Annotated in this window: 67 protein-coding genes, 1 tRNA gene and 1 riboswitch (1 of these 69 running past the window's edge); of the genes, 50 read left to right on the forward strand and 18 right to left on the reverse strand. The window is 41.4% G+C overall.

All coding sequences use genetic code 11. From position 1 onward, the window contains the following. Nucleotides 1–11: 11 nt before the first annotated feature. The 5 genes from dnaG to MKY10_RS09145 all read left to right on the forward strand — a co-directional run bounded on the left by dnaG (nt 12) and on the right by MKY10_RS09145 (nt 5,850). Nucleotides 12–1,823, forward strand: coding sequence for a DNA primase (dnaG, locus tag MKY10_RS09125; RefSeq protein ID WP_015251690.1), 1,812 nt, complete (start codon nt 12–14; stop codon nt 1,821–1,823). 198 nt (nt 1,824–2,021) lie between these two features. Beyond that, complete coding sequence (gene rpoD, locus MKY10_RS09130) at nt 2,022–3,137, forward strand: RNA polymerase sigma factor RpoD (protein ID WP_003226225.1); 1,116 nt, start codon at nt 2,022–2,024, stop codon at nt 3,135–3,137. A gap of 329 nt (nt 3,138–3,466) precedes the next feature. Beyond that, nucleotides 3,467–3,829, forward strand: a complete 363-nt coding sequence (gene cccA / locus MKY10_RS09135; RefSeq protein WP_003230068.1) for a cytochrome c550 — start codon at nt 3,467–3,469, stop codon at nt 3,827–3,829. A gap of 256 nt (nt 3,830–4,085) precedes the next feature. Beyond that, a complete protein-coding gene (trmK, locus tag MKY10_RS09140; protein ID WP_015251692.1) occupies nt 4,086–4,736 on the forward strand; it encodes a tRNA (adenine(22)-N(1))-methyltransferase TrmK in 651 nt (216 codons plus the stop codon). After that, the gene (locus tag MKY10_RS09145; protein WP_015251693.1) at nt 4,729–5,850 is read left to right on the forward strand and encodes a Nif3-like dinuclear metal center hexameric protein; all 1,122 of its coding nucleotides are present in this window, start codon (nt 4,729–4,731) and stop codon (nt 5,848–5,850) included. The genes trmK and MKY10_RS09145 overlap by 8 nt, the downstream gene beginning before the upstream one ends. Before the next feature lie 22 nt (nt 5,851–5,872). Here MKY10_RS09145 and MKY10_RS09150 read toward each other — a convergent pair whose 3' ends face one another. Both MKY10_RS09150 and MKY10_RS09155 read right to left on the reverse strand, forming a co-directional pair. Further along, nucleotides 5,873–6,817, reverse strand: a complete 945-nt coding sequence (locus MKY10_RS09150; RefSeq protein ID WP_014477361.1) for a 4-hydroxy-3-methylbut-2-enyl diphosphate reductase — start codon at nt 6,815–6,817, stop codon at nt 5,873–5,875. Between the two features lie 122 nt (nt 6,818–6,939). Then, nucleotides 6,940–7,683, reverse strand: a complete 744-nt coding sequence (locus tag MKY10_RS09155) for a YqfQ family protein (protein WP_003246095.1) — start codon at nt 7,681–7,683, stop codon at nt 6,940–6,942. 168 nt (nt 7,684–7,851) lie between these two features. Here MKY10_RS09155 and cshB point away from each other — a divergent pair, with 168 nt between their 5' ends. After that, nucleotides 7,852–9,168 carry a DEAD-box ATP-dependent RNA helicase CshB gene (gene cshB / locus MKY10_RS09160; protein WP_044052499.1) on the forward strand — a complete coding sequence of 439 codons (1,317 nt, stop codon included), beginning with the start codon at nt 7,852–7,854 and terminating at the stop codon, nt 9,166–9,168. A gap of 9 nt (nt 9,169–9,177) precedes the next feature. Continuing rightward, a complete protein-coding gene (locus MKY10_RS09165) occupies nt 9,178–10,071 on the forward strand; it encodes a deoxyribonuclease IV (protein WP_009967756.1) in 894 nt (297 codons plus the stop codon). Nucleotides 10,072–10,097: 26 nt separating this feature from the next. Here MKY10_RS09165 and MKY10_RS09170 read toward each other — a convergent pair whose 3' ends face one another. Then, nucleotides 10,098–10,352, reverse strand: coding sequence for a DUF2624 domain-containing protein (locus MKY10_RS09170; protein WP_003230076.1), 255 nt, complete (start codon nt 10,350–10,352; stop codon nt 10,098–10,100). A gap of 115 nt (nt 10,353–10,467) precedes the next feature. On the opposite strand from MKY10_RS09170, the gene MKY10_RS09175 reads away from it, so the two are divergent. Together MKY10_RS09175 and zur are read left to right on the forward strand one after the other, a co-directional pair. Further along, complete coding sequence (locus MKY10_RS09175) at nt 10,468–11,349, forward strand: YitT family protein (RefSeq protein ID WP_003230077.1); 882 nt, start codon at nt 10,468–10,470, stop codon at nt 11,347–11,349. A gap of 137 nt (nt 11,350–11,486) precedes the next feature. Next, the gene (gene zur, locus MKY10_RS09180; RefSeq protein ID WP_003230079.1) at nt 11,487–11,924 is read left to right on the forward strand and encodes a zinc uptake transcriptional repressor Zur; all 438 of its coding nucleotides are present in this window, start codon (nt 11,487–11,489) and stop codon (nt 11,922–11,924) included. A 42-nt stretch (nt 11,925–11,966) separates the two neighbouring features. Here the strand turns inward: zur and MKY10_RS09185 are convergent, their stop codons facing one another. Beyond that, nucleotides 11,967–12,548, reverse strand: a complete 582-nt coding sequence (locus tag MKY10_RS09185) for a nucleotidase (RefSeq protein ID WP_003246215.1) — start codon at nt 12,546–12,548, stop codon at nt 11,967–11,969. Nucleotides 12,549–12,680: 132 nt separating this feature from the next. On the opposite strand from MKY10_RS09185, the gene MKY10_RS09190 reads away from it, so the two are divergent. Continuing rightward, complete coding sequence (locus tag MKY10_RS09190; RefSeq protein WP_010886568.1) at nt 12,681–13,070, forward strand: DUF308 domain-containing protein; 390 nt, start codon at nt 12,681–12,683, stop codon at nt 13,068–13,070. Nucleotides 13,071–13,095: 25 nt separating this feature from the next. Here MKY10_RS09190 and ispG read toward each other — a convergent pair whose 3' ends face one another. Continuing rightward, on the reverse strand, nt 13,096–14,229 hold the full coding sequence (gene ispG / locus MKY10_RS09195) for a flavodoxin-dependent (E)-4-hydroxy-3-methylbut-2-enyl-diphosphate synthase (protein WP_010886567.1): 1,134 nt from the start codon (nt 14,227–14,229) through the stop codon (nt 13,096–13,098). Nucleotides 14,230–14,351: 122 nt separating this feature from the next. Next, entirely contained in the window at nt 14,352–14,651 is a 300-nt protein-coding gene (locus MKY10_RS09200) for a LysM domain-containing protein (RefSeq protein ID WP_003230087.1), read from the reverse strand. A 276-nt stretch (nt 14,652–14,927) separates the two neighbouring features. Between MKY10_RS09200 and yqgA the strand changes: the two genes are divergently transcribed. Next, the gene (gene yqgA / locus MKY10_RS09205) at nt 14,928–15,356 is read left to right on the forward strand and encodes a cell wall-binding protein YqgA (protein ID WP_009967754.1); all 429 of its coding nucleotides are present in this window, start codon (nt 14,928–14,930) and stop codon (nt 15,354–15,356) included. Between the two features lie 415 nt (nt 15,357–15,771). Here yqgA and MKY10_RS09210 read toward each other — a convergent pair whose 3' ends face one another. Further along, a complete protein-coding gene (locus MKY10_RS09210) occupies nt 15,772–16,539 on the reverse strand; it encodes a DUF1189 domain-containing protein (RefSeq protein ID WP_048655100.1) in 768 nt (255 codons plus the stop codon). Nucleotides 16,540–16,648: 109 nt separating this feature from the next. Between MKY10_RS09210 and MKY10_RS09215 the strand changes: the two genes are divergently transcribed. The 9 genes from MKY10_RS09215 to pstB (MKY10_RS09255) all read left to right on the forward strand — a co-directional run bounded on the left by MKY10_RS09215 (nt 16,649) and on the right by pstB (MKY10_RS09255) (nt 26,141). Next, the gene (locus MKY10_RS09215; RefSeq protein WP_004398518.1) at nt 16,649–17,131 is read left to right on the forward strand and encodes a DUF456 domain-containing protein; all 483 of its coding nucleotides are present in this window, start codon (nt 16,649–16,651) and stop codon (nt 17,129–17,131) included. 177 nt (nt 17,132–17,308) lie between these two features. Beyond that, complete coding sequence (gene sodA / locus MKY10_RS09220) at nt 17,309–17,917, forward strand: superoxide dismutase SodA (protein WP_004398583.1); 609 nt, start codon at nt 17,309–17,311, stop codon at nt 17,915–17,917. A gap of 105 nt (nt 17,918–18,022) precedes the next feature. Beyond that, nucleotides 18,023–19,315 carry an MFS transporter gene (locus MKY10_RS09225; protein ID WP_048655101.1) on the forward strand — a complete coding sequence of 431 codons (1,293 nt, stop codon included), beginning with the start codon at nt 18,023–18,025 and terminating at the stop codon, nt 19,313–19,315. A gap of 113 nt (nt 19,316–19,428) precedes the next feature. Further along, on the forward strand, nt 19,429–21,579 hold the full coding sequence (gene pbpA, locus MKY10_RS09230) for a penicillin-binding protein 2A (RefSeq protein ID WP_015251698.1): 2,151 nt from the start codon (nt 19,429–19,431) through the stop codon (nt 21,577–21,579). A 154-nt stretch (nt 21,580–21,733) separates the two neighbouring features. Beyond that, nucleotides 21,734–22,636 (forward strand): phosphate ABC transporter substrate-binding protein, encoded by a 903-nt coding sequence (locus tag MKY10_RS09235; RefSeq protein WP_015251699.1) that lies wholly within the window; start codon nt 21,734–21,736, stop codon nt 22,634–22,636. A gap of 68 nt (nt 22,637–22,704) precedes the next feature. Beyond that, entirely contained in the window at nt 22,705–23,634 is a 930-nt protein-coding gene (pstC, locus tag MKY10_RS09240; RefSeq protein ID WP_015714268.1) for a phosphate ABC transporter permease subunit PstC, read from the forward strand. Then, the gene (pstA, locus tag MKY10_RS09245; protein WP_003230103.1) at nt 23,634–24,518 is read left to right on the forward strand and encodes a phosphate ABC transporter permease PstA; all 885 of its coding nucleotides are present in this window, start codon (nt 23,634–23,636) and stop codon (nt 24,516–24,518) included. Before pstC ends, pstA begins: the two co-directional genes overlap by 1 nt. A 20-nt stretch (nt 24,519–24,538) precedes the next feature. Continuing rightward, the gene (pstB, locus tag MKY10_RS09250) at nt 24,539–25,348 is read left to right on the forward strand and encodes a phosphate ABC transporter ATP-binding protein PstB (protein WP_009967747.1); all 810 of its coding nucleotides are present in this window, start codon (nt 24,539–24,541) and stop codon (nt 25,346–25,348) included. 10 nt (nt 25,349–25,358) lie between these two features. Then, nucleotides 25,359–26,141 (forward strand): phosphate ABC transporter ATP-binding protein PstB, encoded by a 783-nt coding sequence (pstB, locus tag MKY10_RS09255; RefSeq protein WP_014480273.1) that lies wholly within the window; start codon nt 25,359–25,361, stop codon nt 26,139–26,141. 28 nt (nt 26,142–26,169) lie between these two features. On the opposite strand, the gene MKY10_RS09260 is transcribed toward pstB (MKY10_RS09255), so the two are convergent. Both MKY10_RS09260 and MKY10_RS09265 read right to left on the reverse strand, forming a co-directional pair. Next, nucleotides 26,170–26,634: an endolytic transglycosylase MltG gene (locus MKY10_RS09260; RefSeq protein WP_014480272.1), complete on the reverse strand. Its 465-nt coding sequence runs from the start codon at nt 26,632–26,634 to the stop codon at nt 26,170–26,172. Then, nucleotides 26,631–26,984, reverse strand: a complete 354-nt coding sequence (locus MKY10_RS09265; protein ID WP_014477348.1) for a hypothetical protein — start codon at nt 26,982–26,984, stop codon at nt 26,631–26,633. The genes MKY10_RS09260 and MKY10_RS09265 overlap by 4 nt, the downstream gene beginning before the upstream one ends. A gap of 179 nt (nt 26,985–27,163) precedes the next feature. Here MKY10_RS09265 and MKY10_RS09270 point away from each other — a divergent pair, with 179 nt between their 5' ends. The 12 genes from MKY10_RS09270 to MKY10_RS09325 all read left to right on the forward strand — a co-directional run bounded on the left by MKY10_RS09270 (nt 27,164) and on the right by MKY10_RS09325 (nt 37,432). After that, entirely contained in the window at nt 27,164–27,634 is a 471-nt protein-coding gene (locus MKY10_RS09270) for a hypothetical protein (protein ID WP_009967744.1), read from the forward strand. Continuing rightward, complete coding sequence (locus MKY10_RS09275; protein ID WP_029726711.1) at nt 27,631–28,710, forward strand: glycosyltransferase family 4 protein; 1,080 nt, start codon at nt 27,631–27,633, stop codon at nt 28,708–28,710. Before MKY10_RS09270 ends, MKY10_RS09275 begins: the two co-directional genes overlap by 4 nt. A gap of 83 nt (nt 28,711–28,793) precedes the next feature. After that, the gene (gene rpmG, locus MKY10_RS09280; protein WP_003153056.1) at nt 28,794–28,943 is read left to right on the forward strand and encodes a 50S ribosomal protein L33; all 150 of its coding nucleotides are present in this window, start codon (nt 28,794–28,796) and stop codon (nt 28,941–28,943) included. Nucleotides 28,944–29,027: 84 nt separating this feature from the next. Further along, on the forward strand, nt 29,028–29,591 hold the full coding sequence (locus MKY10_RS09285) for a 5-formyltetrahydrofolate cyclo-ligase (RefSeq protein WP_029726712.1): 564 nt from the start codon (nt 29,028–29,030) through the stop codon (nt 29,589–29,591). A gap of 66 nt (nt 29,592–29,657) precedes the next feature. After that, complete coding sequence (locus MKY10_RS09290) at nt 29,658–29,831, forward strand: hypothetical protein (protein ID WP_003230126.1); 174 nt, start codon at nt 29,658–29,660, stop codon at nt 29,829–29,831. 90 nt (nt 29,832–29,921) lie between these two features. After that, a complete protein-coding gene (gene yqgP, locus MKY10_RS09295) occupies nt 29,922–31,445 on the forward strand; it encodes a rhomboid protease YqgP (protein ID WP_003230128.1) in 1,524 nt (507 codons plus the stop codon). Nucleotides 31,446–31,554: 109 nt separating this feature from the next. Next, nucleotides 31,555–31,770 (forward strand): YqgQ family protein, encoded by a 216-nt coding sequence (locus MKY10_RS09300; protein ID WP_004399107.1) that lies wholly within the window; start codon nt 31,555–31,557, stop codon nt 31,768–31,770. 10 nt (nt 31,771–31,780) lie between these two features. Then, nucleotides 31,781–32,746 (forward strand): glucose kinase GlcK, encoded by a 966-nt coding sequence (gene glcK, locus MKY10_RS09305; RefSeq protein WP_003230132.1) that lies wholly within the window; start codon nt 31,781–31,783, stop codon nt 32,744–32,746. 116 nt (nt 32,747–32,862) lie between these two features. Then, a complete protein-coding gene (locus tag MKY10_RS09310) occupies nt 32,863–34,779 on the forward strand; it encodes an LTA synthase family protein (RefSeq protein ID WP_048655103.1) in 1,917 nt (638 codons plus the stop codon). 82 nt (nt 34,780–34,861) lie between these two features. Continuing rightward, entirely contained in the window at nt 34,862–35,992 is a 1,131-nt protein-coding gene (locus tag MKY10_RS09315) for a M14 family metallocarboxypeptidase (protein WP_015251708.1), read from the forward strand. A gap of 61 nt (nt 35,993–36,053) precedes the next feature. Further along, nucleotides 36,054–37,115, forward strand: a complete 1,062-nt coding sequence (locus MKY10_RS09320; protein ID WP_080348109.1) for a hypothetical protein — start codon at nt 36,054–36,056, stop codon at nt 37,113–37,115. 2 nt (nt 37,116–37,117) lie between these two features. After that, nucleotides 37,118–37,432 carry an MTH1187 family thiamine-binding protein gene (locus tag MKY10_RS09325; protein ID WP_048655105.1) on the forward strand — a complete coding sequence of 105 codons (315 nt, stop codon included), beginning with the start codon at nt 37,118–37,120 and terminating at the stop codon, nt 37,430–37,432. Nucleotides 37,433–37,463: 31 nt separating this feature from the next. Here MKY10_RS09325 and MKY10_RS09330 read toward each other — a convergent pair whose 3' ends face one another. Beyond that, nucleotides 37,464–37,637 carry a DUF2759 family protein gene (locus MKY10_RS09330; protein WP_003230141.1) on the reverse strand — a complete coding sequence of 58 codons (174 nt, stop codon included), beginning with the start codon at nt 37,635–37,637 and terminating at the stop codon, nt 37,464–37,466. Nucleotides 37,638–37,793: 156 nt separating this feature from the next. On the opposite strand from MKY10_RS09330, the gene MKY10_RS09335 reads away from it, so the two are divergent. Then, entirely contained in the window at nt 37,794–38,429 is a 636-nt protein-coding gene (locus MKY10_RS09335; protein WP_048655106.1) for an MBL fold metallo-hydrolase, read from the forward strand. 39 nt (nt 38,430–38,468) lie between these two features. On the opposite strand, the gene MKY10_RS09340 is transcribed toward MKY10_RS09335, so the two are convergent. Then, on the reverse strand, nt 38,469–38,714 hold the full coding sequence (locus MKY10_RS09340) for a DUF2626 domain-containing protein (RefSeq protein WP_003226300.1): 246 nt from the start codon (nt 38,712–38,714) through the stop codon (nt 38,469–38,471). A gap of 231 nt (nt 38,715–38,945) precedes the next feature. Between MKY10_RS09340 and mgsR the strand changes: the two genes are divergently transcribed. Continuing rightward, nucleotides 38,946–39,326: a transcriptional regulator MgsR gene (gene mgsR / locus MKY10_RS09345; RefSeq protein ID WP_339226414.1), complete on the forward strand. Its 381-nt coding sequence runs from the start codon at nt 38,946–38,948 to the stop codon at nt 39,324–39,326. Between the two features lie 66 nt (nt 39,327–39,392). Here mgsR and MKY10_RS09350 read toward each other — a convergent pair. After that, nucleotides 39,393–39,463: transfer RNA gene (locus tag MKY10_RS09350), tRNA-Gln, on the reverse strand. A gap of 86 nt (nt 39,464–39,549) precedes the next feature. Between MKY10_RS09350 and rsbRD the strand changes: the two genes are divergently transcribed. After that, nucleotides 39,550–40,386: an RsbT co-antagonist protein RsbRD gene (gene rsbRD / locus MKY10_RS09355; RefSeq protein ID WP_015714260.1), complete on the forward strand. Its 837-nt coding sequence runs from the start codon at nt 39,550–39,552 to the stop codon at nt 40,384–40,386. A 52-nt stretch (nt 40,387–40,438) separates the two neighbouring features. Here the strand turns inward: rsbRD and MKY10_RS09360 are convergent, their stop codons facing one another. Next, nucleotides 40,439–41,767, reverse strand: a complete 1,329-nt coding sequence (locus tag MKY10_RS09360; protein WP_003230150.1) for a hemolysin family protein — start codon at nt 41,765–41,767, stop codon at nt 40,439–40,441. A gap of 142 nt (nt 41,768–41,909) precedes the next feature. Between MKY10_RS09360 and corA the strand changes: the two genes are divergently transcribed. The 10 genes from corA to MKY10_RS09410 all read left to right on the forward strand — a co-directional run bounded on the left by corA (nt 41,910) and on the right by MKY10_RS09410 (nt 47,465). Further along, nucleotides 41,910–42,863, forward strand: coding sequence for a magnesium transporter CorA (gene corA, locus MKY10_RS09365; protein ID WP_015483432.1), 954 nt, complete (start codon nt 41,910–41,912; stop codon nt 42,861–42,863). 1 nt (nt 42,864) lies between these two features. Continuing rightward, nucleotides 42,865–43,062: a CBS domain-containing protein gene (locus MKY10_RS09370; protein WP_014480259.1), complete on the forward strand. Its 198-nt coding sequence runs from the start codon at nt 42,865–42,867 to the stop codon at nt 43,060–43,062. Nucleotides 43,063–43,274: 212 nt separating this feature from the next. After that, a complete protein-coding gene (gene comGA, locus MKY10_RS09375; RefSeq protein WP_004399124.1) occupies nt 43,275–44,345 on the forward strand; it encodes a competence protein ComGA in 1,071 nt (356 codons plus the stop codon). Next, nucleotides 44,332–45,369 (forward strand): comG operon protein ComGB, encoded by a 1,038-nt coding sequence (comGB, locus tag MKY10_RS09380; RefSeq protein WP_044052501.1) that lies wholly within the window; start codon nt 44,332–44,334, stop codon nt 45,367–45,369. The genes comGA and comGB overlap by 14 nt, the downstream gene beginning before the upstream one ends. A 13-nt stretch (nt 45,370–45,382) precedes the next feature. After that, a complete protein-coding gene (gene comGC, locus MKY10_RS09385; RefSeq protein ID WP_003230162.1) occupies nt 45,383–45,679 on the forward strand; it encodes a comG operon protein ComGC in 297 nt (98 codons plus the stop codon). Beyond that, nucleotides 45,669–46,100, forward strand: coding sequence for a comG operon protein ComGD (gene comGD, locus MKY10_RS09390; RefSeq protein ID WP_004398628.1), 432 nt, complete (start codon nt 45,669–45,671; stop codon nt 46,098–46,100). The genes comGC and comGD overlap by 11 nt, the downstream gene beginning before the upstream one ends. Beyond that, the gene (comGE, locus tag MKY10_RS09395) at nt 46,084–46,431 is read left to right on the forward strand and encodes a ComG operon protein 5 (RefSeq protein WP_021480020.1); all 348 of its coding nucleotides are present in this window, start codon (nt 46,084–46,086) and stop codon (nt 46,429–46,431) included. The genes comGD and comGE overlap by 17 nt, the downstream gene beginning before the upstream one ends. A gap of 25 nt (nt 46,432–46,456) precedes the next feature. Further along, entirely contained in the window at nt 46,457–46,840 is a 384-nt protein-coding gene (comGF, locus tag MKY10_RS09400; protein ID WP_015251713.1) for a ComG operon protein ComGF, read from the forward strand. Continuing rightward, nucleotides 46,841–47,215 (forward strand): ComG operon protein ComGG, encoded by a 375-nt coding sequence (gene comGG, locus MKY10_RS09405; RefSeq protein ID WP_015251714.1) that lies wholly within the window; start codon nt 46,841–46,843, stop codon nt 47,213–47,215. It begins immediately after the preceding gene. Between the two features lie 70 nt (nt 47,216–47,285). Next, nucleotides 47,286–47,465: a YqzE family protein gene (locus MKY10_RS09410; protein ID WP_029726723.1), complete on the forward strand. Its 180-nt coding sequence runs from the start codon at nt 47,286–47,288 to the stop codon at nt 47,463–47,465. Between the two features lie 41 nt (nt 47,466–47,506). On the opposite strand, the gene MKY10_RS09415 is transcribed toward MKY10_RS09410, so the two are convergent. Further along, nucleotides 47,507–47,833 carry a YqzG/YhdC family protein gene (locus MKY10_RS09415; RefSeq protein WP_003246051.1) on the reverse strand — a complete coding sequence of 109 codons (327 nt, stop codon included), beginning with the start codon at nt 47,831–47,833 and terminating at the stop codon, nt 47,507–47,509. Nucleotides 47,834–48,104: 271 nt separating this feature from the next. Here MKY10_RS09415 and tapA point away from each other — a divergent pair, with 271 nt between their 5' ends. The 3 genes from tapA to tasA all read left to right on the forward strand — a co-directional run bounded on the left by tapA (nt 48,105) and on the right by tasA (nt 50,271). Next, nucleotides 48,105–48,866: an amyloid fiber anchoring/assembly protein TapA gene (gene tapA / locus MKY10_RS09420; protein ID WP_015251716.1), complete on the forward strand. Its 762-nt coding sequence runs from the start codon at nt 48,105–48,107 to the stop codon at nt 48,864–48,866. Next, on the forward strand, nt 48,850–49,422 hold the full coding sequence (locus tag MKY10_RS09425) for a signal peptidase I (RefSeq protein ID WP_003246088.1): 573 nt from the start codon (nt 48,850–48,852) through the stop codon (nt 49,420–49,422). The genes tapA and MKY10_RS09425 overlap by 17 nt, the downstream gene beginning before the upstream one ends. 63 nt (nt 49,423–49,485) lie before the next feature. Next, the gene (tasA, locus tag MKY10_RS09430) at nt 49,486–50,271 is read left to right on the forward strand and encodes a biofilm matrix protein TasA (RefSeq protein WP_015251717.1); all 786 of its coding nucleotides are present in this window, start codon (nt 49,486–49,488) and stop codon (nt 50,269–50,271) included. A gap of 92 nt (nt 50,272–50,363) precedes the next feature. Here tasA and sinR read toward each other — a convergent pair whose 3' ends face one another. The 4 genes from sinR to MKY10_RS09450 all read right to left on the reverse strand — a co-directional run bounded on the left by sinR (nt 50,364) and on the right by MKY10_RS09450 (nt 53,577). Next, nucleotides 50,364–50,699: a transcriptional regulator SinR gene (gene sinR / locus MKY10_RS09435; RefSeq protein WP_003226345.1), complete on the reverse strand. Its 336-nt coding sequence runs from the start codon at nt 50,697–50,699 to the stop codon at nt 50,364–50,366. A gap of 33 nt (nt 50,700–50,732) precedes the next feature. Next, nucleotides 50,733–50,906 carry an anti-repressor SinI family protein gene (locus tag MKY10_RS09440; RefSeq protein WP_003230187.1) on the reverse strand — a complete coding sequence of 58 codons (174 nt, stop codon included), beginning with the start codon at nt 50,904–50,906 and terminating at the stop codon, nt 50,733–50,735. 182 nt (nt 50,907–51,088) lie between these two features. Further along, the gene (locus MKY10_RS09445) at nt 51,089–51,883 is read right to left on the reverse strand and encodes a YqhG family protein (RefSeq protein ID WP_003230200.1); all 795 of its coding nucleotides are present in this window, start codon (nt 51,881–51,883) and stop codon (nt 51,089–51,091) included. Between the two features lie 20 nt (nt 51,884–51,903). Continuing rightward, the gene (locus MKY10_RS09450; RefSeq protein WP_004398544.1) at nt 51,904–53,577 is read right to left on the reverse strand and encodes an SNF2-related protein; all 1,674 of its coding nucleotides are present in this window, start codon (nt 53,575–53,577) and stop codon (nt 51,904–51,906) included. 168 nt (nt 53,578–53,745) lie between these two features. Beyond that, a riboswitch (glycine riboswitch) is annotated at nt 53,746–53,847 on the forward strand. 171 nt (nt 53,848–54,018) lie between these two features. Between MKY10_RS09450 and gcvT the strand changes: the two genes are divergently transcribed. Then, nucleotides 54,019–55,107, forward strand: a complete 1,089-nt coding sequence (gcvT, locus tag MKY10_RS09455) for a glycine cleavage system aminomethyltransferase GcvT (RefSeq protein ID WP_042976496.1) — start codon at nt 54,019–54,021, stop codon at nt 55,105–55,107. 29 nt (nt 55,108–55,136) lie between these two features. After that, nucleotides 55,137–55,623, forward strand: the start of a protein-coding gene (gene gcvPA, locus MKY10_RS09460) for an aminomethyl-transferring glycine dehydrogenase subunit GcvPA (RefSeq protein ID WP_032722115.1). The gene runs 860 nt beyond the window's last position; the window shows 487 of its 1,347 coding nt (coding positions 1–487); its start codon is at nt 55,137–55,139; the stop codon falls past the right edge of the window.

Raw genomic sequence — 55,623 nt, forward strand, 5'->3', positions numbered from 1 at the left:
AGTGTTATAAGATGGGAAATCGGATACCAGATGAAATTGTGGATCAGGTGCAAAAGTCGGCAGATATCGTTGAAGTCATAGGTGATTATGTTCAATTAAAGAAGCAAGGCCGAAACTACTTTGGACTCTGTCCTTTTCATGGAGAAAGCACACCTTCGTTTTCCGTATCGCCCGACAAACAGATTTTTCATTGCTTTGGCTGCGGAGCGGGCGGCAATGTTTTCTCTTTTTTAAGGCAGATGGAAGGCTATTCTTTTGCCGAGTCAGTTTCTCACCTTGCTGACAAATACCAAATTGATTTTCCAGATGATATAACAGTCCATTCCGGAGCCCGGCCAGAGTCTTCTGGAGAACAAAAAATGGCTGAGGCCCATGAGCTCCTGAAGAAATTTTACCATCATTTGTTAATAAATACAAAAGAAGGTCAAGAGGCACTGGATTATCTGCTTTCTAGGGGCTTTACGAAAGAGCTGATTGATGAATTTCAGATTGGCTATGCTCTTGATTCTTGGGACTTTATCACGAAATTCCTTGTAAAGAGGGGATTTAGTGAGGCGCAAATGGAAAAAGCGGGTCTCCTGATCAGACGCGAAGACGGAAGCGGATATTTCGACCGCTTCAGAAACCGTGTCATGTTTCCGATCCATGATCATCACGGGGCTGTTGTTGCTTTCTCAGGCAGGGCTCTTGGCAGCCAGCAGCCTAAGTATATGAACAGTCCTGAAACCCCGCTCTTTCATAAAAGCAAACTGCTTTACAATTTTTATAAGGCCCGCCTTCATATCAGAAAGCAGGAAAGAGCAGTCTTATTTGAAGGGTTTGCTGATGTCATATCGGCCGTAAGCTCGGGTGTAAAAGAAAGCATAGCCACGATGGGAACATCTCTTACAGATGATCATGTCAAGATCCTGAGAAGAAACGTCGAAGAAATCATTCTTTGCTATGACTCTGATAAAGCCGGTTATGAAGCCACCTTAAAAGCTTCGGAGCTTCTGCAAAAAAAAGGCTGCAAAGTCAGAGTTGCAATGATTCCTGACGGATTGGACCCTGATGATTACATCAAAAAATTCGGCGGGGAAAAATTTAAAAACGACATTATTGATGCCAGTGTCACCGTAATGGCGTTCAAAATGCAATATTTCCGAAAAGGAAAGAACCTGTCCGATGAAGGCGACCGACTAGCTTACATTAAAGACGTACTGAAAGAAATCAGCACGCTTTCAGGGTCTCTAGAGCAGGAAGTCTATGTAAAGCAGCTTGCTTCAGAGTTTTCGCTTTCACAGGAGTCTTTAACTGAGCAGCTGTCTGTTTTCAGCAAGCAAAACAAACCTGCTGACAATAGCGGTGAAACAAAAACGCGGCGAGCGCATCTGACGACAAAAGCAAGGCAAAAACGTTTGCGTCCGGCGTATGAAAATGCAGAAAGGCTGTTACTCGCTCACATGCTTCGAGATCGGAGCGTCATCAAAAAAGTGATTGACCGGGTAGGGTTTCAATTTAATATTGATGAGCACCGGGCATTAGCCGCCTATCTTTATGCTTTTTATGAAGAGGGAGCCGAGCTTACGCCTCAGCATCTGATGGCCAGGGTGACGGATGATCATATAAGCCAGCTCTTGTCCGATATATTAATGCTTCAGGTTAATCAAGAGCTTAGCGAAGCCGAGTTATCAGATTATGTAAAAAAAGTGTTGAATCAAAGAAATTGGTCAATGATAAAAGAAAAAGAGTCGGAAAGAGCCGAAGCAGAGAGGCAAAAAGATTTTTTAAGAGCTGCTTCTTTGGCTCAAGAAATCGTTACATTGAACCGATCTTTAAAATAACTGGAGAACTGATGAGGAGCATTTATTGGCAATGATTCCTTGCGGAGGAGCAAATAGATCGCTTAACCTCATCATGAATTGTCATTTCATTATTCGCACATTGTTAAAGGCAGTTCACATAGAAAACGCCTGAATGGACCGAATAAGAATCATACCGCTTATAGAATTCGTTGCAAGCTTTGGAAGGAGGGATCCATAATGGCTGATAAACAAACCCACGAGACAGAATTAACATTCGACCAAGTAAAAGAGCAATTAACAGAGTCTGGTAAAAAACGTGGCGTTTTGACATATGAAGAAATTGCTGAGCGTATGTCCAGCTTTGAAATTGAATCAGACCAAATGGATGAGTATTATGAATTTTTAGGTGAACAAGGTGTTGAATTAATTAGTGAGAATGAAGAAACAGAAGATCCTAATATTCAGCAGCTTGCCAAAGCCGAAGAAGAATTTGACCTTAATGACCTAAGTGTACCGCCTGGCGTTAAAATCAATGACCCAGTTCGTATGTATTTAAAGGAAATCGGTCGGGTTAACCTTCTTTCTGCAAAAGAAGAAATCGCCTACGCTCAAAAGATTGAAGAAGGTGACGAAGAATCTAAACGCAGATTGGCTGAAGCGAACCTGCGGCTTGTTGTCAGTATCGCAAAACGGTATGTCGGACGCGGTATGCTGTTCCTTGATCTGATCCAGGAAGGAAACATGGGTCTGATGAAAGCCGTTGAAAAATTTGATTATCGCAAAGGTTATAAATTCAGTACGTATGCTACGTGGTGGATCAGACAGGCGATTACACGCGCCATTGCCGATCAGGCGAGAACGATCCGGATTCCCGTTCATATGGTTGAAACCATTAATAAATTAATCCGTGTGCAGCGTCAATTACTGCAAGACTTAGGCAGAGAACCAACACCTGAAGAAATTGCGGAAGATATGGATTTAACGCCTGAAAAAGTACGCGAAATCTTAAAGATTGCTCAAGAGCCGGTATCTCTGGAAACACCGATCGGTGAAGAGGATGACTCGCACCTTGGTGATTTCATTGAAGACCAAGAAGCAACTTCACCTTCTGACCACGCCGCATACGAGCTATTGAAAGAGCAGCTGGAAGATGTGCTTGATACGTTAACTGATCGTGAAGAAAATGTATTGCGTCTTCGATTCGGTCTTGATGACGGCCGTACAAGAACATTAGAAGAGGTCGGCAAAGTATTTGGAGTAACGAGAGAGCGTATTCGACAAATCGAAGCCAAAGCGTTGCGGAAACTAAGACATCCTAGCAGAAGTAAACGTTTGAAAGATTTCCTTGAATAAGATGGAACGGGTCTTGAAGATCCGTTCTTCTTTTTTTTAAAAAGATATATGGATAATATGCCTTTATTTTACTGAAAAATGATGTCATTTGCAAATGAACATTGTGGTGAAAAATTTCAAAATCTAATTCCATATTTTCTATTGTAAGCGTATACAATACATTATACAATAGAATAAAAAGGATATTAGAGATTTAGGCATGTTTCAATTCAATTTTGTATAAAGTGTGAATAAAAAACTTTTGTATAGCAATCCATTTACTTTTTGTAAAAATAAGTTAGAATTAGAAGTGTTTACATAGGGGGAAGGATCAAAAAGGGGGAAGGGAAATGAAATGGAACCCGCTTATTCCATTTTTGCTGATCGCTGTTTTAGGAATTGGTCTAACTTTCTTTTTATCAGTAAAAGGACTTGATGACTCTCGGGAGATTGCAAGCGGAGGAGAAAGCAAATCTGCTGAAAAGAAAGATGCAAACGCTTCACCAGAAGAAATTTACAAGGCAAACTGCATCGCATGCCACGGTGAAAATTATGAAGGTGTTTCGGGTCCGAGCTTAAAAGGTGTAGGGGATAAGAAAGATGTCGCTGAAATTAAAACAAAGATCGAAAAAGGCGGTAATGGAATGCCTTCCGGTCTTGTTCCTGCCGATAAGCTGGATGATATGGCAGAGTGGGTGTCAAAAATTAAATAAAAGAACTATTTTTCTCTTTATACATTCACAGGCCGCCGAGATGTTCTCGACAGCCTTTTATTTTTGACTGCCGCGTGCAGACCCGCATCAAAAGAAATAATTTCAAAATCATTTGCTTCAGCTTGGATTCCGGGCTGATTTTTTATATGATAGTAAAGGAAAAAATGATTGAGAAAAGTTGTGATGACAAGTGAACGAATTAAAATTATCTAAACGATTGCAAACAGTAGCGGAGTACATACCGAATGGAGCGGTGATGGCCGATATCGGCTCTGACCACGCATACCTTCCTTGTTATGCGGTGCTGAATCATAAAGCCAGCGGGGCGATTGCCGGAGAAATAACAGACGGCCCGTTTTTGTCTGCAAAGCGGCAGGTTGAAAAATCAGGCTTAAACTCGCACATTTCTGTAAGGCAGGGAGACGGACTGGAAGTGATTAAAAAAGGTGAAGCTGATGCCATTACGATTGCCGGAATGGGCGGGGCTTTGATCGCTCACATTTTAGAAGCGGGCAAAGACAAATTAACGGGGAAGGAACGGCTCATTTTACAGCCGAATATTCATGCTGTTCATATCAGGGAGTGGCTTTATAAAGAAGGATATGCGCTGATAGATGAGGTAATCCTTGAAGAGGACGGAAAGTGCTATGAGGTGCTGGTAGCAGAAGAGGGAGACAGGGATGCGGCTTATGACGGTATTTCTTTATCAGCCGGGATGCTCGTCGGTCCTTTCTTGGCAAAAGAAAAAAATGCTGTCTTTTTGAAAAAGTGGACACAAGAGCTTCAGCACACTCAAAGCATTTATGAACAGATCAGCCAAGCGGCGGATACAGAGCAAAACAAACAAAAATTAAAGGAGCTCTCCGATCGAATGGAGCTGTTAAAGGAGGTAATCGATCATGGCTAAAAGTGTAAATGGGCAGCAGATCATCCAGCTGTTTGAACAATTTTCCCCGAAAGCCTATGCGGTTGAAGGAGATAAAATCGGCCTGCAAATCGGCACTTTAAACAAACCAATTAAAAATGTGATGGTTACACTTGATGTGTTAGAGAGCGTTATCGATGAAGCGATTGAAAAAGAGGTTGACTTGATTATTGCACACCATCCTCCTATTTTCCGGCCGCTAAAGCATATTTCAACAGATCAGCCTGCCGGAAGGTTAATTGAAAAGTGTTTGAAGCATGATATTGCTGTTTATGCAGCTCATACAAATTTAGACGTTGCGGACGGCGGCGTGAATGATTTGCTTGCTGAAGCATTAGAGCTGAGTGAGACGGAAGTGCTGGCACCTACTTATACGGATCCTCTGAAAAAGCTGGCAGTTTACGTGCCGAAGGAATATGAAGAGCAGGTCAGAGCCGCGCTCGGAAATGCGGGGGCCGGCCATATCGGTGAATACAGCCATTGCGCGTTTTCATCTGAAGGAATCGGCAGCTTTAAGCCATTAGAGGGAGCTAAGCCTTTTATCGGTGAAGTGGGAGAGCTTGAGCTTGTTCATGAAGTAAGGCTTGAGACTGTATTTCCTAAAAGCGTCGAAAAGGCTGTTATCAATGCAATGATAAAAAGCCATCCATATGAAGAAGTCGCTTACGATATCTATCCTGTCGAACAGACTCCCGCCGAAAAAGGGCTCGGCCGTGTCGGAACCCTTAAAAATGAGATGACGCTCAAGGAATTCGCTTTATTTGTGAAAGACAAGCTTGACGTCAATGGTGTCAGAATGGTTGGGGATGCTGACAGCATGGTGAAAAAAGTAGCTGTTCTTGGCGGAGATGGAAACAAGTATATTCATCATGCAAAACGAAAGGGAGCCGATGTTTACGTCACAGGAGATTTATACTTCCATGTGGCCCATGATGCGATGATGCTTGGCCTAAATGTGGTTGATCCGGGCCATTACGCGGAAAAAATCATGAAAGAAGGCGTCACGAGAAAACTTACATCAATGTGTAATGATAAAAAGTTTGGCGTGAATATCTTTGTTTCTGAAACAGATACAAATCCATTTACATTTCTATAAAAAAACTGAGGCTTTTACAGCCTCAGTTTTTTGCTTTTACTTTTGGAAGTATTTTTTTGAGCGGTATATTATGTTCAGTTGTCCAAGTTGATGGATCTTCGTGATCAAACTGCTCTAAAAAGCGAATGACTTCTTTTGTGATCGGCGTCGGTGTTGAAGCTCCCGCTGTAACTGCAACGGTATTAACGCCTTTCAGCCATTCGAGCTTCAATTCGCTTAAGTCGCCGATCCGGTATGCTTTTGTCCCGGCTATTTCCTCTGACACTTGAGCAAGCCTATTTGAATTGTTGCTTTTCGGGTCTCCGACAACGATTGTTAAGTCCGCTTTTTTTGCCTGCTCTGATACAGCTTCCTGCCGCACTTGAGTAGCGAGGCAAATCTCTTGGTGATATTCGACATGAGGATATTTTTCTTTGACAAGCTCCATAATGTCGTGAACATCCCATTGAGACATTGTTGTTTGATTCGTCACGATTAACTTCTCGGCTTGGATATCAAGGTTCTTTACATCTTCTTCTGTTTCAACTAAGTGAACGATCTCCGGCGCTACGCCAACGGCTCCCTCAGGCTCTGGATGCCCTTTTTTGCCGATATAGATCACGTGATATCCTTTTTCTTTCATCTCTAAGATTAGATTATGAGTTTTCGTCACATCCGGACATGTAGCATCAATTGCGACTAACCCTTTTTCTTCTGCGATTCTTCTGACTTCGGGAGAAACACCGTGCGCAGTGAAAATGACAGTTCCTTTGTCAACCTGCTTTAAGATGTCCAGACGGTTAGAGCCGTCCAATGTAAAAATCCCTTCCTCTTCAAACGCATCAGTGACGTGTTTATTATGAACAATCATCCCGAGTATATAGATGGGTCTTGGCAAGCTTTTATCTAGTGACGCATTTTTGGCAATCACCATAGCATCAACAACACCATAGCAATAGCCGCGCGGTGAAATTTTAATTACGTCCATTTTCGGTTGTCCTCCAATACTGAAGTGAGTAAAGGCAATATAAAAAGCCGTAATCAAACGGCTCTATTCTTGCATTCTTCTGATCTCATTATAGCCAATCTCACTTAAGATATCAAAGAATGTTAAATATATAATCTCGGTTTTGAACTGCCTGATGTTCTTTTCGGAGCAGGAGAGGCAGCTTCCTTTTTCTTCGGGGCAGATGTTTTTAATTCTTGTTCTTTATTGTCAGTTGTTTTAGATTTCTTTGGGAGAGAAGAACTTTTTGGTTTTGATTTTTTGTTCCCATCTGAGGTTTTTGTTTCAGTCTCTTTTTCTTTTTCTGATGATTCTTCTGAAACGGATTGTTTTTCACTTTCCTCATTGGCCTCTGTCTCAGTATCATCACTTTTACTTAATTGGCTGTACAGCTTCATCATTGCTGGCAGATTGCGGACTAATGGGCCGTACTGCTGGATCATAGGGGTGACTTGCTGCGCCATGCCGAGTACTTTTTGCACATTTCCAAGCATACTGGATAATGATGCAGGATTGGCAATATTTTGAATGCCTTGCAGGCCAGCACCTCCGCTCGCTGCTGCACCTGCTCCTGGAATTCCGGGAACTCCGGCGCTGCCAGCGCCTCCTCCGCCGGGTAGGAATCTTGACAGCATTCCTTTTAAGCCTCCGCCTGCACCTGCACCATTTCTCGCTCCGGCATTTGCCTGAGGAAGAAATTGTCCGGCTTGCTGAAAACCTTGCTGCTGTGCTCCAAATGAAGGTCCTCGCATATTAGGCGGTCTTCTGCCCATCATTCGCTGATTTGGCATGGGGCGGGGCGGTCCGGGCTGTGGGTAATTTCTCATTGGCTGCTGCGGTGAAAACATACTTGTACCTCCTTTCAGCTCTCTCTGCTATTAGAATATGCATGGGCTGCGGTATTTGCTTTACATAACTGAATAAAACAAACGCCTTGCAAACGTGGTGTTTTTAAGCAAAATCGGGTATAATGTGATGATGGACACATAATGTGCCGCTTTAAGGAGCTGGGAAAAATGAAAGAAACGAAATTTGAACTTTATGAATTGAAACCATTTATTATAGATGCAGTACATCGCCTTGGTTTTTACGAACCGACTGATATCCAGAAAAGGCTGATTCCTGCAGTGCTAAAAAAAGAAAGCGTCATCGGCCAGTCTCAGACGGGAACTGGAAAAACTCACGCTTATTTACTGCCTTTATTAAACAAAATTGATCCTGCTAAGGATGTCGTTCAGGTTGTCATTACGGCTCCGACAAGAGAGCTTGCCAACCAGATTTATCAGGAAACGCTTAAAATCACGCAGGGTGAAGAAGGAAGTCAGATTCGCTCGAAATGTTTTATCGGAGGCACTGATAAACAAAAATCAATTGATAAATTGAAAATACAGCCGCATCTTGTTGTCGGTACACCCGGACGGATTGCTGACTTAATCAAAGAACAGGCGTTAAGTGTTCATAAAGCGGAATCTCTTGTTATTGATGAAGCGGATTTAATGCTGGACATGGGATTCCTTGCAGATGTAGATTACATCGGTTCCCGCATGCCTGAGGATCTGCAAATGCTTGTGTTCTCAGCGACCATACCGGAAAAGCTGAAACCATTCTTGAAGAAATACATGGAAAATCCGAAATACGCCCATGTGGAGCCAAAACAGGTGACTGCTGCGAAAATCGAGCATATCCTCATTCCTTCGAAACATCGTGACAAGGACAAGCTCCTTTTTGACATCATGTCGCATCTGAATCCATACCTGGGGATTGTGTTTGCCAACACGAAAAATACGGCTGACCATATTGCCCAGTATCTGACTGGCAAAGGCATGAAAATCGGCTTGCTGCACGGCGGATTAACACCACGTGAGCGGAAAAAAGTCATGAAGCAGATCAATGATTTGGAATTCACATATATCATTGCAACTGACCTTGCCGCAAGAGGTATTGATATTAAAGGTGTCAGCCATGTTATCAACTATGAGCTGCCGGATGATCTCGATTTCTATGTTCACCGTGTGGGCAGAACGGCTCGTGCCGGCTCATCAGGACAAGCGATGACCATTTATGAGCTTACTGATGAGGATGCATTAGTAAGACTTGAAAAAATGGGCATCGAATTTGATTACTTAGAGCTTGAAAAGGGCGAATGGAAAAAAGGCGATGACCGTCAGCGCCGCAAAAAGCGTAAAAAAACGCCGAATGAAGCGGATGAAATTGCTCATCGTCTCGTGAAAAAGCCGAAGAAGGTTAAGCCTGGGTATAAAAAGAAAATGAGCTATGAGATGGAGAAAATCAAGAAAAAACAGAGAAGAAACCAATCTAAGAAAAGAAAGTAGGGGAACCTGTTGCTGAGAATAGGCTCACACGTCTCTATGAGCGGAAAACATATGCTTCTGGCTGCAAGCCAGGAAGCAGTCTCTTATGGGGCGAATACGTTTATGATCTATACAGGCGCACCGCAAAATACGCGCCGAAAGAAAATTGAAGACTTAAATATAGAAGCAGGCCGGGCACATATGCAAGAAAACGGCATTGACGAGATTATCGTACACGCGCCTTATATTATTAATATTGGCAACACGACAAATCCGTCCACTTTTGAGCTGGGTGTTGATTTTCTTCGTTCAGAAATTGAACGGACAGCGGCCATCGGAGCGAAGCAAATTGTCCTTCATCCTGGCGCTCACGTAGGGGCAGGAGCTGAAGCCGGCATCAAAAAAATTATTGAAGGCTTAAATGAAGTGATTGATCCGAATCAAAATGTCCAGATTGCATTAGAAACAATGGCTGGAAAAGGATCAGAATGCGGCAGAAGCTTTGAGGAGCTTGCGCAGATTATCGAAGGCGTTACACACAATGAGCAGCTGTCAGTGTGCTTTGACACGTGCCATACACATGATGCCGGGTATAACATTGTCGAAGACTTTGACGGAGTGCTAAATGAGTTCGATAAAATCATTGGCATTGACCGTATTAAAGTGCTTCATATCAATGACAGCAAAAATGTCAAAGGTGCGAGAAAAGACCGCCATGAAAATATTGGCTTTGGTGAAATAGGTTTTGACGCACTGCAATATGTTGTTCACCATGAGCAGTTAAAAGACATTCCAAAAATTCTTGAAACACCATACGTCGGTGAAGATAAAAAGAACAAAAAACCGCCATACCGTTTTGAGATTGAAATGCTGAAAGAAAAACAATTTGATGATACATTGCTTGAAAAGATTTTACAGCAATAAAAAATGGGGGATAACACCCCCATTTTTTAGCTTGTAAATTGTTTGAATAGTTCATTAACTGTTTGAGCTGTTTCTTTCGATGTAATCGTCTCTACTTGTTTCAGCAGCCGCATTCGTTCACTCTCATTAAAGATGTTTACATTTTTCCCGTATAACAGGTTCGCTACTTCAACGGCCTGCGATCTTGTTAAGCTGATTCCGTATTGTTTTGAGTACTTCAGCAAATCATCAGCAGTAGCCTGATTAAGCCGCTGCAAAATAATTCTTTGAAATAAAATCATCGGTCATTCCACCTCCAGACTTAATGTATGGGCAAATCAGTAAAATGTGTCAGTGTTTAATGGTAAAATAGATTTATAATGTATTTAAAATAGTTATTGCAGGAAAGGAGATTTTATGACCCCAACAAAACAACATAAGAAAGAAACATTTACCCATTTTATTTTCAGGGTCTTTATGATTCTGGTAGGAGCTGCATCTGCGGCTGTAAGTATTGAATTATTTTTAATCCCCAATGATTTTATTGATGGCGGGATTATCGGTGTATCGCTTATTTTAGACCACCTCTTTATGTCAAACCCCTTTCTGAATTTCGCTTTTTTCGTTGTCATATTAAATATTCCTTTTATGATCTTCGGATATAAATATATCGGTAAGACCTTTCTAGTCTCTACGTTTATAGGGATTGTCGGGCTTGCCGTTATTGAATCCTCACTTCACCATGTAGAAGCCATTACAACCCAGCCTATTTTGGCTACTGTGTTCGGAGGTCTTTTACTCGGCTTTGGCGTCGGGCTTGTTATTCGAAATGGAGGTTCAATGGATGGTACAGAAATTCTCGGTATTTTGCTGACCAAAAAACTCCCGTTTTCTGTAGGTGAGTTCGTTATGTTCATCAATGTGTTCATTTTCATTTGGGCAGTTTTTGTGTTCGGTCCTGAGCAAGCGATGTACTCATTCATGACTTATTATATTGCGATGAAAACGATTGATGCCGTGATCCAAGGGCTTGATGAAACAAAAGCTGTCATTATTGTGTCTGAGCAGTATGATGAGATTTCCGACGCGATTTTGCACCGTCTCGGTCGGGGCACAACGAAGCTGAAGGGGAAAGGCGGATATACGGACGAAGAAAAAGACGTAATTTACGCGGTTGTCACAAGGCTGGAAGTGACAAAGCTCAAATCGATCGTGTTTGAAGTTGATCAAAATGCATTCATAACAATTATGAATACTCATGAAACGAGAGGCGGAAAATTCAAAAACGCAATCCACTAGGCTTTCATTTACTTTTATTCATTTTATGGGTATAATTTTATCTGCAGTAAAGAAAATGGCTTGCTGGACAGACAGCTGCCATTTTCTTTTTCATACATGTGATACGTTCTTAAGCAAAGCGAAAAGGGGGACCTTTCATGAACGTCCAAGAAGCGCTGAACCTATTAAAAGAAAACGGATATAAATATACAAACAAACGGGAGGATATGCTGCAGCTTTTTGCTGATTCAGACAGATATCTTACCGCTAAAAACGTACTGTCTGCACTGAATGATGATTATCCAGGCTTAAGCTTTGATACAATCTACAGAAATCTTTCTTTATATGAAGAACTTGGGATTTTGGAAACAACTGAGCTGTCCGGTGAAAAGCTTTTCCGATTTAAGTGTTCATTCACCCATCACCACCATCATTTTATTTGTCTTGCCTGCGGCAAAACAAAGGAAATTGAATCATGTCCGATGGACAAGCTTTGTGATGATTTGGATGGCTATCAGGTCAGCGGACATAAATTTGAGATTTACGGCACATGCCCTGATTGTACAGCGGAAAACCAAGACAACACTACTGCGTAAAATGCGTATATATGAAAAAGGGGCCCGGTTTGGGCTCCTTTTTCAGTTATTGACGCGTATTAAGTGATGCTTGTTGTTGTTCATCCATTGAACGGCTTCTAGCCAGTTGTTTACTCTGATGATGTTTGAATCAATCGGAAGCTGATTATAAGGGGAATTGAACAAAATCACCGGTATCCCGGCTTCTTTCGCAATCATCATGGCGTTACCGTGATGATCCTCAAAAAACAGGTCGATGTTATGATTCTTGACCGCTTCAACTTTGTGATGACCGCCAACGAGTTCGATGTGGTCATAATGAATGTTTTGTCTGTCAAACCATTCATAGGTAATATCAGTTAAATGAGTCCGTCTCGCTGTAATATAAATAAGCTTGTGCTCCTCTTTGAGAAGATCAAGTGACTGTTTCGCATGCTGTGCAAGCAATGCTTCCTTATATATGATCGCTTCATTTTGATTCATCCAATCCCAAAATTCTTCCTGGGTAATGTTTAACAGCTTTGTTAAATCATAATCCGTCATATCGTTTAATGAAATGGAAAGATTAAACGAACGGTTCAAATAAGGGACGAATGTATCCTGAGCCGTGATTGTGCCGTCAATATCTATTCCTAAGCGTAACATGCCCACACTCCTTCAGTTTCATCCCTTCAAGTGTAACATAAACAATTGACATTAACAGAAAAGTTTAGCAAACATGAATCAGGCAAAATGGATCAAACTATAAAAGCTCCTTTAATAAAACAGAAGGGGGAATTGAAGGTGGCAAACGATTACGAAAAGCGTGATAACAACAGTTACTATGTTGATCATGGATCTGAAGGGACAAATATTACCCGCGACAATGACGGTTTTTTTGAGGAAACAGCTGCTGAAATCGCAGAGCCTTATCGTGCTGCTGACCGCAGCAATGACCAAGACAATGATCGCAGCGGCGGCAATGTCAATGAAGGACGGGGAATAGGATATATCGCTTTAGCCTTGTCCATCATTTCATTGTTTGTACTGCCTGTTTTATTGGGAGCTGCTGGTATTATTGTCGGCTATATCGCAAGAAGAAGAGGTGCACAAGGCCTTGGAGCCTGGGCAATGGGTATCGGTGTCGTTTCATTAGTGCTTGGAATATTTATTATTCCATTTTTCTAACACAAAAAAGCTTGACGGGTTCCCGTCAAGCTTTTTGTGTTTCTTCTTTTAATTTTGCTTTTTCAGCTTCAAGTTTTGCGTAGTGTTCCTCAGCAAGAATGTCAATTTCTTTTTTGAGTTCTTCTACCATCGTTTCCTCTGGAACCTTACGGACAATTTTCCCTTTCCGGAACAGCAGCCCTTCACCGCGTGCGCCAGCGATTCCGATATCAGCTTCTCTCGCTTCACCAGGTCCGTTTACAGCGCAGCCGAGAACAGCAACTTTAATCGGCGCTTTTATCTTAGAAATATACTCTTCCACTTCATTGGCAATGCTGATTAGATCAATCTCAATACGGCCGCAAGTCGGACATGAGATGAGCGTGGCAGCATTGGAGGCTAAGCCGAAAGATTTCAGAAGCTCCCTTGCTACTTTTACCTCTTCTACAGGGTCTGCGCTTAGTGAAATGCGCATGGTGTTCCCGATGCCTTTGCTTAAAATGGCGCCGAGTCCTGCTGCGCTCTTTACTGTGCCGGCAAACAGTGTTCCTGACTCGGTGATCCCGAGGTGAAGCGGGTAGTCAAACGCTTTCGCCGCTTTTTCATAAGCCTCGATTGCAAGGTTCACGTCAGAGGCCTTCATGCTGACAATAATATCGTGAAAATCAAGATCCTCAAGAATTTTAATGTGATGAAGTGCGCTTTCTACCATTCCATCGGCAGTCGGATAACCGTATTTTTCTAAAATGCGTTTTTCCAATGAACCGGCGTTTACTCCGATTCTGATCGGAATGCCTTTGTCTTTGGCCGCTTTAACAACCGCTTCAACTTTTTCGCGCCGGCCGATGTTGCCGGGGTTTATTCGGATTTTATCTGCGCCGCCTTCAATGGCTTTCAACGCAAGTTTATAATCGAAATGTATGTCAACAACGAGAGGAATGGAAATGCGCTTTTTAATATCCGCAATGGCGTTTGCTGCCCGTTCATCCGGACATGCTACCCGAACGATTTGGCATCCGGCTTCAGCCAAACGGTTAATTTCTGCAACCGTTGCTTCTACATCATGTGTTTTCGTTGTTGTCATGCTTTGGATGACAACTTCATTGTTGCCGCCTATTGTTAAAGGTCCCACTTTGACGGGACGCGTTTTTGTACGATGTGTGATTTCACTCACTTGCAATCGCTCCTTAATTGTAGTTGCCGCTTCTAGATATAACAATTCTAGTATGGTTTATGTGAATTTATTTTACAAATTACATTGTAACAGTGTCTTCGCCGAACTGACAAGAAATTAACGTTAAATTAAGGGTAGACCGGGAATTTATACGCTGTTCCCGCTTGAATGGCATTGGCTTTCACATTTGGATTCAGTGCTTCAAAATCCTTTACAATGTCATCCGGAGAACCTGCTGATCCGACTATCGACATAACCGTATCACCCGGCTTTACCTTCACCGTTTTATAAGCCGGTTCTTGTACAGCCGTTTTTGCTGATGCTTCATAGACAGGGAGGTCCTGAATGGGTATGGTTCCAATTTTAAGGTCATAAAAAAGAATAAAAAGTATAAAAACAATGCTGCATACTAAGGTGAGACGCTTCATCGCTTTTCCTCCCGCATACGAAATTTTATACCATAGTATGCTTGTCCATTTCGATTCATGACAAAAGAAAAGAGACTGCGAATGCTCGGTTTTTATACAGGCGCTTTTTTGACAGGATTTCTTCGACTAAACATTAACTTCAGATAGAAAATAGAAAATAGTGCAAAATTAGATCAAAAAGAGGCTTTTATAATATAAAACTCGTATTCCATTATTTACAATGAACAATGGATCTGTTAGGATAATTATGTAATAGTTTAAAGGAGGATCTACAAAATGAAGCAAGGAAAATTTTCTGTGTTTTTAATTTTGCTACTAATGTTAACTTTGGTAGTTGCACCTAAAGAAAAAGCAGAGGCTGCAAGCAGTGGTTGGCAACCGGTAAGTGGTATTTCTGGTTGTAAAATAAGAGTTATTACAGATGCTTATACATATACTAAGAGTGCAACATCTATTGATGCTTACGCCGAAACAAATGGAAAATGCGGTAAACTAAATTATAAGAGCTTTGGTGTATCTATAGTTGAGGGTGGGGACATTGGCCCGCAATATTCAGGGTACTTTTCAAGTAGAACTCCAACCAAAAAGTTTTACTTCAGTAAATTACCAAAACCGACAGGAACACCTTGGGCAGTAGGTTTATCAGTGTATAAGGGGAAAGCTAAGGGAGCTGCATTTGTATACATAAACCCACAAAAAAGATAACAGTTCAATAATGAGAATAGAAGGAAAGAAGATAATTCTAACTTGTTGATGATTTAATTCTGAAAGCTAGGTGCCCTATTGGTACCTGGCTTTTTAAATAGCAACTATCTTATGTAAATATGTTGTGAAAGGATGCAAAATATTTTGCCATATGATTTTAACTAGTCTATTAGTTAAAATTTAACATTATTCTTATTTTGTTAAAAACATATGTCAAATGCTGTTAAGAACTTCTTTCATGTTACATCTTACTACTTCTGATATTATTGTCCAGAGCTTGTTCTTGAGTAATTGTAGAGCTTTTTTTATAAATGTATCTGTTTAAGCTCTATACATTTTATTAAATATCCCTTAAGTAAAAAGTTAATGCAAATGCTTTCACACTCTCTACTTAAAGGATAAAAATAAATATAATTTAACTTTTATTAATTACTTTTTTGGACGGAATCTCTTTTAAAACGAGAAACAGGATGACAAAATTGACAAACCAGTTCAGCAAAAATTCACTTGGTACGGTTGCTTCTAGTGCCCGCATGATTGTAAAGAATACAGTTGAAAGTGTGATGGAATAAGCAGAAAGCTTCCAGAGCTGATGATAGGATAAATGTTTTTTCTGCGAATTCTTAATGATTAACCCGATAAGCGCTAAAAACGATACTTCAATAAATTTTCCCGCTGCTGTTACGAGAAAAATAAGAGCTGAGAGAACAGTTACAATCATCGCTTTATTTTGGTTTAAACCTGCAATGACATCTTTTTTCTGTAACTCTGACGGCATCATTGAGTAAGACATTTCTTGGGCTTGTCCGTCAATGGCCAAAACAAATTTGTTCTGAAGGATGCCGATTGCGTTTTGCTTTGCTTCAATTTGTTCAGTGCCATAGGAGTCTGTCGGATCGAACACGATAACGAAACCATTTGCTTGAGATTCCGTGGCTTTTTTCTCATCCGTTTGAAGTTTGCCGTTTGAAATTGTGAAATCAGGGAAATCTTTGTTTAAAACAGTTTTAAAGCCGTTCATTGATTTTACGGTCCCTGTACTTACATAATAAGCGGTAGGGATTGCAAACAGGACAGAGAGCAAAAATACATAAAGAATCGCTTTTCCCATTCCTTGAAATCTTGTTTTTGCAATATCACGGGGAGAGTATGTACTTTTAATGAAAAGCTGAAACACATTCACTATCTTCACTTCCTAGCTAAACTAATATATGTTGCTTATTGTATCGTTGCATGCGTGTGAATACAAGGAAGACATGAAGAAGACAGAGTAAAATGGGAGGATGGAAGCTATGGATATGTTGTATTGGCTGTTGATTGCAGCGGTTTTTATCATTGCCTTTATCGGGCTGGTGTATCCTGTTATTCCGAGCGTAGTATTTATTGTTGCCGGATTTGTATTGTACGGATTTTTATTTTCATTCAGTCCGTATTCTTATATGTTCTGGCTTGTTGAGGCAGTTTTTGCCGCAGTATTATTCGCAGCAGATTACGTGTCGAATCTGCTTGGAGTAAAAAGGTTCGGAGGAAGCAAAGCTGCCATATGGGGAAGCACGATCGGTTTATTAATCGGGCCTTTTGTCATTCCGGTTGCAGGGATCATATTGGGGCCGTTTATCGGGGCTGTTTGCGCAGAACTTATCGTTCATCAGAAGGACTTAAAGTCAGCGTTTAAAATTGGCCTCGGCTCACTCATTGGTTTTTTAACAGGGGTTATTGCAAAGGGCATCATACAGCTTTTGATGATCGGATACTTTTTATGGACGGTCCTATAAGAAATGCTGGCGGCAGGTTTAATGGGGCAGATTATCGGTTAAAGTGAAATATGTCGCTGAAATGAGCCAAATCGTGAGCTTTTTCATTGATTACAAAGCATTCTTTTGTTACATTGAATGAAGAAAGGCTCGCTGTGAAGCGGCATTTCAGTACATATATACTAAGGAGGAATTATCATGGCTTACGAACTTCCAGAATTACCTTATGCGTACGATGCTTTAGAACCGCATATCGACAAGGAAACTATGACTATTCACCATACGAAACACCACAACACATACGTGACAAATTTAAACAAAGCGGTTGAAGGAAACACTGCTCTTGCCAACAAATCAGTTGAAGAGCTTGTTGCAGATCTTGATTCTGTTCCTGAAAACATCCGCACTGCAGTCCGCAACAACGGCGGCGGACACGCGAACCACAAATTATTCTGGACACTTTTATCTCCAAACGGCGGAGGCGAACCGACTGGCGCGCTTGCTGAAGAGATCAACAGTGTATTTGGAAGCTTTGACAAATTCAAAGAGCAATTCGCAGCAGCAGCAGCTGGACGCTTCGGTTCTGGCTGGGCATGGCTTGTTGTGAACAACGGGAAACTTGAAATCACAAGCACGCCAAATCAAGATTCTCCGCTTTCAGAAGGCAAAACGCCTATCTTAGGTCTTGACGTTTGGGAGCATGCTTACTACCTTAACTATCAAAACCGCCGTCCTGATTACATTTCAGCTTTCTGGAATGTTGTAAACTGGGACGAAGTGGCTCGTCTATACAGCGAAGCAAAATAATGGCACAAACAAGGTCCTCATTATGGGACCTTGTTTTTTATGTCTTCTTTTTACATATCTCGGTTTGAGTGAGACAGACTAAGGGATAGTAAAGGGGAGTCAGTAATGAGCAAACTAAAAAAAGTGATAGGCGATGTAGACGTAAACAAAGGGTTACTCTTTCTGCTGACCATTGGCGGGCTTTACTCGCTGGGAATTGCACTGTCCAATACATTTGTTAATGTGTATCTTTGGAAGCAGTCAGGGAAATTTATTGATTTGGCGATATATAATTTATCCATTGTGACAATGCAGCCGATAACCTTTTATTTGGCTGGACGGTTAGCCAAAAAAATAGACAGGGTATTCATTTTAAGGTTCGGCGTCATTTTTTTAGCTGCCTTTTATTTAAGTGTGCTTTTAGCCGGAGAAACGGCGGCCAGCCGTCTCGTGCTAATCGGCGCGGTGCTCGGAGTTGGCTATGGCTTTTATTGGCTAGCGTTTAACGTGCTGACCTTTGAAATAACAGAGCCGGATACACGAGACTTTTTCAACGGGTTTATGGGCATTCTGTCTTCCTCTGCAGGAATGATCGGCCCGATTGTAGCCGGATTCGTGATCTCAAGGCTTGAAAATAATACGGGTTATACAGTGATTTTCAGTCTCTCCCTCAGTTTATTTGCCCTGGCTGTCGTGATGAGCTTTTTCTTAAAACGGAGAGAATCAAAGGGCCGTTTTATGCTGAGCAAAGTATTTGGAGAGCGCCATAGCAATATGAATTGGCGGAGAATCACGAATGCGCATTTTTTTCAGGGTTTGAGAGAAGGGATTTTTGTCTTTTTAATCAGTGTGTTTGTATTTATTGAGACAAACAGCGAACTTGCTCTCGGTACATTCGGTCTTGTCAATTCAGCTGTTTCCTTCTTTGCCTACTACTTTGCATCCAGGCTGATTAAGAAAAAGGCGAGAAAAAAATCGATTTTGCTGGGCGGACTTATTTTGTATGGCGCTCTGTTTTTGATTCTGTTCCATATGAGCTTTTCGACATTATTAACGTATGGCGTTTTTATTGCCATCGGCTATCCTCTGTTGCTTGTGCCATATGTATCACTTACATATGATGTGATAGGGCGCGCGAGGCATGCCAGAAAAGCAAGAATTGAATATATCGTGCTTAGAGAAATGTTCTTGAACGCCGGCAGAATTGTTTCCATTTTGTGCTTTCTCCTGATTGTGGCCCTTCTGAAAGAGGATGTGGGAATTCCTTTGTCACTTGCGATATTGGGTATAGGACATCCTTTGATTTATTACTTTGTCAAGGATATCCGTTTTAAGGAGAAAGAAGGGGAAAATGAAACCATGGAAGAAGACGGCCAAAAACGGGTAACAGAACCGACCCTGTTAAAAGACGAGAGATAATTTTTTTGCCAAAAAGGGGTTATCTGTAGAAAAAAGTCGAAAAAACCTTTAAAATGAAAACTGGCACTCTTACTTGAGTGTCTTTTCTTTCTGTAAATAGAAAAGGTGATGTTATGAGGAGAAATAAACAAAAAAAGCAAAATCATAAAGAGAAAAAGAAGTCGCTTCCGATCCGGCTGAATATTTTATTTTTAGCTGCCTTTGTTATATTTACCTGGATTATTGTGGAACTGGGCATCAAGCAGATCGTGCAAGGCGATGATTACAAAAACCAAGCGAATAAGCAGGAACAAAGTGAAGTCAGCTCAGCGGTACCGCGCGGGAAAATTTATGATCGAAACTTTAATGCCATTGTGACAAATAAGGCTTTAAATGCAATCACGTACACGAGATCTAAATCGACCACGCAAGAACAGCGCTTAAAGATCGCAAAAAAGCTGTCTGGCATGATCAAAGTCGATACAAAAAAAGTAACAGAACGGGATAAAAAAGATTATTGGATTTTGACTAGACCGAAAGAAGCGAAAAAGCTGATTAGCTCTAAAGAAAGACAGCAGGTTGAAGAGAAAAAATTATCCGATGACGATTTATACCAGCTTCAGCTAAAACGGATTACTGATAAGCAGCTGAATGAATTGACGGATAAAGATATGCAGATCCTTGCTATCAAAAGGCGTATGGATTCAGGCTATGCTTTGACCCCTCAATATATTAAAAATGAGGATGTATCAGCGAAGGAAATGGCAGTGGTAAGTGAACATTTAGACGAACTGCCTGGAGTTGATGTCACGTCCGATTGGGAACGTGAATATCCATATAAAAACCTTCTTCGCTCAGTGCTCGGGAGTGTTTCCAGCTCTGATGAAGGATTGCCGTCCAACTTGCTCGACCATTATCTATCGCTTGGCTACAGCCGAAATGACAGGGTCGGAAAAAGCTATCTGGAATACCAATATGAAAGCCTTCTGCAGGGCCAAAAAGCAAAAGTCGAAAATATCACAGATTCAAAAGGCAATGTCACGGGAACAAAAACGGTATCTGAAGGCAAAGCCGGGAAAGATCTTGTACTAACAATTGATATTGATTTGCAAAAATCAGTGGAAAAAATTATTGAGAAAAAACTTAAAGCTGCTAAAGCAAGACCTAGTACCGAATTGTTGGATCGTGCATTCGTTGTCATGATGGACCCTAGAAACGGCGAAGTGCTGACAATGGCAGGGAAGCAGATTAAACGAGAAAATGGAGCCTATAAGTTTGATGATTATGCATTAGGAGCCATGACTTCATCCTACGCTATGGGATCAGCTGTAAAAGGTGCAACCGTTTTGACCGGTCTTCAAACTGGAGCGATTAATTTGAATACTGTATTTAAGGATGAACCATTGTATATCGGCCAGGATAAAAGAGGGAAAAAATCTTGGCAAAACTTAGGGCCGGTTGGTATTCAAACTGCATTAGAGAAGTCATCAAACGTTTTTATGTTTAAAACAGCTATTGCAGTTGGTAAAGGTGAATATAAACCTCACCAAGCATTGCCTTTGGATACTTCTGCATTTGATACCTTCAGAAATTATTTCAGTCAATTTGGATTAGGAGTAAAAACAGGAATTGATCTACCAAATGAAATGACGGGATATAAAGGTACAAGCAGATTATCTGGTTTCTTGCTTGATTTCGCCATTGGACAGTATGATACTTATACACCGCTGGAATTGGCTCAATATGTCTCCACCATAGCAAATGGTGGCTACCGCATGAAGCCTCAGCTTGTAAAGGAAGTCAGAGATTCAAATGCGAAAAAAGGGATCGGCGCAGTCGTTGATTCTGTTCAGCCTGAAGTATTGAATAAAGTCGATATGAAGAGTAGCTATATTGAAGAGGTCCAAGCCGGTTTTAGACGGGTTGCCACTAAAGGGACAGCTGCAGGTCAACTGGCTTCAGCATCGTATAAACCAGCTGCAAAAACAGGAACAGCCCAATCATTTTACGACGGACCGGATAAATCAAAAACAGGAACAGACACTTATAATACGACGCTTGTGGCTTATGCACCAGCTGACAATCCTGAGATTGCTATTTCTGTCGTAGTTCCTTGGACTTACATTGATTACAATCAAAGATACTCAATTACAAACGAAATCGGCAGGGAAGTAATGGATAAATATTTTGAGCTGAAATCGAAGCAGGACAAAGAAGATACTCAGCAAAAGAATAAAGACAAAATTGAAGAAAATGCAGAAAACACAACGTCTTCTGATAACTAAAAAGAAACGCTCACATGATGTGGGCGTTTTTTTTATACAAAAAAACGCACTGATTTACAAAACCTTAACATTCGGTTCAAACCCTTTTTACATAGAACCTTTACTCTATACGTGTAGGACAAATTACACATTATACGCAGGGGGAATTCAGGAAATGAAAAAAAACAAATTGGTGCTTATGCTTCTGATGGCTGCTTTTATGATGATTGCAGCTGCATGCGGAAATGCAGGAGAAAGTAAAAAATCGAAAAGCGATTCTGCAAAAGGAGAAGAAAAGGCATCAGGTTCTTTAACCATTTCTGGTTCATCGGCCATGCAGCCACTAGTACTTGCAGCCGCGGAAAAATTTATGGAAGAAAACCCTGATGCTGATATACAGGTACAAGCTGGCGGTTCTGGAACAGGGCTTTCTCAAGTCTCTGAAGGAGCTGTTCAGATCGGGAATTCAGACGTTTTTGCTGAAGAAAAAGAAGGCATCGATGCAAAAGCGCTCGTCGATCATCAAGTCGCTGTAGTTGGTATGGCAGCAGCTGTAAACCCTGATGCTGGTGTGAAGGATATTTCAAAAGATGAATTGAAAAAAATCTTCACTGGCAAAATTAAAAACTGGAAAGAGCTCGGCGGCAAAGACCAAAAGATTACACTTGTAAACCGTCCTGATTCTTCCGGCACACGTGCTACATTTGTGAAATATGCGCTTGACGGAGCGGAGCCTGCAGAAGGCATTACTGAAGATTCCTCCAACACGGTGAAAAAAATCATTGCTGATACTCCGGGAGCGATTGGATATCTTGCATTCTCATATTTAACAGATGACAAAGTAACTCCTCTATCTATTGACGGTGTTAAACCTGAAGCGAAAAATGTAGCAACTGGCGAGTATCCGATCTGGGCTTATCAGCATTCTTATACAAAAGGTGAAGCGACAGGTTTAGCTAAAGAATTTCTTGATTATCTAAAGAGTGAAGACATTCAAAAAAGCATTGTTACTGACCAAGGCTACATTCCGGTTACTGATATGAAAGTGACACGCGATGCCAACGGGAAGCAAAGCTGATCTTAATAAAAAGAGGAGTGCGGGGACAACCGTTTCTCCTCTTAACACATTCATAGGAGTGTAAAACAATGATAAACAATAGAGAAAATATGTCTGTGAGCGAGCGTTTAATCAGCTCAAGGCAAAATCGGCAATTGGATGAAGTTCGGGGAAGAATGATTGTGACAGCATGTGCGCTGATTATGATTGCGGCATCTGTTGCGATCACCATTTTCCTCGGCGTGAAGGGGCTGCAATCTTTTCTTGTAAATGGTGTAAGCCCAATTGAATTCTTAACGAGCTTAAATTGGAATCCTACAGATACTGATCCGAAATACGGAGTGCTGCCATTTATTTTTGGCTCATTTGCAGTAACGATTCTTTCTGCTCTAATCGCTGCGCCGCTTGGCATTGCAGGTGCGATTTTTATGACAGAGATTGCCCCGAATTGGGGAAAGAAAGTGTTGCAGCCGGTGATTGAGCTTTTAGTCGGTATTCCATCTGTTGTTTATGGATTCATAGGTCTTACAGTATTGGTGCCGTTTATCGCCCAGTTCAAATCGAGCGGAACAGGGCACAGTTTATTGGCGGGAACGATTGTCCTTTCCGTCATGATTCTGCCGACGATCACATCGATTTCTGCTGATGCAATGGCTTCTCTTCCGAAGAGTTTACGAGAGGGTTCTTACGCGCTTGGTGCGACAAGATGGCAGACGATCAGAAAAGTACTTGTGCCTGCAGCTTTTCCAACATTGATGACAGCTGTTGTGTTAGGCATGGCTCGGGCGTTCGGCGAAGCTTTGGCTGTTCAGATGGTCATTGGAAATACAAGAGTATTGCCGGAAAGCCTGTTTGACACTGCGGGAACGCTGACAACGATCATCACGCTGAATATGGGCCACACCACATACGGAAGCGTTGAAAACAATACGCTGTGGTCAATGGGGCTTGTGCTTCTGGTGATGTCATTCTTGTTCATCCTGCTTATTCGCTACTTGTCATCTAGGAGGAAAGTGTAATGAACCGCAAAATAACAGATAAACTGGCGACCGGAATGTTTGGTTTGTGTGCAGCCATTATCGCTGCCATTTTAGTAGGTTTGTTTTCCTATATTATTATAAACGGTGTTTCTCAGCTCAGTTTTCAATTTATTACAACAAAATCGAGCGCCATTGCAGCTGGAGGAGGCATACGAGATCAGCTGTTTAACTCCTTTTATATTTTGTTTATTACAATGCTGATTACAATCCCGCTCGGTGTGGGCGGCGGAGTCTTCATGGCTGAATACGCGCCTAATAACAAAGTAACTGACTTCATCAGAACATGTATAGAGGTGCTTTCATCTCTTCCGTCTATTGTCATTGGGATGTTTGGATTATTGATGTTTGTCAACTTAACAGGCTGGGGATATACGATCATAGGCGGAGCGCTTGCGTTAACTGTTTTTAACCTTCCTGTCATGGTGCGTGTGACAGAAGACGCGATCCGTTCAGTCCCTAAAGATCTGAAGGAAGCCTCTCTCGCTTTAGGTGTATCACGCTGGCATACCGTAAAAACAGTTTTAATTCCAAGTGCGATTCCTTCTATCATCACAGGAGCAATTTTAGCGTCAGGAAGGGTGTTCGGGGAAGCGGCCGCATTATTATTTACGGCAGGCCTGACAACACCGCGTCTTAATTTTACGGAGTGGAACCCGTTTTCGGAAACATCACCGCTTAATATTTTCAGGCCCGCTGAAACACTTGCGGTCCACATTTGGAACGTCAATACACAAGGAATGATTCCGGATGCTGAAGCGATTGCCAACGGTGGTTCTGCCGTGCTGGTGATTTCTGTTCTTGTGTTTAATCTCGCGGCGAGATGGCTTGGCACGATGATCTACAAAAAGCTTACGGCAAATTAGAACGGAAAGAGGCGAAAAACATGTCTGAACAAATGGTAAAAGAAAAACCTGAGCGAGCTGTTATTGTTCCGAAGCAGAATCACGTGCTTGAGGTCAAAGATCTGTCCATTTATTACGGAAATAAACAAGCCGTTCATCATGTAAACATGGATATTGAAAAAAATGCGGTGACTGCTTTAATTGGGCCGTCGGGATGCGGAAAATCTACTTTTTTGAGAAATATTAACCGAATGAACGATTTAATTCCATCTGCAAGAGCGGAAGGTGAAATCCTTTATGAAGGATTAAATATATTGGGCGGCAATATTAACGTTGTCAGCTTGAGAAGAGAAATCGGAATGGTTTTTCAAAAACCAAATCCATTTCCGAAATCGATCTATGCGAATATCACACATGCATTGAAATATGCCGGAGAGCGGAATAAAGCTGTTTTAGATGAAATTGTGGAAGAAAGTTTAACAAAAGCGGCCCTCTGGGATGAGGTGAAGGATCGTTTACATTCATCCGCACTCTCGTTATCCGGCGGCCAGCAGCAGCGTTTATGCATCGCGAGAACACTTGCGATGAAGCCGGCTGTTCTTCTGCTTGATGAACCAGCTTCAGCGCTTGATCCGATTTCAAATGCGAAAATAGAGGAATTAATTACAGGATTGAAAAGAGAATACTCAATTATTATTGTCACGCACAATATGCAGCAGGCTCTGCGGGTTTCTGACCGGACGGCATTCTTTTTAAACGGCGAGCTTGTAGAATACGGACAGACCGAACAGATTTTCACGAGTCCGAAAAAGCAAAAGACAGAGGATTATATTAACGGGAAATTCGGATAGGAGGGCGGCAATGAGTATTGCTACCGAAGCTGTAATGAAACAGGAAGTCTATCAAGTCAATGGAATGAACTTATGGTATGGACAGCATCATGCTTTAAAAAATATCAATTTGAGCATTTATGAAAATGAGGTTACGGCGATTATCGGTCCATCCGGATGCGGGAAATCGACCTTTATCAAGACATTGAATTTAATGATTCAAATGACGCCAAATGTAAAGCTTGCAGGTGAGCTGAACTATAATGGCAGCAATATTTTAAAGGATAAAGTGGACATCGTGGATTTACGGAAAAATATCGGCATGGTATTCCAAAAAGGGAATCCGTTTCCGCAATCTATTTTTGATAATGTGGCTTACGGACCGAGAGTCCACGGCACCAAAAATAAGAAGAAGCTTCAGGAAATTGTGGAAAAGTCATTAAAAGACGTGGCGTTATGGGATGAGGTGAAGGATCGATTGCATACGTCCGCTCTTTCGCTGTCAGGGGGCCAGCAGCAGCGTCTTTGCATCGCCAGAGCACTTGCGACCAATCCTGATATTTTGCTGATGGATGAACCGACATCTGCACTAGATCCAATCTCAACGAGAAAAATTGAAGAACTCATTCTAGAGCTGAAAAATAAATATACAATTGTCATTGTCACGCATAACATGCAGCAGGCAGCAAGGGTTTCTGATCAAACCGCCTTTTTCTACATGGGCGAGCTTGTTGAATGCGACAATACGAATAAAATGTTCTCTAACCCGAAGGACCAAAGAACGCTCGATTACATTTCAGGAAAGTTTGGATGAAAAAAACAGGCTGAGTCAGCCTGTTTTTTTATCGTGTTAACGTTTTTACGATCTTTTTGAAACTCATGTCTGATTTTACTTTAAACTCGCCGGCACGAATTTCTTTGTGATAGCCGGCATCAATGACATAGTCATTAAAGTCTTGAGCCGAAGAGATAATGCCCTCTTTTTCAAGAATAGCAGATACATCCGCAGTGCTCATGCCATCTTTAATTTTGAGCTTGTACGTTTTGACTTTGTCTGTTTTCGTGTCTGAGCTGCTGTCATCGGTCAACGATTTCTCTTTTGAATCAAGAAGTTTTTGATATTCATCACGGTTCACAGAAACCATTTTTTTAGAATCAAGGTAATTGTTCACGTCTTGTTCAGTTACTGTTTTATTATCTTTTACAGCAGCGGCCTGATCTTCGTCAGTCAGATAAAAAACAGCTGCAAGAACGGCTGTCGCTAAAATGATGCCGCCAGCAAATGCCTGAATGCCCCGTTTTGTCATACGAGCACCTTCTCATTATCTTTGATAATCGTATTCACGTCTTCCACTGATACATGCTCAGCTTTAGCAATCGCTTCAGCTGACATACCGTTATTATATTTAGAAAGTATTTGTTTAGCGATTTTTTGATTGATGTCGCTCTGCTTTGATTTGCGAATGACAAGGTTTGTTTCCAGTAATTCTTCCTCAAGCACTGTCATTTTCTTTTTGAGCTTGTAAATTTCCTGCATCGCAGAAAGCTGCAGTGTTTCGAGCTCCTGTTCTACATCTTTCATCGGGTCTCTTTGAGAATATGAGAATGCAATTAGCGCTATACTGACGATAAACAACGCAATAATAGCAATTTCCACGTTTCATCACCTTCTATTCTTTTTTTATCCTTCTTTTTTATACCATAAAACCAATAGTTTCTAAAGGAATTCGCGAAAAAAACGAGATTTTGTCGAGAAATCTTTCTTTGCTTCTTCTTTATGTAATGGTTTAATAGGAACACGAAGTGAACGATTGGAAAGGAGAATGTTAGGAGTCCATGGATAAACACCCATTTCCCTATAATATACGACATAAGCTTTCCTTTTTTAGGGACACATTCGACATAATCATTCAAAACGCTCACACCTTGACCGTAAGCTGGGAAATCTCGGAAGAAACAATGCGGCTGGCTGAAGCGGTCCTTTTCGAAAAAACGCAGGATATGATAAAAGAATTGCGCATTGTCATCAAAAGAAAAGACATTGAAGCTGTCAGGACAAAACGCACAACGTATGATAAAGGAGAATGGACGATTAGACAGGCGGCTGGTGATGCTGTATATCGGGCTGAATACAGAATTGTGAATTCAATGAATGTCTCTCTCAAGCTTGCCGGTACAGACGACATCTATCTTGATGAAAATGGGATTCGTCATATAAACAGTTTTCAGATTGAAGAAGCGCACACCAGGTGGGAGGCGCAATTTTCTGCATACACCTGTTATGGGAGAGGGGAAAAAGAACGGTGAACATTCTCATGCTTTCACCCGAACATCCCGATGAGCCGAAAAGCGGGCTCGGTGTCCATTTAAACCGCCTCATTTCCTATTTAAACCCTCATATCAACATTACGGTTTGTACTCCGAGCGGGCAGCTGTTTTCGTATGCGAAGTTTGAAGATTACATAGCTGATGCTAACTTTACAATGGTTCGCCATGTGTTATCACACAATAAACGCTTTGATCTGATTCATGCCCATGATGACACAACTGCCCCTGCCGCCCAGTATTTGAAACAACGGCTTGGCCTTCCGCTTGCTGCGACAATCCACGGTCTTGAAAGCGAAAGGAAGAAGGTGTGCCGAGAAGCCCCACACCCATACAGGCTCATGACCGAACGGCTCCTTATAGAATCCGCTGATGCATTGATCGTATTAAGCACATTTATGAAGCGGTCTCTTGATAAGGCGGCACATAAGAAAATAACCGCTATCCCGAGTCCTGCATCTATGGAGAAAGAGAAGGGGAAAATCCCGAGAAGCATGAATAGAAGATTCCTCTTTTCATATGGAAGGTTTGTTCCGGAAAAAGGATTATCGCAGCTGTTAAAGGTGTTTGCCATCTTGAAGCAGCGTCAGCCTGACCTCTATCTAGTGCTGGCTGGGGAGGGGCCGTCTCTGTCCTGCTATGAGAAATTGGCTGCGGCATATAACCTGAAGGATCGCGTCATGTTTCTGCCGTTTCTAAATAGGAAAGATATCAGAACGTTACTGTCTCACTGTGAAATGGCTGTTTTCCCTAGTTCTTATGAACCGTTTGGGCTTGCCGCGCAAGAAAGCATGGAACAAGGTGTGCTGACTGTCGTTTCTCGGTCAGGTGGTTTTTGTGATTATGCGGTTCATGACAAAACGGCAATCATCGCTGATTTTACGCTCGTACAGGAAGCGGCTGATCTGCTGGACAGTTTTTTAAAAGACCGGGAAAAAGCCCGCCGGATAAAAGAAGCTGGCAGACAACAAGTGTTCAAGCTCCACCACCCCCGACTCATTATGTCATCATATTTGCAGCTTTATGAGCGTATCTTCAATAATTCAGCAATTCATTGAAAAACAGCCTAGCATTCCGTCCATTATAGTGGTATTATATATAAGTCTGAATAAGTAAATGATTTTAGTTTGGAGGGAAAATAATGCGCGTTAATATTACTTTGGCTTGCACTGAATGTGGTGAGCGTAACTATATTTCTAAAAAGAACAAACGCAACAATCCAGACCGCGTTGAATTTAAAAAATATTGCCCACGTGATAAAAAATCTACGTTACACCGTGAAACAAAATAACAGCTTTGCTGTTTGAGGTGTAAGAAAAAAGCCAGAGCTTTGAAAAAGGTTCTGGCTTTTTTTCTATTCCGAGGGGGATGAGAGATGAAATCACAATTAAGAAAAAAGACGCTGGAGGCACTGTCTGCTTTATCAAATGAAGATCTGCTTCAAAAAACGGAACGTATGTATAAGTACTTGTTTTCTCTGCCGGAGTGGCAAAATGCCGGCACCATTGCGGTCACCATCTCCAGAGGATTAGAGATACCGACGCGTCCTGTCATTGAGCAGGCTTGGGAAGAAGGGAAACAAGTTTGCATCCCAAAATGCCATCCGGACACGAAGAAAATGCAATTTCGGACATATAAGACCGATGATCAGCTCGAAACCGTTTACGCCGGACTGCTCGAGCCGGTAATTGAAAAAACAAAAGAAGTAAACCCATCACAAATTGACTTGGTGATCGTTCCAGGTGTTTGTTTTGATGTTAACGGGTTTAGGGTCGGCTTTGGAGGCGGCTATTATGATCGCTATTTAAGTGAATATGAAGGGGAGACAGTCTCTTTGCTTTTGGAGTGCCAGCTGTTTGCGCACGTACCCCGTTTGCCGCATGACATCCCGGTACATAAGCTGATAACAGAGGATCGGATTATTTCTTGTTTTTCATAACTTTCCTGTCCCTTATTCGAGAATAAATAAGGCAGAATAACAAACCCTATTGGCAGGAGGGATATCATGAAAAAACTTTTGATATATGCCATTTTCGCGGTTTCTGCCGTCATGTTTTATCAAAATCGCTACCGTCTTATGAATACTGTACTCAGCCAGCCAGGAATCAGGCGGTCTTTTATCCATTTGTTTTTAAGAATTCCATTTATCCGCAATAAGTTTATACAGCAAGCTTTCTAAAATCCCGTGAAAAACGGGATTTTTTGCTTTCAGTAGGCGTTTCGGAGCGCCAGCTGTTATAATGAAAAAAAAACTATTGGAGCGGTAAACATGTTTTTGCTGGAGTATACATATTGGAAAATTGCGGCGCACCTGGTGAATAGCGGGTATGGCGTCATACAAGCCGGTGAGTCAGATGAAATATGGCTGGAAGCGCCGGACAAGTCCTCTCATGATCTAGTTCGTCTTTATAAGCACGATCTTGATTTCCGTCAAGAAATGGTTAGAGACATCGAAGAGCAGGCCGAACGAGTAGAACGAGTCAGACATCAATTGGGCAGACGAAGGATGAAGCTGCTGAATGTGTTTTTTTCAACGGAAGCCCCTGTTGATGACTGGGAAGAGATTGCAAAAAAAACTTTTGAGAAGGGAACTGTGTCAGTTGAGCCGGCGATCGTTAGAGGAACGATGCTTCGAGATGATCTTCAAGCGGTTTTTCCATCATTTCGTACAGAAGATTGTTCAGAGGAACACGCTTCGTTTGAAAACGCGCAAATGGCGCGAGAACGCTTCCTTTCGCTAGTGCTGAAACAAGAAGAACAGAGAAAAACTGAAGCGGCGGTTTTTCAAAACGGAAAACCGACTTTTACATATTTATTTATTGCGCTTCAGATCCTGATGTTTTTCTTGCTCGAAATAAACGGAGGCAGCACTAATACGGAGACACTGGTGGCTTTTGGAGCAAAAGAAAACAGCCTGATTGCACAAGGAGAATGGTGGCGGCTTCTGACACCGATCGTGCTTCACATCGGCATAGCGCATTTAGCTTTTAATACGCTGGCTTTATGGTCGGTTGGTACAGCGGTTGAGCGGATGTATGGATCGGGGAGATTTTTGCTGATTTATCTGGCTGCTGGCATTACGGGTTCGATTGCGAGTTTTGTGTTCAGCCCGTATCCTTCGGCAGGGGCATCAGGAGCCATATTCGGATGCTTAGGTGCATTACTGTATGTTGCTTTGTCTAATCGAAAAATGTTTTTAAGAACTATAGGAACCAATATTATTGTCATTATTATCATCAATCTGGGCTTTGGTTTTGCGGTTTCGAATATTGATAATTCAGGACATATCGGCGGCTTGATTGGCGGCTTTTTCGCTGCAGCAGCACTGGGGTTGCCTAAAGCCGGAGCCTTTGGAAAAAGATTGTTGTCAGCGGTTTTGCTGATTGCTTTGGCTGTTGGATTTTTATATTACGGATTGCATTCGCCTTCACACCAGGAGTCAGCGCTGATTCAGCAGGCAAGCGAGCTGTATCAGGAAGGAAAGTATGAAGAAGTAACAGAATTGCTGAACGGAGAAGCAGCGCAAAAAGATGCCTCTGCCGATCTTTTGAAAATTCTTGCTGTTTCTGATATTCAAATCGGCGAATATGATCAGGCGGTTTCCCTTTTGGAACGAGCAGTGAAAAAAGAACCTAAAGACCATGCTTCCTATTACAATTTAGCGTTATTGTATGCGGAAAAAAATGAGCTTGCACAAGCAGAAAAGGCCATCCAGACGGCTGTGAAACTGAAGCCGAAGGAGCAGCGCTACAAGGAGCTGCAGCGGCAAATTGAAAACAATAAAGAATCATAGAGGTGGAATATGGAAAGGAAGCTGGCTTTTTTGTCAGCGTTTTCTTCTTGACTGACCGCTTCCTTATGAATACGCTTATGATAGTTAAGTTCAAGAAATGGTGAGGAAAATGAATACATTTTATGATGTGCAGCAGCTGTTAAAAACGTTTGGCCACATTGTTTATTTTGGAGACAGAGAGCTTGAAATTGAGTTTATGCTGGATGAATTAAAGGAATTATACATGAACCACATGATTGAAAAGGAGCAGTGGGCCAGAGCGGCAGCTGTCCTTCGAAAAGAATTGGAACAAACAAAAAACGGAAGAGATTTTTATAAAGGCTAAGGTGATAAAAATGGACGAGATATGGTTTGCGGGCATTGACCTGGGAGGAACGACGATTAAACTCGCTTTTATTAATCAATATGGCGAAATTCAGCATAAGTGGGAAGTTCCGACTGATAAAACCGGCGACACGATTACTGTCACAATTGCAAAAACAATCGACAGCAAGCTGGATGAGCTGCAAAAACCGAAGCACATCATCAAATACATCGGAATGGGTGCACCAGGCCCTGTAGATATGGCGGCAGGAGTGGTTTATGAAACAGTAAATCTAGGGTGGAAAAATTATGCTTTGAAAAACCATCTGGAGACAGAAACCGGCATCCCAGCTGTTATAGAAAATGACGCGAATATTGCTGCGCTCGGGGAAATGTGGAAGGGAGCGGGTGATGGCGCAAAAGACGTCATTCTCGTGACGCTTGGCACAGGAGTTGGCGGCGGCATCATTGCAAATGGTGAAATTGTACATGGTATAAATGGCGCCGGCGGAGAAATCGGCCATATTTGCAGCATCCCTGAAGGCGGAGCGCCCTGCAACTGCGGCAAAACGGGCTGTATCGAAACAATTGCGTCAGCAACCGGAATTGTAAGAATTGCAAAAGAAAAAATAGCAAATGCTAAAAAGACGACACGTTTAAAAGCAACCGAACAATTGTCAGCGCGGGATGTGTTTGAAGCGGCGGGTGAAAATGATGAAATTGCCCTTGAGGTGGTTGATTATGTAGCCAAGCATCTTGGTTTGGTGCTCGGAAATTTGGCAAGCTCGCTTAATCCATCCAAAATCGTTCTTGGCGGCGGCGTATCGAGAGCCGGAGAACTGCTGAGATCAAAAGTCGAGAAAACATTCCGCAAATGCGCGTTTCCGCGGGCAGCCCAAGCTGCTGATATTTCAATCGCAGCACTTGGAAATGATGCCGGCGTTATCGGAGGCGCTTGGATCGCTAAAAATGAATGGCTGAAACATCAAAATTGTTAAAATTGTGTAAATGAAATTGATTTTTTGTTGTGCTCAGGTTAAGATTTAATTTGATGTGTTAATGAGAATGTTGGGAATAGACTGATTTTTTTGAGCGTGCTGCATAGGAGGTTGAAATGCGAAAAACGTTTTTTTCGAAGATTTCATTTATGCTGATTGCCATTTTATTGATGTGGCTGAAAACGTATGCTGTTTACAAAACCAGTTTTCATATTAAAATCGACAATCTAACACAGGAATTTATTCTGTTTATCAACCCATTGAGTTTTTTGTTGCTTATTTTTGGCCTCAGCCTGTTTTTAAAAGGCAAAAACAGAAATCGCTACATTATCGCGATGAGCTGTCTTGTCACGTTTGTATTGCTGGCAAATATGGTTTTTTACCGTTTTTACAATGATTTCTTAACAATCCCTGTTCTTTTTCAAACGAGCAATATGGGTGATCTCGGAAGCAGCATCGGAACACTTCTTGAGCCGACAGACCTCCTATTAGCTGTAGATATTGCGGTTTTAATATGGCTTCACATCCGGCAAAAAGCTTTTCAATCGGACATTCCCTCAACGAAAAATGAACGGGCGGCTTATTTTTTGTTCGTTGCTTCTGTTTATTTCTTCAACCTGGGCTTGTCTGAGGCGGAAAGGCCTCAGCTATTGACACGCTCATTTGACAGAGAAATGCTTGTTAAAAACATTAGCCTGTTTAATTTTCATATTTACGATGGCGTTCTTCAGTCAAAGCAATCCGCACAGAGAGCGTTGGCAGACAGCAACAGCCTGACGGAGATTGAAAACTACGTAACCGCTAATGCGAAGGATGCCAACAAACGCTTATTCGGCGCTGCAAAAGGAAGGAACGTCATTCTCGTATCCTTAGAGTCGACGCAAAGCTTCGTGATTAATGAAAAATTGAATGGAGAAGAAATCACGCCTTTTCTGAATGACTTTATAAAACAGAGCTACAACTTTAATAATGTTTACCACCAAACAGGCCAGGGGAAAACCTCGGATTCTGAATTTATCGTGGACAATTCACTGTATCCGCTTGGACGAGGTGCCGTATTTTTTACGAATGCGGGCAATCAATATATGGCCGCTCCTGAAATTTTGAAAAACAGCGGATACTATTCAGCGGTGCTCCACGCTAATAATAAGAGCTTTTGGAATCGTGATTTAATGTACGACTCATTTGGATATGATTCGTTTTTTGATATTAACTCGTATGATGTAACTGACGAAAATTCAGTCGGCTGGGGACTTAAGGATAAAGAATTTTTTGAGCAGTCTTCAGAGCTGATGAAAAATCTGCCTCAGCCGTTTTACTCGAGGCTGATTACACTGACGAACCACTTCCCGTTTGATCTTGATGAAGAGGACCAATTGATTGATGAATATGATTCAAGCAGCCAGACGCTAAATAAATATTTTCCGACAGTGCGTTATCAGGATGAGGCGCTGAAACGGTTTATCGAAAAGCTGAAGGAAGACGGGTTATACGACAACTCTGTTATTGTATTATATGGTGACCATTATGGTATATCAGAAAACCATAATGAAGCGATGGGGCAGTTTTTAAGAAAAGAAATAACCCCATTTGAAGAGGTACAGCTCCAAAAAGTGCCGCTGGTCATTCATATTCCGGGTATTACTGATAAAAAGCCGCAAACCATTGAAACAGTAGGCGGGCAGATTGATATCAGGCCGACGCTGATGAATCTTTTAGGGATTGATACGAAAGATCAAATTCAATTCGGCAACGATCTGCTTTCAGACGAAAAACTGGACTTCACGGTGCTCCGGGACGGGAGCTTTATCACAGATCAGGTTGTTTATACAGACGGTGCGTGTTATGACAAAGAGACGGGAAAACCGTTAGAAGAGACAAAACAATGTGAAGCATTTGCTGATAAAGCAAAACAGGAGCTATCACTTTCTGATGAAATCATTTATGGGGATTTGTTGCGATTTTATGACCAGAAAAGGCTGGACAATTCGTCAAAGCGGAAAGAAAAACAAATGCTTGATCAGGCATCATAATCACAATGTCTCCCGCATCGAAGTGAGCGGGAGGCTTTCTTTTTTTAAATACGCTGTCATATAGTAACAAAAAAGGGGGATGATGATGGCGTTTATTACTGTGAAACCTGAGATCAAGAACAATTTGGCCAATGTGGCGAAAGAACTGAAGATAGACGAGGAATTGCTTAAAAGTGCAAATCGCTCCGCACAAAAACATCAATTGTATTGCCCTGGTTATGTGATAGAGGAGCATAGCGGCAAAGAGCTTCAAACCATTCAGGACATAAAGCGCTTTTTACAGCCTCGGCAGCTGAAACTTTCAGATAGCTGGATTGAGCAAGAGAAAATCTATGATGATTCAGCTGTTGAAAAGGAAATAAAGAAGATTATTGATGTTTTTCCGTTTGTCTCATGCCGGGAAATTGGCCGTTCTGTACTCGGCAGGCCTATCTGGGAGCTGAAGGCTGGTGGGGAGCATGCCGTAAAAAAGGTCCATATGAACGCGTCATTTCATGCGAATGAGTGGATTACAACGTCTGTCCTGCTAAAATGGTTTAAGGAATACTGTATGTCATTATGCTGCAATTCGCCTTTCTTTGGCTTTTCTCCCATAAAGCTGTTTAACAGCACATCCTTATCCCTCGTTCCTCTTGTCAATCCGGATGGCGTTGATCTTGTTTTAAACGGATCAGAAGTCATGGGAGCCAGAAGAGATGAACTCGAAAGGCTAAATGAACATCGTCCAAATTTTAATGAATGGAAGGCGAATATAAACGGGGTTGATTTAAATAAACAATTTCCATCATTATGGGAAATTGAAAAATACCGAAAACCGACAGCACCCAGCTACCGCGATTTTCCGGGAATCTCTCCGCTTACGGAGCCGGAATCTATTGCGATGTACCGGCTGATCACGGAGAATCCGCCTGACAGACTGCTGGCTCTTCATACTCAAGGAGAAGAAATTTATTGGGGCTATAAAGGCCTTGAGCCTGAGGAATCTGCTGCCGTCATAAAGGATTTTGAGGAGTTAAGCGGGAACATTTATAAGGGAGTAAGGGATATAGATAGCTATGCTGGATTTCGTGATTGGTTTATTCACCATTATTTTAAGGAAGGGTATACGGTGGAACTTGGAAAAGGCCAAAATCCTTTGCCGTTTCAGCAGTTTTCACACATATATAACGCCACAAGCGGTATATTGTGGAGGGCGTTATTTTTTCATGAGTAACTGAAACTTTTTCTTTTTTCTGCCGAAGCAAATATGAGAGAATAAAGATGATCGGAGGGGAATGCTGATGAGATCAGTTTGTTTTATTCTGCTGGCGGTATTGCTGTTTAGTTTATCGGCATGCGAACCATCTCATCAGCAGCAAAAACAGGCATCGGCGGCAAAAGATGAGAAAAAAGACATCATACCGCTTTCCGCGGAAAAAGCGGATGGGGTGGAAGGCTGGCTGAATAACAGCACAATATTATATACTGCGTCTAATCCGACGAAAACAGAGCTTTTTGCGTACCGCATCTTTACAGGCAAAGCGAAAAAGCTCTATCAAACGGATGGTCAAATCGTTGATGTTCAAATCAATGCGAGGGAGCAGATGATTCTGCTGCAAATCACACATAGCCAAAAGACGGCAGTGGTTTTGCTTAATGCAGAAGGAGAGACGCTTTACGAAAAAGATTACGAAACGTATGAGCTTGAAGCTGCTTGGAATCAGTATGATCCTTATCAAATGATGGTGACGGAATTCAATGAAAACTGGGATTTCCATACATATCAGGTGAATGCTAAAAAAGACGAATCTTTCTTAAGCCCAGTACAGGTTCCGTTCATTCATTGGACATCAAAAAATACATTTGATTATGTAAAAGAGGGAAGAGACGATAAAACAGGGCCTTTATATACGTTCGATACAGCTTCTAAGACGGAACAGAAGCTTGAGGATAACGTTCTATTCTTCGATTCTTTCCATCAAATGAGTTTTACTGTCAAATCAGCTTCCGGAGGAAAAGGGACGTATCAGTTTAAAACGCCGCAATCAACATCACCTGTTACAGCGAAATGGCCGCTCCAAGCGAAATATACAAGTTTGGCTCCAATGGAGTATGACTATGATGAAGCAGGAGGCCTGTTTTATACATTCAAACAAAGCGGCGATGCATATAAGCTCGCAGCAGTCAATGTAGCATCGGGAGAGACAAAAGATCTTGTGTCTCTGCGGGAAATGGAGCCGATTCAAATATCTCCGAACGGGAAATATGCGTTATACGGCTTTCATTTTGAGCAAATTATTTTATTGAAATCACATGAAACGAAGCAACTCATCATTGATCAAAAGGAGATGGAATAACGATGGCTATCGCAGATGTAACCATTATCCCAATCGGTACGGAAACACCCAGTGTCAGTGCTTACGTAGCCGATGTGCAAAAGATATTAGAAGGATATCAAGCAGAAGGGAAAATCAAATATCAGCTGACACCGATGAATACGCTGATCGAGGGAGAACTCAGTGACCTTTTTGCAGTCATTCAGGCAATTCACGAAGCGCCACTTCAAAAAGGATTGCACAGAGTGGCAACGAATATCCGTATCGATGACAGGCGTGACAAAAAAACGACGCTTGAGAGCAAAATAGAAAGTGTCAATAAACATTTACAGCCATAAAAATAAACCTGTATCCGATCGGATACAGGTTTTAATGTGCGGTTGGATACCCGCTGTTTATTACGGTCATCACGGTAAACCATCCAAAGACAAATAAGGTGGCACCGGCTAATAAAAACCCGAGTATATTTTTATTTCTAACAGAACGCAAGACTCCCCATAAAGCGAAAAGAGCGACAAGGCCGAAAATCACGACAAGTAACATAACACAGCCCCCTTTACATTGAAAAACCTGCAATTCTTTCCAGTTTTATTCTACCTGTTTTTTATAGGTTTGTCGATAGCGTTTTCATTGCGATTGTTTGAATCTTTTTTAAAAAACCCTCATAATAAGAGCATAAAAAAGAAAGAGGTGATAATAGTGAAATGGAGACGAATGCCAGTAGGGCCGATTCAAGCTAACGCATATTTTCTCATCAATGATGATCAATGCCTGATTTTTGATCCGGGCGGCGAGGGACATAAAATCAATCAATACATAAAAGAAAAAGGGCTGACGCCTTTAGCCATTTTGCTTACACATGCCCATTTTGACCATATTGGGGCGCTTGATGAAGTGAGAGAAAAATGGGATATTCCTGTTTACCTGCATCAAAATGAAAAAAATTGGCTTACGGATGCTTCTTTAAACGGCTCCGGCATGCTGCGAGGGATAGAAGTAACAGCTAAGCCTGCAGATCATCTAATTGAAGGCGACGGTGAGTTGAATATCGGGCCGTTTCATTTGGAAACATTATTTACGCCGGGACATTCACCAGGCAGTGTGTCTTACTACGTGAAAGATGCAGACTTGGTCATCTCCGGAGATGTCTTGTTCCAAGGCGGTATAGGACGTACGGATTTAATAGGCGGCGATCAAGAGACGCTGCTGACGTCCATTCATGAAAAACTGCTTACGCTTCCGGAACACACGCTGGTGTTAAGCGGCCATGGACCTGAAACAAACGTACTGACTGAGCAGGACCAAAATCCGTTTTTAAATGGGTTTTCATTGTAAAAAAAGAGACAAACCGATAAGGTTTGTCTCTTTCTGCATTTAATGGCCTCCGCCGCCGGGCACCATAATAAAAATTGAGTAATATGTAAAGCCGGCGAAGAAAATCGTTAAATAAGCGCCAAAAATATAAATATACATGCGTTCGGTTAAGTTCAAATACGATAGAAACACAAATAAGATCGTCTGTCCAAAAAATAAAAGGGAAGCATCTTTCATATCACCTAAATAAAACATGACTGCAAAAATTCCCGTCCAAAATCCTAACACCCGGAACATGCGATTCATTTTTATCCCCTCCCGAGAGTCCCTCTGACTGTTATTATAATGGATCACACCTAGAAATGTAAACATTTTCATTATTAATATACAAATGGAATTTGTCCCTTTGATTGTGTTTTCTATTGTATGAATGTTTTTAAAAAAATAATCCGAAAAAAGTTCTGTAAATGGTTTAAATGAAAAATGATCCGGGTAGTTATTCTACAAAGAGATGGTTAACTGAGGAGGAAAAAACGAATGGAACAACAATTAACTTTTTACTCATATCCAAGCTGCACGTCATGCCGAAAAACAAAACATTGGCTTAAAGCACATCAAATTGAATTTAACGAACGGCACTTATTCAGAGAAACCCCGACAAGAGAAGAATTAAAGTACATTTTATCGTTAACGACAGAAGGAATTGATGAAATTTTGGCGACAAGAAGCCAGACTTTCAAAAATTTAAATTTAAACATTGAAGAAATGACGGTAAATGAGGTGCTGGAACTTTTAATCGAGAAGCCGAAGCTTTTGCGACGCCCGATTCTAGTAGACAACAAAAAGCTGGTGATTGGTTATAACCTGGGAGAACTGTTGAAGTTATCGAAGAAGAAAACGGTTCATCAATCTGCATGATGAAAAACCGAAGATCCGCTGATTTATTCGAATCAGCTTGTCTTCGGTTTTTCACCTGTTCAGAAACTGGGCTAGCTGGATTCGAACCAACGATCACGGAGTCAAAGTCCATTGCCTTACCGCTTGGCTATAGCCCATTGAATCTAAACATAGTATGTGTAAAGGCAGACGCGTTATACATATATAGCGTACATTTTTCAAAAACAGGAGGTAGCTCATTAAGATGATAGCTCTTGATCAGCACTTAACAGAGCACAAAGAAGATATCACGCAACAATGGCTGGAAGTTTGTACATCAACAGGCAGCTGGCTGTATTCAGCGAAAGATCAGCAAAAACTAGAACAAAAGTTAAAAGACCAGCATGAATTATTGGTGACCATCGTAGCAAAATCCCTTAGAAAAGAAGACGTAGAGGATGAGCTCAACCGGTGGTCTCTTCAATGCGCCAGAGACCGTGCCGTTCATGAAGTGACGGTTACACAAAGTGTCGGCCAGTTTAACACTTTCAGGCACATCATGTTTGAATGGATTCATAAATTCAGCGAAGCTTCTTCTCAAGACATCAGCATTCAGGAATTTTATGAGTGGAGCCGGATCTTGAATCAAAACATTGATGAGATCATCGAAGTGTTTACGGAAGAATATCACCAGGTGACCATGATACAATTAAACGCGCAAAAAGAAATGATTAATGAATTGAGTGCGCCGATTATGCCGATTACTGATGGAATTGGGATTCTTCCGCTTGTCGGTGAAATTGATACGCACAGAGCGAGGACGATTTTGGAGTCTGTGCTGGAGCAGTGCTCAGCGTTAAAGCTCTCGTATTTATTTTTAGATATTTCGGGCGTTCCTATCGTTGATACCATGGTAGCCTATCAAATTTTTAAAGTGATTGACAGCACCAAATTGCTCGGCATTGAGACGATTATTTCAGGAATCAGGCCGGAAATTGCCCAAACTGTCGTGAAGCTGGGTCTGGATTTTTCGAATGTGAAAACCGAGCAAAGTCTTGCTAAAGCCCTGGCCAATAAAGGGTTTAAAATAAAAGAGTGTTGATGCCTTTGCCATGTTTATCTTGAAAGATAGCAGCTGAACAGCCTTTCACGGGCTATTCAGCTTTTTTAACTTCTATAAATAAAATGTGATGGCTGTTGATGTCTTTTACCTTAAAAGAGTAGCCATCATATTCTATGGTACTTTCAGGCTCAGCGTCTATGTTTTGTGTCAAAAACCAGCCGCCCAAGGTGTCTACTTCTGCGTCCGATAAATCGGTTCCAAGCAGGCTGTTAACATCGCTGATTAATAATTTTGCATTTAACAAGTAATGATCCTTTCCAAGTTCGCGGATATGAGGCACTTCATCCGCATCAAATTCATCACGGATTTCTCCTACAATTTCCTCGATAATATCCTCGACAGTGACCAAACCGGACGTCCCGCCATATTCATCTATGAGGATCGCCATATGAGTGCGTTCCTTTTGCATTTTCAGCAATAGTTTATAAATAGGAATCGTCTCAATGACATGGATAACGGGCTGTACGAAAGGTTCAATTTGATGCTTCTTGATTGAAAAATCTTTCGTCAGCATGGAAAACAGCACTTCTTTCATATTAATCACGCCAATAACGTTATCTTTATCCTCTCTTACAACTGGGTACCGTGTATATTTTGTTTGCTTGACTGTTTCCTGAAGATTTGAAATGGAGTCTTCATCTAGTGACAAACTGACCATTTCATTTCGCGGCACCATAATTTCCTTTGCCATTCGTTTATCAAAGGTGAAGATATTATTCATGTACTTTAATTCACTTTTTCTAATCTCGCCGCTTTTATAGCTTTCAGCCAATAGGACCCGAAGTTCTTCCTCTGTATATGCCAGCTCGTGCTCTGATGCCGGCTTCAGTCCAAACACTCCTGTAATCAATCGGGCAGAGTGGTTCAACAGCCAAATGAATGGAAACATGATCTTATAAAACCAAATAAGCGGTTTAGCGAACAACAAGGTAATGCTTTCTGCTTTTTGAATGGCGAAACTCTTTGGAGCCAGCTCCCCGATAACGACATTTAAATACGTAACCGCTAAAAATGCGATGACGAGTGAAAGCAGGTGGGTAAGCGATTCATTTAAGCCTGCTTTATGAAAAAGCGGTCGAAGCAGAGTTTGCACAGTCGGTTCCCCAAGCCATCCCAGTCCTAATGCTGCGACTGTGATGCCCAGCTGACAGGCTGATAAATATTCATCAAGGTGAGTGATGACATGCTTTGCCGCTTTAGCACCTTTCTTTCCTTTTGCGACAAGCTGATCAATTTTGGACCGCCGCACTTTCACGATTGAAAATTCTACGGCAACAAAAAATCCTGTTAACAAAATGAGAATAGCGACTGCTAGTAAATTGACAAATTCCAAAACAACTGCCTTCTCCAAGGAAGGCATGCACCTCCCTTTTCCGATGTCTTTCTACATTCCATACCACCTGAAAATGCTCATAAAACATGTGTTGAAGCGGCAGACTGGTTTAGTGACGCGGTTATTGGGCAATTAAAGAATAAAGAACAAAAGTTTGGAGGATCTTGACATGAAGGCACATACAGGAAAGGATTGGTTTTGGTACCAAATGGGGCCTCAAGAAAGAAGTAAGGCAAGAGATCTAATCCATTTTTCTCACTGGCCTCAGTGTGAAAAGTGGTTTGAAAATAACCATCACGTTAATTTTTTGCGAGTAGATACAACTGAAACGGAAAATGAAGCGGTATTTGGGTCGATTGTTTATGATCAGGGGCTTGGTGAAGAAAAAGACCATACTGTTTTTCACTTTTATATCACCAGACAATATTTTTTTACAATCAATTTTGATTTTTCGATTTTGAGAGAGATTAAAGGCAAAGAAGTTGTCCGGCAAATGGAAAGAGCGGACAATGCGATAGAGGGGTTTTTAATTCTTCTCGGCGAACTAATGAATGCGTATTTAATCGGTGTTGATGAATTTGAAGTAAAGCTGAGAAAGCTTAGATGGCAGATTAAAGACGACAATAGCAAAAGCATTTTAAACCGTGTCCATCTCCTGCGCCATGAACTGATGATTTGGAAAAATTTGATACTAAGCGCTAAAAAAATTGAAATGGCGTTGAAAGAAACCTTTTTACCTCAAAATGAAGAGAAAAAGGATTATCAGCGGACACAACTGAAGATTGACAGGGGATTTACATACATCAGCGAATTTGAAGGGGAGCTTAACAATCTGCTGCATTCAGAGGAAGTCATTACCTCACATAGGGGGAATGAAATTGTAAAAGCGCTGACCATTTTCACGACGCTTTTTACGCCGATTACAGCTCTGGGGGCCTTATGGGGGATGAACTTTTCAGTGATGCCGGAACTGAATTGGAAATACGGATATCTCTTTTCTCTCTTATTGATTGTCACATCTACAGTTCTGATCTATCTCTATTTGAGGAAAAAAGGCTGGACGGGAGATATGCTGCAGGAGCGGAAGAAGAAAAAGAAACCTCGAAAAAGGCGGACTCTATAGGATGTTTCATATTTTGTACAGCGTGCCCCGTTTTTTCACCAGTCATATCAGGGTGACCGGATACGATGTCAAGGCGCTTATGGCAGAGCATCAAATCCGCCGTTTACCGATTCTTGAATATGGCCAAATTGCCGGTATTGTTGCATTAGGCGACCTTTCCGTTGAGAAAGATACTGGTCAAAAAGCGAAAACAGCATAATGAAAATGGAATCTAGCAGGCATGGTGACCATGTCTGCTTTTTTATTTATAGGGAAAATTATAATGACAGGGGTACATTCAGTTGAAAGTCTTTTTTCTTGCCAGAAAGAATTGGTTTTTCAGCATATAACATCTCACAAAATCACGTTTTCCCTGTTTGATTACCTTTTCTTCTTTTTCTACAATATGCGTTGAAAGGAGAGGGAATCAAATTGGATTCAATAGAAAAGGTAAGCAAAAACTTGATTGAAGAGGCATATCTAACAAAGGCTTCTGATATTCACATTGTGCCGAGGGAGCGGGACGCTATCATTCATTTTCGGGTCGATCATGCCTTGCTGAAAAAAAGGGACATGAAAAAAGAAGAGTGCGTAAGACTGATTTCACATTTTAAATTTCTTTCAGCAATGGATATAGGTGAAAGGCGAAAGCCGCAAAACGGTTCGCTTACGTTAAAGTTGAAAGAGGGAAATGTTCATTTAAGAATGTCAACGCTGCCCACAATTAATGAAGAAAGCCTCGTGATCAGAGTGATGCCCCAATACAATATCCCTTCGATTGATAAATTGTCGCTATTTCCGAAGACAGGAGCCACATTACTCTCGTTTTTAAAACATTCCCATGGCATGCTCATTTTTACCGGGCCGACTGGTTCAGGGAAGACTACCACATTATACTCTCTCGTTCAATATGCAAAAAAACACTTTAATCGAAATATTGTCACATTAGAGGACCCTGTTGAAACAAGGGACGAAGATGTTCTTCAGGTTCAGGTGAATGAAAAAGCCGGTGTAACTTATTCCGCAGGTCTGAAAGCAATTTTGCGCCATGACCCCGATATGATTATTTTAGGTGAGATCAGAGACGCGGAAACAGCTGAAATTGCGGTGCGGGCAGCGATGACGGGACATCTGGTACTAACGAGCCTTCATACGAGAGACGCAAAGGGCGCAATTTACAGACTGCTTGAATTCGGTATCAATATGAATGAAATCGAACAGACTGTCATTGCAATAGCGGCTCAGCGCTTGGTTGATTTGGCTTGCCCGTTTTGTGAAAACGGATGTTCATCAGTGTATTGCCGACAGTCACGAAATACTAGGAGAGCTAGCGTTTATGAGCTTCTATACGGGAAAAATCTTCAGCAATGTATCCAGGAGGCAAAAGGAAATCATGCAAATTACCAATATCAAACGCTTCGTCAAATTATCAGAAAAGGAATTGCGCTCGGCTATTTAACGACAAACAACTATGACCGGTGGGTTTATCATGAAAAAGATTAGAAAAGTCTGGTTGTTAAAGGATCAAGCCAGGTTATTAAAGAGGCTTGGTGAAATGACTGCGGGCGGATATACACTTCTGGATGGATTACGCCTGATGGAACTTCAGATGAATAAGAGGCAGGCGGCTGACTTGACTGATTCGGTCACTTGTTTGAGGGAAGGGGCTCCGTTTTATCAAGTACTAAAGAGTTTGTCATTTCATAAGGAAGCCGTAGGTATTTGTTATTTTGCTGAAACACATGGTGAACTGCCTGCTTCAATGATCCAGAGCGGAGAGCTGCTGGAACGAAAAATTGCACAGGCAGACCAGCTGAAAAGAGTGCTGCGCTATCCGCTTTTCCTCATCTTTACGGTCGCTGTCATGTTTTATATGTTACAGTCCATCATCATTCCTCAGTTTTCCGGTATCTATCAATCGATGAATATGGAAACCTCACGTTCAACCGATATGCTTTTTGCTTTTTTTCAGCATATTGATCTTGTGATCATTTTGCTTGTTCTTTTTACAGCAGGTATCGGGATTTATTATTGGCTTGTGTTTAAGAAAAAATCACCTGCCCGGCAAATGCTGATTTGTATCAGGATTCCTTTGGTTGGAAAGCTTGTAAAGCTGTTTAACAGCTACTTTTTTTCTTTGCAGCTAAGCAGCCTTTTAAAATCAGGCCTCTCAATTTATGACAGCCTTAATGCATTTAAACATCAAACGTTTCTCCCTTTCTACCGCTGCGAGGCTGAACAATTGATTGAACGGCTAAAAGCCGGTGAGTCAATTGAATCCGCTATTTGTGGAAGCCCTTTTTATGAAACTGATTTATCAAAAGTCATATCTCACGGCCAGCTGAGCGGCCGATTGGATCGGGAGCTTTTCACATACAGCCAATTCATATTACAGCGGCTGGAACACAAAGCGCAAAAATGGACAGGCATCCTTCAGCCAATGATTTATGGATTTGTTGCAGCGATGATCTTACTTGTGTATTTATCTATGCTTGTGCCTATGTATCAGATGATGAATCAAATGTGAAAGGAAGAGGCTGATGAATGAGAAAGGATTTACACTTGTTGAAATGTTAATCGTGCTCTTTATTATTTCGATTTTGCTTTTAATTACGATACCGAACGTCACGAAACATAATCAAACCATTCAAAAAAAGGGCTGTGAAGGCTTACAAAACATGGTTAAGGCACAAATGACTGCATTTGAGCTTGATCATGAAGGACAAACTCCGAGCCTTGCCGATTTACAGTCAGAGGGCTATGTGAAAAAGGATGCTGTCTGTCCAAATGGTAAGCGCATTATCATCACCGGCGGAGAAGTTAAGGTTGAACATTAAATTAAACGAGGAGAAGGGGTTTACCCTTTTAGAAAGTTTGCTTGTGTTAAGCCTTGCCTCTATCCTCCTGGTGGCCGTCTTCACTACACTTCCTCCTGCTTATGACAATACAGCTGTCCGACAGGCAGCAAGTCAGCTGAAAAATGATATTATGCTCACACAGCAGACTGCTATTTCCCGTCAACAAAGAACAAAAATTCTCTTTCATAAAAAAGAATATCAATTAGTCATTGGTGATACGGTTATTGAACGTCCGTATGCAACGGGACTTTCTATAGAACTGCTGACATTAAAAGACCGTTTGGAATTTAATGAGAAAGGGCACCCGAATGCAGGCGGAAAAATACGAGTAAAAGGCCATGCCGTTTATGACATAACAGTTTATCTAGGGAGCGGGAGAGTCAATGTGGAGAGAAAATAAAGGTTTTTCTACAATAGAAACAATGTCTGCGCTAAGCCTGTGGCTGTTTGTGCTGCTGACAGTCGTCCCCTTGTGGGACAAGCTGATAGCTGATGAAAAAATGGCGGAATCACGAGAAATTGGCTATCAGATGATGAATGAGAGCATTAGCAAATATGTCATGAGTGGTGAAGGAGCCGCGTCAAAAACGATTACAAAGAACAATCATATCTATGCAATGAAGTGGGAGGAGGAGGGCGAATATCAAAACGTATGTATCAAAGCCGCAGCTTATAAAGAAAAATCATTTTGCCTCAGCATTTTGCAGACAGAATGGCTACACGCTTCTTAACGTATTATTTTCGCTCTCAGTCTTTTTGCTCATATCAGGATCGTTAGCTGCGATTATCCATCTGTTTTTGTCTCGACAGCAGGAACATGACGGTTTCACACAGCAAGAATGGATGATTTCGATAGAACAGATGATGAATGAATGCAAGGAGTCACAGGCAGTTAAGACAGCCGAGCATGGGAGCGTGTTAATCTGCACCAATCTTTCCGGACAAGACATCCGTTTTGACATTTATCATTCAATGATAAGAAAAAGAGTGGATGGCAAAGGGCATGTTCCGATTTTAGATCATATTACTGCCATGAAAGCTGATATTAAAAATGGTGTTGTTTTGCTGAAAATTGAGAGTGAGGACCAAAAAGTGTATCAAACAGCTTTTCCGGTCTATTCGTATTTAGGAGGAGGGTGAATGTACCGTACGAGAGGGTTTATTTATCCAGCTGTTCTTTTTGTGTCAGCGCTTGTGCTGTTAATCGTGAACTTTACTGCTGCTCAATATATTTCACGCTGCATGTTTGAGAAGGAAACAAAAGAGTTATACATCGGAGAGAATTTGCTTCAAAATGGGGTGCTTCTTTCGATTCGGCATGTTCTAGAGGAACGGAAAGGCCAGGAGGGTACGGAGCAATTTCCATATGGACGGGTTTCTTATTACATTCATGATACATCGATAAAAGAACAAAAAGAAATCAACTTAAGAGTGTCAACGGAGTCGGGAACAGAAAGAACTGCACAGATCGTGTTTGACCAAAAACAGAAAAAGCTGCTGAGATGGACAGAATAAAACAGTGTAAAGGGTATAAAAAAAGTCATGTGAGACAACACTCATAATAATTGAATGATGAGGTGATCACGTGAAAACGAATGATTATGTTAAATATATGACGCAGCAATTTGTCAAATATATAGATACTCCGAGAGATGAGCGAAAAGAACGAAAAGAGGTGCGGAAAGAAACAAAAACGCCTGTTTCCCAGCAGTTGTTCGGTATTTTACCCTATGGCTTCAGACTTTGGCTGAAACGGAAAAAATAACCGCAAATAAACGAATAAGGTCCTTCAAAAAATGGAGGACCTTATTGATATTCTTCTAATATGGCGATTTTATTGACCTTTTGGCTATAAGGATCAAATGAAATCGTCACAAAAACGCCGAATTCTTTTGACCCTTCCCTCAGAGTTAAATGGTATTGCTTCACTGCTTCATCTTTTCTTTTACGGTCCCATACTTTTTGTTTGAACAGTACCTGTGCAAGCGGGTACCTTTTTTTTGCTTCTTTTACAGCAATCTCTTCCCATTTGGACATGTGGCGGGCGGTTACAAGCGGTGTTTCTTCTGCGTGAGCGGCTGTGGTGCCAAAGACGAGAAGAGATAGACAAATCACACATTGTTTGATCATCATGCTGTCACCCTTTCTTTGTTTATTATTACCAAATAATAATGGAATATGCATTTAAATTCTCACATAACAATCCCAAAAATTTCAAAAAAATTGAAAAAATGAGCAATACTGAGCAAGACTTTGTAATATGATGAAAACATTCTTTTAAACGAACGAAATGAGCGATTTCGGTGTTTTTAAATCTATAAATCGTTGATTATACTCTATTTGTGGAGTTCTTTAAAGAGAACGATTGTCATATCAAGTTACAGTGTTTTACAGGAGGTAAGATATGTTTCGATTGTTTCACAATCAGCAAAAGGCGAAGACGAAACTGAAAGTTCTGCTTATCTTTCAGCTTTCAGTCATTTTCAGTCTGACTGCCGCACTATGCTTACAATTTTCCGATGATACAAGCGCTGCTTTTCATGATATTGAAACATTTGATGTCTCACTTCAAACGTGTAAAGACTTTCAGCATACAGATAAAAACTGCCATTATGATAAACGCTGGGATCAAAGTGATTTGCACATATCAGATCAAACGGATACGAAAGGCACTGTATGCTCACCTTTCGCCTTATTTGCTGTGCTCGAAAATACAGGTGAGAAACTTAAGAAATCAAAGTGGAAGTGGGAGCTTCATAAGCTTGAAAATGCCCGCAAACCGTTAAAGGATGGGAACGTGATCGAAAAAGGATTTGTCTCCAATCAAATTGGCGATTCACTTTATAAAATTGAGACGAAGAAAAAAATGAAACCCGGCATTTATGCATTTAAAGTATATAAACCGGCAGGCTACCCGGCAAACGGCAGTACATTTGAGTGGTCGGAGCCTATGAGGCTTGCAAAATGCGATGAAAAACCGACAGTCCCTAAAAAAGAAACAAAGTCGGACGTCAAAAAGGAGAATGAAACAACACAAAAAGATATACCGGAAAAAACAATGAAAGAAGAAACATCTCAAGAAGCTGTAACCAAAGAAAAAGAAACTCAATCAGACCAGAAGGAAAGCGGGGAAGAGGATGAAAAAAGCAATGAAGCTGATCAGTAATATTTTATACGTGATCATCTTTACTCTTATTATTGTGCTGACACTTGTCGTGATTTCAACACGTTCATCCGGGGGAGAGCCGGCAGTGTTTGGGTATACGCTGAAATCAGTTCTGTCAGGTTCGATGGAGCCGGAGTTCAATACAGGTTCCTTAATATTGGTCAAAGAAATCACTGATGTGAAAGAGCTCCAAAAAGGTGACGTTATTACATTTATGCAGGATGCAAATACGGCGGTCACCCACAGAATTGTTGACATAACAAAGCAAGGAGACCATTTGTTATTTAAAACAAAAGGTGATAATAATGCAGCAGCTGATTCAGCGCCTGTATCGGACGAAAATGTTCGCGCGCAATACACAGGTTTTCAGCTTCCATATGCCGGCTATATGCTTCATTTTGCCAGCCAGCCGATTGGAACGGCTGTATTATTGATTGTTCCCGGCGTGATGCTGTTAGTTTACGCTTTTGTGACGATCAGCAGCGCCATTAGAGAAATTGAAAGAAAGACAAAAGCCTTGGAAACAGATACAAAGGACAGCACCATGTCTACTTAACTTCAGTTGTAAACCTGGCAACAGGTTTCGATATAAAATCATTCAATAAAAGGGGAGCTTACCATGGGTATGAAAAAGAAATTGAGTTTAGGAGTTGCTTCTGCAGCACTAGGATTAGCTTTAGTTGGAGGAGGAACATGGGCAGCATTTAACGACATTAAATCAAAGGATGCTACTTTTGCATCAGGTACGCTTGATTTATCTGCTAAAGAGAATTCAGCGAGTGTGAACTTATCAAATCTAAAGCCGGGAGATAAGTTGACAAAGGATTTCCAATTTGAAAATAACGGATCACTTGCGATCAAAGAAGTTCTAATGGCGCTTAATTATGGAGATTTTAAAGCAAACGGCGGCAGCAATACATCTCCAGAAGATTTCCTCAGCCAGTTTGAAGTGACATTGTTGACAGTTGGAAAAGAGGGCGGCAATGGTTACCCGAAAAACATTATTTTAGATGATGCGAACCTTAAAGACTTGTATTTGATGTCTGCTAAAAATGATGCAGCGGCTACTGAAAAAATCAAAAAACAAATTGACCCTAAATTCTTACATGCAAGCGGTAAAGTCAATGTAGCAACAATTGACGGTAAAACTGCTCCTGAATATGATGGTGTTCCAAAAACACCAACTGACTTCGATCAGGTTCAAATGCAAATCCAATTCAAAGATGATAAAACAAAAGATGAAAACGGGCTTATGGTTCAAAATAAATATCAAGGCAACTCCATTAAGCTTCAATTCTCGTTCGAAGCTACACAGTGGAACGGCTTGACAATCAAAAAGGACCATACTGATAAAGACGGTTATGTGAAAGAAAATGAAAAAGCGCACAGCGAGGATAAAAATTAATAACAACAATAAAAAGAGACGGCCCAGTATTCATATACTGGGCCGTCTCGATGGTTATTGACAAAAGAGGAGTTAGTGCCTCTGCTCAGGCACTACTCCTCTTTTTGGGATTTTCTCCATTTTTGATAATCTAAAAATTCACGAAATTGTTTTTTCGATACCCCGGATGTCATCGCATCGCGAACCAATTTCTCCCATTCACTATCTAATTGACCATCGTATTCGGTTTCATGTTTCTCATCGAGCAAAGTATGAACCGAGACGTCCAGAACAGCGGAGACTTTTTCGAGAAATTGAATGGAGGGGTTCGTTTGTAGATTTCGTTCTATTGAGCTTAAATAAGACTTCGCTACCCCAGCTTTTTCAGCTAGTTCTGATAGTGAGTAGCCTTTTTCTTTACGGTATTGTTTAATACGCTGGCCAATCAATGTCATCACCTTCCTTGTGATATTATAGCACATTCAGAAAGGATTTACGGTATGACTTCTGGCTGCCGGACCAGGATGAGCAGACTTTTTGTTTAAAAGTAAATATTTTCGTATTTCTTCCGGGCTGATATTTGCCTCTTTGGCTTCCACCATTAATTCAACCCATTCTTGATCCAATTCAAAGTGCTCTTGTTTTGCATTCTTCATGCAGTTTCTCCTCCTAAAATACTTGTTTATGTATTTCAGCCAGTCCGGCCATGACTTATTGTATGCTTCATTAGTCTCTGGAAGTCATTTGCCATTAAATCGCCAGAATTTTTTTCCAATATACCTTTATTATAATCGTATTTTCTCAAAAAAAACGAGAATGATGTCGAATGGTAAAAAAGTTAGCTTGAAATATTATTTTGCAGATAAAACAATCCGCCATTTTCAATTTCAACTGATATCTTTGGTTGATACAAGGTTTTCAGCGCCTGTTTTTCTAGATGGTATTCTTCTGGTTTTTCTTCTATATGCTCGTAAAACTTATCAAGCAATGTCATATCATTCTTCCACCTGTTAACCGCCTGTTCCGCCCAGTCGGACGGCTCCTGCATAGCGGATTTGGAAATATAGTTTTCCATACGCTTAAGTCCGCTTTCTGGTTTGATCATAGGTGAAATGGTGAAGCAATAGTCACATATTTGAGACGTCAGTGAAAACTGGGTCAGCTTGCTTTGAAAATCTTCAATTATCGTTCCAGAGACTAGGTGAAGACCTAGTGACAATAACTTATCCTTTTTCATGTCGGACTGGTATGAAATCGTGACATTTATACCAAGCCAAGGCTGAAGTGGGACTTTAGCTCCGGCTGATTCAATTTTCTCATACATTCTGGTAAATCTCCCATTTTGTTTAACAGCTTTAAATATTTGAAAAAGACGCGGGGCCCCAAAATATATAAATTCACCATCTAGGTCTTTTGGCGCATTTTCTTTATCTGTAATAAAAGTGATTTTCATTGGATTCGGATCACCGCCTGTCTTCTCGCGCCAATGCCAGTAGAAAGGGCGGTTCATGATTTGTTTGTCCATTTCAACTGTAAGCTGCACTGTCATATAGCCTAAGCCTTGATCGACGATTTGGCAGCTGTTTGCTTGAAAAAAACGCAGCAGAAAATCGTGAACCTCTTGCTGTCTCACTAATAAAACCTCCTTACAGGCTAAGATCCTCTTTTTTCAGCAGGCAGCTGTTTTTTATAAGACAAAAATGAGGTTAAGTTATCCATTTTTATTTTCATTTCTTCTTCTGTTGCTGAGTGATACAAAATGTCATGAAGGTGCTCTTCAAAATTGTTCACTTGAATTTTCGTTAAAATATCATCAAGTTCACCGACCACTTTTTCAAACAAATGAATTTTTTCATATAAAAGCTTTAGAATATGCTCTTCCACCGTATGTTTTGTCGCCATGTTATAAATATGCACGTCACGCTCCTGCCCGAGTCTGTGAATTCTTCCGATTCTTTGCTCAAGCCGCATCGGGTTCCATGGCAGGTCATAGTTGATCATGTGATTGCAAAATTGCAGGTTAATTCCCTCACCGCCTGCTTCAGTTGCAATAAGGACTTGGATTTTTCCGCGGAAAAGATCCTTCATCCAGTCTTTTTTTCCACGTTTAAATCCGCCTCTAAACGGCACAGAACTGATGCCGTTTTGCTGAAGAAACCACTGCAGATAAATCTGGGTTGCACGGTATTCTGTAAAAATGATGACCTTATCGTCGATCTTTTTGATCAAGTCAACAACTTGAAGCGCTTTAGAGTTTTGTGTCACTTGATTGATGCGATCTATCAAAACTGAAATCGTATCCTCATCAATGGCAGGTGCTTGTTTCTCTTTTTGATCAAGCATCTTTTTCAGCGTCATATATACCGCTTCTCTGCTCGAACAGCATTCTCTTTGCAAGGTCATAATCGAGAACATGCTGGCTGGTTTATTGATACTGTCCTTCAAACGAGAAATTTCATCATAAAGCGCCTGCTCTGATGGAGAAAATTGAATCGGCACTGTTTCAACATGGCGCTGTTTCCAATTCAGCCCTGTATCATGCCGCCTGTTACGGATCATGACTTTATTCACAAGATCTTTTAAATGTTCATGCGCTTCTAAACTGGATTTCTTCTTGGCGAACTCCTCCTGAAAGTGATTCTGACTGCCTAAATGGCCGGGTTTTAATAAGGACACCAAATTGAAAATCTCTTCGATACGGTTCTGGATTGGCGTCGCGGTAAGAAGCAGGCAATATTTTTTTACGAGATTCCGGACAAATTCATAGTTCTTCGTTTTGCTATTTTTCAGTTTGTGTGCCTCATCAATAATGACAAGATCATATGGGATAGACAGAACGATTTCTCGATGGGGCGAGCGCTTCGCGGTGTCTATTGATGAGACGACAATATCGCATTGCTCCCACACATAGCTTTTCTTTTGTTCAACAGCCGGAATCAAAAATTTTTCCTGAAGCTCTTTGACCCACTGTGACACAAGGGAAGCGGGCACAAGGATCAAAATTTTTTTTGCTAACCCGCGAATCATATATTCTTTTAGAATCAGTCCAGCTTCAACCGTTTTTCCGAGACCAACCTCATCTGCTAAAATCGCTTTCCCGTTCATTTTTTCAACCACTTTTTGCGCCACTTCAAGCTGGTGGGGGAGCGGCGTAAAGGAAGGCAGATATAAAGGAGCCCGTAAGCCTTCAAACTCTGGAATTGCTAATGTTTTCTGGATTTCTGCAGAGAGCTTGTACAGTTCCCAGTTTGCCCAAGGGCCATCGTTTTTCAGTCTTTCAGCAAATTCTTCAGGCCATTTTGCATCGTAGATCATTTCTGTATTCATTGCTTTGAAACCGCCTTTCTTATTCTTCGATTCTTAAGATGAATAATATAAGAAAAATCTGCCCAAATTGCTGTTGCCCAGCATATAGTGATGATGGTAGGATATGAGTATGTATTTGATGTAAGATATTGCTATAGTATGTCCATAACAGCATGAAAATATGAGCGAATGACAGCAAGGGGAGAGACCTGACCGAAAACCTCGGGATACAGGCGCCGAAGGAGCAAACTGCGGAGTGAATCTCTCAGGCAAAAGAACTCTTGCTCGACGCAACTCTGGAGAGTGTTTGTGCGGATGCGCAAACCACCAAAGGGGACGTCTTTGCGTATGCAAAGTAAACTTTCAGGTGCCAGGACAGAGAACCTTCATTTTACATGAGGTGTTTCTCTGTCCTTTTTTGTATGTTTTTTAGCTGCGCCGTTGATAAAGGGGAGGAATTAGATGCTGAAAAGAACGCCGTTATTTGACCTGTATAAGGAATATGGAGGAAAAACGATTGATTTCGGGGGCTGGGAGCTTCCTGTTCAATTTTCTTCTATAAAAAAAGAACACGAGGCTGTCCGAACTGCAGCCGGTTTGTTTGATGTATCTCATATGGGAGAAGTCGAAGTGTCAGGGAACGACAGTCTGTCTTTTTTGCAAAGATTGATGACAAATGATGTTTCCGCATTAACGCCAGGCCGTGCTCAATATACAGCGATGTGTTACCCGGATGGCGGAACCGTCGATGATTTGCTTATCTATCAAAAAGGAGAGAACCGCTATCTGCTTGTCATTAATGCTTCTAATATAGATAAAGACTTGGCTTGGATGAAAGAACATGCAGCAGGTGATGTGCAGATTGACAATCAGTCAGATCAAATCGCGCTCTTGGCTGTACAGGGACCGAAAGCAGAAGCGATCTTAAAAAATCTGACAGATGCAGATGTGTCTGCATTAAAGCCGTTTGCGTTTATTGATGAAGCCGATATCAGCGGCTGCAAAGCACTTATTTCACGCACTGGCTATACGGGAGAAGACGGGTATGAAATTTACTGCCGCAGTGATGATGCTATGCATATTTGGAAAAAAATCATCGATGCAGGGGATGCATACGGATTGATTCCATGCGGTCTCGGTGCACGTGATACACTCCGGTTTGAAGCGAAGCTCCCGCTCTACGGTCAGGAGCTGACCCGGGATATTACACCGATTGAAGCAGGTATAGGCTTTGCTGTAAAGCACAAAAAGGAGTCTGACTTTTTCGGTAAGTCAGTATTGAGTGAACAAAAAGAAAACGGAGCGAAGCGCAAACTTGTCGGTCTCGAAATGATTGAAAAAGGGATACCGCGGCACGGATATGAGGTTTTCCAAAATGGCAAGTCTGTCGGAAAGGTGACAACCGGCACGCAGTCACCGACATTAGGGAAAAACGTCGGTCTTGCCTTAATTGATTCGGAAACGAGTGAGATCGGGACTGTTGTAGATGTAGAGATTCGCAAAAAATTAGTGAAAGCAAAGGTTGTCAAAACACCATTTTATAAACGCTAATATTTTTTCTTGGAGAGAGGAGACAACACATGAAGCACCGTTATTTGCCCGCAACAGAAAAGGATAAACAGGAGATGCTTGCTACTATCGGCGTAAGCAGCATCGATGATTTATTTGCTGATATACCGGAAAACGTCAAATATAAAAAAGAGTATCAAATCAAAAAAGCGAAATCAGAGACAGAATTAACAAGAGAACTGACAAAGCTGGCCTCTAAAAATTGTGATACCGTACAATACGCTTCTTTCTTAGGAGCGGGTGTATATGACCACTATCAGCCTGTCATTGTGGATCATGTCATTTCGCGCTCTGAGTTTTATACCGCATATACGCCTTATCAGCCAGAGATTTCACAAGGAGAGCTCCAGGCTATTTTTGAATTCCAAACGATGATCTGTGAACTGACAGGCATGGATATCGCCAACTCCTCGATGTATGACGGCGGAACAGCCTTGGCAGAAGCAGCAATGCTTGCTTCAGGCCACACGAAAAAGAAAAAAATTGTTGTGTCAAAAA

It is taken from the genome of Bacillus sp. FSL P4-0290, from assembly GCF_037975435.1.
Lineage (GTDB): Bacteria > Bacillota > Bacilli > Bacillales > Bacillaceae > Bacillus > Bacillus subtilis.

Bases quoted from the DNA above. Each gene is read 5' to 3' on its own strand.
- dnaG (WP_015251690.1), top strand. From the start codon at position 12: ATGGGAAATCGGATACCAGATGAAATTGTGGATCAGGTGCAAAAGTCG.
- rpoD (WP_003226225.1), top strand. From the start codon at position 2,022: ATGGCTGATAAACAAACCCACGAGACAGAATTAACATTCGACCAAGTA.
- cccA (WP_003230068.1), top strand. From the start codon at position 3,467: ATGAAATGGAACCCGCTTATTCCATTTTTGCTGATCGCTGTTTTAGGA.
- trmK (WP_015251692.1), top strand. From the start codon at position 4,086: ATGGCCGATATCGGCTCTGACCACGCATACCTTCCTTGTTATGCGGTG.
- MKY10_RS09145 (WP_015251693.1), top strand. From the start codon at position 4,729: ATGGCTAAAAGTGTAAATGGGCAGCAGATCATCCAGCTGTTTGAACAA.
- MKY10_RS09150 (WP_014477361.1), bottom strand. From the start codon at position 6,817: ATGGACGTAATTAAAATTTCACCGCGCGGCTATTGCTATGGTGTTGTT.
- MKY10_RS09155 (WP_003246095.1), bottom strand. From the start codon at position 7,683: ATGTTTTCACCGCAGCAGCCAATGAGAAATTACCCACAGCCCGGACCG.
- cshB (WP_044052499.1), top strand. From the start codon at position 7,852: ATGAAAGAAACGAAATTTGAACTTTATGAATTGAAACCATTTATTATA.
- MKY10_RS09170 (WP_003230076.1), bottom strand. From the start codon at position 10,352: ATGATTTTATTTCAAAGAATTATTTTGCAGCGGCTTAATCAGGCTACT.
- MKY10_RS09175 (WP_003230077.1), top strand. From the start codon at position 10,468: ATGACCCCAACAAAACAACATAAGAAAGAAACATTTACCCATTTTATT.
- zur (WP_003230079.1), top strand. From the start codon at position 11,487: ATGAACGTCCAAGAAGCGCTGAACCTATTAAAAGAAAACGGATATAAA.
- MKY10_RS09185 (WP_003246215.1), bottom strand. From the start codon at position 12,548: ATGTTACGCTTAGGAATAGATATTGACGGCACAATCACGGCTCAGGAT.
- MKY10_RS09200 (WP_003230087.1), bottom strand. From the start codon at position 14,651: ATGAAGCGTCTCACCTTAGTATGCAGCATTGTTTTTATACTTTTTATT.
- yqgA (WP_009967754.1), top strand. From the start codon at position 14,928: ATGAAGCAAGGAAAATTTTCTGTGTTTTTAATTTTGCTACTAATGTTA.
- MKY10_RS09215 (WP_004398518.1), top strand. From the start codon at position 16,649: ATGGATATGTTGTATTGGCTGTTGATTGCAGCGGTTTTTATCATTGCC.
- sodA (WP_004398583.1), top strand. From the start codon at position 17,309: ATGGCTTACGAACTTCCAGAATTACCTTATGCGTACGATGCTTTAGAA.
- MKY10_RS09225 (WP_048655101.1), top strand. From the start codon at position 18,023: ATGAGCAAACTAAAAAAAGTGATAGGCGATGTAGACGTAAACAAAGGG.
- pbpA (WP_015251698.1), top strand. From the start codon at position 19,429: ATGAGGAGAAATAAACAAAAAAAGCAAAATCATAAAGAGAAAAAGAAG.
- MKY10_RS09235 (WP_015251699.1), top strand. From the start codon at position 21,734: ATGAAAAAAAACAAATTGGTGCTTATGCTTCTGATGGCTGCTTTTATG.
- pstC (WP_015714268.1), top strand. From the start codon at position 22,705: ATGATAAACAATAGAGAAAATATGTCTGTGAGCGAGCGTTTAATCAGC.
- pstA (WP_003230103.1), top strand. From the start codon at position 23,634: ATGAACCGCAAAATAACAGATAAACTGGCGACCGGAATGTTTGGTTTG.
- pstB (WP_009967747.1), top strand. From the start codon at position 24,539: ATGTCTGAACAAATGGTAAAAGAAAAACCTGAGCGAGCTGTTATTGTT.
- pstB (WP_014480273.1), top strand. From the start codon at position 25,359: ATGAGTATTGCTACCGAAGCTGTAATGAAACAGGAAGTCTATCAAGTC.
- MKY10_RS09260 (WP_014480272.1), bottom strand. From the start codon at position 26,634: ATGACAAAACGGGGCATTCAGGCATTTGCTGGCGGCATCATTTTAGCG.
- MKY10_RS09270 (WP_009967744.1), top strand. From the start codon at position 27,164: ATGGATAAACACCCATTTCCCTATAATATACGACATAAGCTTTCCTTT.
- rpmG (WP_003153056.1), top strand. From the start codon at position 28,794: ATGCGCGTTAATATTACTTTGGCTTGCACTGAATGTGGTGAGCGTAAC.
- MKY10_RS09285 (WP_029726712.1), top strand. From the start codon at position 29,028: ATGAAATCACAATTAAGAAAAAAGACGCTGGAGGCACTGTCTGCTTTA.
- MKY10_RS09290 (WP_003230126.1), top strand. From the start codon at position 29,658: ATGAAAAAACTTTTGATATATGCCATTTTCGCGGTTTCTGCCGTCATG.
- yqgP (WP_003230128.1), top strand. From the start codon at position 29,922: ATGTTTTTGCTGGAGTATACATATTGGAAAATTGCGGCGCACCTGGTG.
- MKY10_RS09300 (WP_004399107.1), top strand. From the start codon at position 31,555: ATGAATACATTTTATGATGTGCAGCAGCTGTTAAAAACGTTTGGCCAC.
- glcK (WP_003230132.1), top strand. From the start codon at position 31,781: ATGGACGAGATATGGTTTGCGGGCATTGACCTGGGAGGAACGACGATT.
- MKY10_RS09310 (WP_048655103.1), top strand. From the start codon at position 32,863: ATGCGAAAAACGTTTTTTTCGAAGATTTCATTTATGCTGATTGCCATT.
- MKY10_RS09315 (WP_015251708.1), top strand. From the start codon at position 34,862: ATGATGGCGTTTATTACTGTGAAACCTGAGATCAAGAACAATTTGGCC.
- MKY10_RS09320 (WP_080348109.1), top strand. From the start codon at position 36,054: ATGCTGATGAGATCAGTTTGTTTTATTCTGCTGGCGGTATTGCTGTTT.
- MKY10_RS09325 (WP_048655105.1), top strand. From the start codon at position 37,118: ATGGCTATCGCAGATGTAACCATTATCCCAATCGGTACGGAAACACCC.
- MKY10_RS09330 (WP_003230141.1), bottom strand. From the start codon at position 37,637: ATGTTACTTGTCGTGATTTTCGGCCTTGTCGCTCTTTTCGCTTTATGG.
- MKY10_RS09340 (WP_003226300.1), bottom strand. From the start codon at position 38,714: ATGAATCGCATGTTCCGGGTGTTAGGATTTTGGACGGGAATTTTTGCA.
- mgsR (WP_339226414.1), top strand. From the start codon at position 38,946: ATGGAACAACAATTAACTTTTTACTCATATCCAAGCTGCACGTCATGC.
- rsbRD (WP_015714260.1), top strand. From the start codon at position 39,550: ATGATAGCTCTTGATCAGCACTTAACAGAGCACAAAGAAGATATCACG.
- MKY10_RS09360 (WP_003230150.1), bottom strand. From the start codon at position 41,767: ATGCCTTCCTTGGAGAAGGCAGTTGTTTTGGAATTTGTCAATTTACTA.
- corA (WP_015483432.1), top strand. From the start codon at position 41,910: ATGAAGGCACATACAGGAAAGGATTGGTTTTGGTACCAAATGGGGCCT.
- MKY10_RS09370 (WP_014480259.1), top strand. From the start codon at position 42,865: ATGTTTCATATTTTGTACAGCGTGCCCCGTTTTTTCACCAGTCATATC.
- comGB (WP_044052501.1), top strand. From the start codon at position 44,332: ATGAAAAAGATTAGAAAAGTCTGGTTGTTAAAGGATCAAGCCAGGTTA.
- comGC (WP_003230162.1), top strand. From the start codon at position 45,383: ATGAATGAGAAAGGATTTACACTTGTTGAAATGTTAATCGTGCTCTTT.
- comGE (WP_021480020.1), top strand. From the start codon at position 46,084: ATGTGGAGAGAAAATAAAGGTTTTTCTACAATAGAAACAATGTCTGCG.
- comGG (WP_015251714.1), top strand. From the start codon at position 46,841: ATGTACCGTACGAGAGGGTTTATTTATCCAGCTGTTCTTTTTGTGTCA.
- MKY10_RS09415 (WP_003246051.1), bottom strand. From the start codon at position 47,833: ATGATGATCAAACAATGTGTGATTTGTCTATCTCTTCTCGTCTTTGGC.
- tapA (WP_015251716.1), top strand. From the start codon at position 48,105: ATGTTTCGATTGTTTCACAATCAGCAAAAGGCGAAGACGAAACTGAAA.
- MKY10_RS09425 (WP_003246088.1), top strand. From the start codon at position 48,850: ATGAAGCTGATCAGTAATATTTTATACGTGATCATCTTTACTCTTATT.
- tasA (WP_015251717.1), top strand. From the start codon at position 49,486: ATGGGTATGAAAAAGAAATTGAGTTTAGGAGTTGCTTCTGCAGCACTA.
- MKY10_RS09440 (WP_003230187.1), bottom strand. From the start codon at position 50,906: ATGAAGAATGCAAAACAAGAGCACTTTGAATTGGATCAAGAATGGGTT.
- MKY10_RS09450 (WP_004398544.1), bottom strand. From the start codon at position 53,577: ATGAATACAGAAATGATCTACGATGCAAAATGGCCTGAAGAATTTGCT.
- gcvT (WP_042976496.1), top strand. From the start codon at position 54,019: ATGCTGAAAAGAACGCCGTTATTTGACCTGTATAAGGAATATGGAGGA.